Source organism: Prauserella flavalba (assembly GCF_003202235.1).
Lineage (GTDB): Bacteria > Actinomycetota > Actinomycetes > Mycobacteriales > Pseudonocardiaceae > Prauserella_A > Prauserella_A flavalba.
This window is the reverse complement of the sequence record NZ_MASU01000015.1, coordinates 1-57,671: the sequence shown is the minus strand read 5'-3', so window position 1 is coordinate 57,671 and position 57,671 is coordinate 1. Positions and strand designations below refer to the sequence as shown.

48 protein-coding genes (1 of these 48 running past the window's edge) are annotated in these 57,671 nt (G+C 68.6%); 24 read left to right on the top strand and 24 right to left on the bottom strand.

What is annotated here, in order from left to right:
* From BA062_RS32450 to BA062_RS40030, 4 genes are all read left to right on the top strand, one after another.
* Positions 1-390, top strand: partial view of a 4-hydroxyphenylacetate 3-hydroxylase family protein gene (locus BA062_RS32450; RefSeq protein WP_110342953.1) — the 3' portion only. The gene continues 1,182 nt to the left of window position 1, outside the view; 390 of the gene's 1,572 nt are visible here — the last part of the coding sequence; its start codon lies off the left edge, out of view; it ends in the stop codon at positions 388-390.
* Positions 391-422: 32 nt separating this feature from the next.
* Positions 423-1,274, top strand: a complete 852-nt coding sequence (gene catA / locus BA062_RS32445) for a catechol 1,2-dioxygenase (RefSeq protein WP_110342952.1) — start codon at positions 423-425, stop codon at positions 1,272-1,274.
* Between the two features lie 78 nt (positions 1,275-1,352).
* Positions 1,353-2,474 (top strand): muconate/chloromuconate family cycloisomerase, encoded by a 1,122-nt coding sequence (locus tag BA062_RS32440; protein WP_110342951.1) that lies wholly within the window; start codon positions 1,353-1,355, stop codon positions 2,472-2,474.
* A complete protein-coding gene (locus BA062_RS40030; protein WP_168214156.1) occupies positions 2,471-3,121 on the top strand; it encodes an aldolase/citrate lyase family protein in 651 nt (216 codons plus the stop codon). The genes BA062_RS32440 and BA062_RS40030 overlap by 4 nt, the downstream gene beginning before the upstream one ends.
* 146 nt (positions 3,122-3,267) lie before the next feature.
* Here BA062_RS40030 and BA062_RS32425 read toward each other — a convergent pair whose 3' ends face one another.
* On the bottom strand, positions 3,268-4,251 hold the full coding sequence (locus tag BA062_RS32425; RefSeq protein WP_110342950.1) for an SMP-30/gluconolactonase/LRE family protein: 984 nt from the start codon (positions 4,249-4,251) through the stop codon (positions 3,268-3,270).
* 279 nt (positions 4,252-4,530) lie between these two features.
* Between BA062_RS32425 and BA062_RS32420 the strand changes: the two genes are divergently transcribed.
* The 10 genes from BA062_RS32420 to BA062_RS32375 all read left to right on the top strand — a co-directional run bounded on the left by BA062_RS32420 (position 4,531) and on the right by BA062_RS32375 (position 14,214).
* Positions 4,531-5,271 (top strand): FadR/GntR family transcriptional regulator, encoded by a 741-nt coding sequence (locus tag BA062_RS32420; protein ID WP_110342949.1) that lies wholly within the window; start codon positions 4,531-4,533, stop codon positions 5,269-5,271.
* A gap of 110 nt (positions 5,272-5,381) precedes the next feature.
* Entirely contained in the window at positions 5,382-6,083 is a 702-nt protein-coding gene (locus BA062_RS32415; RefSeq protein WP_110342948.1) for a cysteine hydrolase family protein, read from the top strand.
* A 42-nt stretch (positions 6,084-6,125) separates the two neighbouring features.
* Positions 6,126-6,650, top strand: a complete 525-nt coding sequence (locus BA062_RS32410; protein WP_210407059.1) for a type 1 glutamine amidotransferase domain-containing protein — start codon at positions 6,126-6,128, stop codon at positions 6,648-6,650.
* 98 nt (positions 6,651-6,748) lie between these two features.
* Positions 6,749-7,330 carry a gluconate 2-dehydrogenase subunit 3 family protein gene (locus BA062_RS32405; RefSeq protein WP_168214155.1) on the top strand — a complete coding sequence of 194 codons (582 nt, stop codon included), beginning with the start codon at positions 6,749-6,751 and terminating at the stop codon, positions 7,328-7,330.
* Positions 7,330-8,991, top strand: coding sequence for a GMC family oxidoreductase (locus tag BA062_RS32400; protein WP_110342945.1), 1,662 nt, complete (start codon positions 7,330-7,332; stop codon positions 8,989-8,991). The genes BA062_RS32405 and BA062_RS32400 overlap by 1 nt, the downstream gene beginning before the upstream one ends.
* A 20-nt stretch (positions 8,992-9,011) precedes the next feature.
* A complete protein-coding gene (locus BA062_RS32395) occupies positions 9,012-10,679 on the top strand; it encodes a GMC family oxidoreductase (protein WP_110342944.1) in 1,668 nt (555 codons plus the stop codon).
* 31 nt (positions 10,680-10,710) lie between these two features.
* Positions 10,711-11,415 (top strand): gluconate 2-dehydrogenase subunit 3 family protein, encoded by a 705-nt coding sequence (locus BA062_RS32390; protein ID WP_110342943.1) that lies wholly within the window; start codon positions 10,711-10,713, stop codon positions 11,413-11,415.
* 95 nt (positions 11,416-11,510) lie between these two features.
* Entirely contained in the window at positions 11,511-12,638 is a 1,128-nt protein-coding gene (locus tag BA062_RS32385) for a mandelate racemase/muconate lactonizing enzyme family protein (RefSeq protein WP_110342942.1), read from the top strand.
* Positions 12,635-13,267, top strand: coding sequence for a bifunctional 4-hydroxy-2-oxoglutarate aldolase/2-dehydro-3-deoxy-phosphogluconate aldolase (locus BA062_RS32380; RefSeq protein WP_110342941.1), 633 nt, complete (start codon positions 12,635-12,637; stop codon positions 13,265-13,267). Before BA062_RS32385 ends, BA062_RS32380 begins: the two co-directional genes overlap by 4 nt.
* The gene (locus tag BA062_RS32375; RefSeq protein WP_110342940.1) at positions 13,264-14,214 is read left to right on the top strand and encodes a sugar kinase; all 951 of its coding nucleotides are present in this window, start codon (positions 13,264-13,266) and stop codon (positions 14,212-14,214) included. Before BA062_RS32380 ends, BA062_RS32375 begins: the two co-directional genes overlap by 4 nt.
* Before the next feature lie 939 nt (positions 14,215-15,153).
* On the opposite strand, the gene BA062_RS32365 is transcribed toward BA062_RS32375, so the two are convergent.
* The 9 genes from BA062_RS32365 to BA062_RS32325 all read right to left on the bottom strand — a co-directional run bounded on the left by BA062_RS32365 (position 15,154) and on the right by BA062_RS32325 (position 25,365).
* The gene (locus BA062_RS32365) at positions 15,154-16,485 is read right to left on the bottom strand and encodes an MFS transporter (protein WP_110342939.1); all 1,332 of its coding nucleotides are present in this window, start codon (positions 16,483-16,485) and stop codon (positions 15,154-15,156) included.
* A gap of 186 nt (positions 16,486-16,671) precedes the next feature.
* The gene (locus BA062_RS32360; protein WP_110342938.1) at positions 16,672-17,661 is read right to left on the bottom strand and encodes an AMP-binding protein; all 990 of its coding nucleotides are present in this window, start codon (positions 17,659-17,661) and stop codon (positions 16,672-16,674) included.
* Positions 17,662-17,737: 76 nt separating this feature from the next.
* Positions 17,738-18,373: a response regulator gene (locus BA062_RS32355; protein ID WP_110342937.1), complete on the bottom strand. Its 636-nt coding sequence runs from the start codon at positions 18,371-18,373 to the stop codon at positions 17,738-17,740.
* Positions 18,366-19,523 carry a GAF domain-containing sensor histidine kinase gene (locus BA062_RS32350; RefSeq protein ID WP_110342936.1) on the bottom strand — a complete coding sequence of 386 codons (1,158 nt, stop codon included), beginning with the start codon at positions 19,521-19,523 and terminating at the stop codon, positions 18,366-18,368. Before BA062_RS32350 ends, BA062_RS32355 begins: the two co-directional genes overlap by 8 nt.
* A gap of 48 nt (positions 19,524-19,571) precedes the next feature.
* A complete protein-coding gene (locus tag BA062_RS32345) occupies positions 19,572-20,705 on the bottom strand; it encodes a glycoside hydrolase family 88 protein (RefSeq protein WP_245960115.1) in 1,134 nt (377 codons plus the stop codon).
* Entirely contained in the window at positions 20,702-21,817 is a 1,116-nt protein-coding gene (locus BA062_RS32340) for a zinc-binding dehydrogenase (RefSeq protein WP_206078049.1), read from the bottom strand. Before BA062_RS32340 ends, BA062_RS32345 begins: the two co-directional genes overlap by 4 nt.
* A gap of 47 nt (positions 21,818-21,864) precedes the next feature.
* On the bottom strand, positions 21,865-23,055 hold the full coding sequence (locus tag BA062_RS32335; RefSeq protein WP_110342934.1) for a CaiB/BaiF CoA transferase family protein: 1,191 nt from the start codon (positions 23,053-23,055) through the stop codon (positions 21,865-21,867).
* Positions 23,052-24,182, bottom strand: a complete 1,131-nt coding sequence (locus BA062_RS32330; protein ID WP_110342933.1) for an acyl-CoA dehydrogenase family protein — start codon at positions 24,180-24,182, stop codon at positions 23,052-23,054. The genes BA062_RS32335 and BA062_RS32330 overlap by 4 nt, the downstream gene beginning before the upstream one ends.
* Before the next feature lie 43 nt (positions 24,183-24,225).
* The gene (locus tag BA062_RS32325) at positions 24,226-25,365 is read right to left on the bottom strand and encodes a CaiB/BaiF CoA transferase family protein (RefSeq protein WP_110342932.1); all 1,140 of its coding nucleotides are present in this window, start codon (positions 25,363-25,365) and stop codon (positions 24,226-24,228) included.
* Between the two features lie 250 nt (positions 25,366-25,615).
* Here BA062_RS32325 and BA062_RS32320 point away from each other — a divergent pair, with 250 nt between their 5' ends.
* Positions 25,616-27,109, top strand: a complete 1,494-nt coding sequence (locus tag BA062_RS32320; RefSeq protein ID WP_110342931.1) for an aldehyde dehydrogenase (NADP(+)) — start codon at positions 25,616-25,618, stop codon at positions 27,107-27,109.
* A 412-nt stretch (positions 27,110-27,521) separates the two neighbouring features.
* Here BA062_RS32320 and BA062_RS32315 read toward each other — a convergent pair whose 3' ends face one another.
* On the bottom strand, positions 27,522-28,271 hold the full coding sequence (locus BA062_RS32315; RefSeq protein WP_245960114.1) for an IclR family transcriptional regulator: 750 nt from the start codon (positions 28,269-28,271) through the stop codon (positions 27,522-27,524).
* Positions 28,272-28,505: 234 nt separating this feature from the next.
* Between BA062_RS32315 and BA062_RS32310 the strand changes: the two genes are divergently transcribed.
* From BA062_RS32310 to BA062_RS40025, 3 genes are all read left to right on the top strand, one after another.
* The gene (locus tag BA062_RS32310) at positions 28,506-29,267 is read left to right on the top strand and encodes a maleate cis-trans isomerase family protein (protein ID WP_452624893.1); all 762 of its coding nucleotides are present in this window, start codon (positions 28,506-28,508) and stop codon (positions 29,265-29,267) included.
* 32 nt (positions 29,268-29,299) lie between these two features.
* The gene (locus BA062_RS32305) at positions 29,300-30,607 is read left to right on the top strand and encodes an SLC13 family permease (RefSeq protein ID WP_206078050.1); all 1,308 of its coding nucleotides are present in this window, start codon (positions 29,300-29,302) and stop codon (positions 30,605-30,607) included.
* Between the two features lie 140 nt (positions 30,608-30,747).
* Positions 30,748-31,113: a hypothetical protein gene (locus BA062_RS40025; protein ID WP_168214153.1), complete on the top strand. Its 366-nt coding sequence runs from the start codon at positions 30,748-30,750 to the stop codon at positions 31,111-31,113.
* Between the two features lie 27 nt (positions 31,114-31,140).
* Here the strand turns inward: BA062_RS40025 and BA062_RS32295 are convergent, their stop codons facing one another.
* The 8 genes from BA062_RS32295 to BA062_RS32260 all read right to left on the bottom strand — a co-directional run bounded on the left by BA062_RS32295 (position 31,141) and on the right by BA062_RS32260 (position 40,336).
* Positions 31,141-31,617, bottom strand: coding sequence for a MaoC/PaaZ C-terminal domain-containing protein (locus tag BA062_RS32295; protein WP_110342929.1), 477 nt, complete (start codon positions 31,615-31,617; stop codon positions 31,141-31,143).
* Positions 31,614-32,672 (bottom strand): alcohol dehydrogenase catalytic domain-containing protein, encoded by a 1,059-nt coding sequence (locus tag BA062_RS32290; RefSeq protein WP_146240112.1) that lies wholly within the window; start codon positions 32,670-32,672, stop codon positions 31,614-31,616. The genes BA062_RS32295 and BA062_RS32290 overlap by 4 nt, the downstream gene beginning before the upstream one ends.
* A gap of 25 nt (positions 32,673-32,697) precedes the next feature.
* Positions 32,698-34,035, bottom strand: coding sequence for a short-chain fatty acid transporter (locus tag BA062_RS32285; protein ID WP_110342927.1), 1,338 nt, complete (start codon positions 34,033-34,035; stop codon positions 32,698-32,700).
* Positions 34,036-34,051: 16 nt separating this feature from the next.
* Positions 34,052-35,674, bottom strand: a complete 1,623-nt coding sequence (locus tag BA062_RS32280) for an AMP-binding protein (protein WP_110342926.1) — start codon at positions 35,672-35,674, stop codon at positions 34,052-34,054.
* A gap of 55 nt (positions 35,675-35,729) precedes the next feature.
* Positions 35,730-36,995, bottom strand: coding sequence for an SLC13 family permease (locus tag BA062_RS32275; protein WP_110342925.1), 1,266 nt, complete (start codon positions 36,993-36,995; stop codon positions 35,730-35,732).
* 24 nt (positions 36,996-37,019) lie between these two features.
* On the bottom strand, positions 37,020-38,120 hold the full coding sequence (locus tag BA062_RS32270; protein WP_281271676.1) for a mandelate racemase/muconate lactonizing enzyme family protein: 1,101 nt from the start codon (positions 38,118-38,120) through the stop codon (positions 37,020-37,022).
* Positions 38,121-38,196: 76 nt separating this feature from the next.
* Positions 38,197-39,105, bottom strand: a complete 909-nt coding sequence (locus BA062_RS32265; protein ID WP_110342923.1) for a LysR family transcriptional regulator — start codon at positions 39,103-39,105, stop codon at positions 38,197-38,199.
* A gap of 235 nt (positions 39,106-39,340) precedes the next feature.
* Complete coding sequence (locus tag BA062_RS32260) at positions 39,341-40,336, bottom strand: ornithine cyclodeaminase family protein (protein WP_110342922.1); 996 nt, start codon at positions 40,334-40,336, stop codon at positions 39,341-39,343.
* Positions 40,337-40,481: 145 nt separating this feature from the next.
* On the opposite strand from BA062_RS32260, the gene BA062_RS32255 reads away from it, so the two are divergent.
* The 6 genes from BA062_RS32255 to BA062_RS32230 all read left to right on the top strand — a co-directional run bounded on the left by BA062_RS32255 (position 40,482) and on the right by BA062_RS32230 (position 49,334).
* Positions 40,482-41,558, top strand: a complete 1,077-nt coding sequence (locus BA062_RS32255; RefSeq protein WP_110342921.1) for an S-methyl thiohydantoin desulfurase family protein — start codon at positions 40,482-40,484, stop codon at positions 41,556-41,558.
* Positions 41,555-43,108: a hydantoinase/oxoprolinase N-terminal domain-containing protein gene (locus BA062_RS32250; RefSeq protein ID WP_110342920.1), complete on the top strand. Its 1,554-nt coding sequence runs from the start codon at positions 41,555-41,557 to the stop codon at positions 43,106-43,108. Before BA062_RS32255 ends, BA062_RS32250 begins: the two co-directional genes overlap by 4 nt.
* 1 nt (position 43,109) lies before the next feature.
* Positions 43,110-43,496, top strand: a complete 387-nt coding sequence (locus BA062_RS32245) for a nuclear transport factor 2 family protein (protein ID WP_110342919.1) — start codon at positions 43,110-43,112, stop codon at positions 43,494-43,496.
* Positions 43,497-43,501: 5 nt separating this feature from the next.
* The gene (locus BA062_RS32240) at positions 43,502-44,485 is read left to right on the top strand and encodes a dipeptidase (protein WP_245960113.1); all 984 of its coding nucleotides are present in this window, start codon (positions 43,502-43,504) and stop codon (positions 44,483-44,485) included.
* Positions 44,486-45,618: 1,133 nt separating this feature from the next.
* The gene (locus BA062_RS32235) at positions 45,619-47,661 is read left to right on the top strand and encodes a hydantoinase/oxoprolinase family protein (protein ID WP_110342917.1); all 2,043 of its coding nucleotides are present in this window, start codon (positions 45,619-45,621) and stop codon (positions 47,659-47,661) included.
* Complete coding sequence (locus BA062_RS32230) at positions 47,661-49,334, top strand: hydantoinase B/oxoprolinase family protein (protein ID WP_110342916.1); 1,674 nt, start codon at positions 47,661-47,663, stop codon at positions 49,332-49,334. Before BA062_RS32235 ends, BA062_RS32230 begins: the two co-directional genes overlap by 1 nt.
* Positions 49,335-49,346: 12 nt before the next feature.
* On the opposite strand, the gene BA062_RS32225 is transcribed toward BA062_RS32230, so the two are convergent.
* From BA062_RS32225 to BA062_RS32205, 5 genes are all read right to left on the bottom strand, one after another.
* Positions 49,347-50,855: a PucR family transcriptional regulator gene (locus tag BA062_RS32225; RefSeq protein WP_110342915.1), complete on the bottom strand. Its 1,509-nt coding sequence runs from the start codon at positions 50,853-50,855 to the stop codon at positions 49,347-49,349.
* Positions 50,856-51,967: 1,112 nt separating this feature from the next.
* Entirely contained in the window at positions 51,968-53,050 is a 1,083-nt protein-coding gene (locus BA062_RS32220; protein WP_110342914.1) for a DUF917 domain-containing protein, read from the bottom strand.
* Positions 53,047-54,306 carry a hydantoinase/oxoprolinase family protein gene (locus BA062_RS32215; protein WP_110342913.1) on the bottom strand — a complete coding sequence of 420 codons (1,260 nt, stop codon included), beginning with the start codon at positions 54,304-54,306 and terminating at the stop codon, positions 53,047-53,049. The genes BA062_RS32220 and BA062_RS32215 overlap by 4 nt, the downstream gene beginning before the upstream one ends.
* A gap of 44 nt (positions 54,307-54,350) precedes the next feature.
* A complete protein-coding gene (locus BA062_RS32210; protein ID WP_110342912.1) occupies positions 54,351-55,127 on the bottom strand; it encodes an aspartate/glutamate racemase family protein in 777 nt (258 codons plus the stop codon).
* Positions 55,124-56,407 (bottom strand): MFS transporter, encoded by a 1,284-nt coding sequence (locus tag BA062_RS32205; protein ID WP_245960112.1) that lies wholly within the window; start codon positions 56,405-56,407, stop codon positions 55,124-55,126. The genes BA062_RS32210 and BA062_RS32205 overlap by 4 nt, the downstream gene beginning before the upstream one ends.
* Positions 56,408-57,671: the final 1,264 nt, after the last annotated feature.

The following is a 57,671-nucleotide window of genomic DNA, read 5'->3' as shown; positions in this document are numbered from 1 at the left end:
CGCGAGATCATCATGCAGGACCTGGGCAGCGCATTGATCTACCTGCCCTCGCACGTGGAGGACTTCAAGTCGCCCGAGGTGCGCCCGTACCTCGACAAGTACGTCCGCGGCTCGAACGGTTACGACTCGGTCGAGCGGGTCAAGCTGATGAAGCTGATCTGGGACTCCGTCGGCACCGAGTTCGGCGGGCGCCACGAACTCTACGAGCGCAACTACGCGGGCAACCACGAGGGCGTGCGCTTCGAGCAGGTCATCGCGATGGAGAACTCCGGCCAGGCCGACGCCATGCGTGGCTTCGCCGAACAGTGCATGGCGGAGTACGACCTCGACGGCTGGACGGCGCCTGACCTGATCAACAACGACGACGTTTCGCTGCTCCGCCAACGCTGACGGCCCCGGAACGTGGAGATGAGGATTTCGCGATGAGCACGACAGAAGAGTCACCGACGGCCGCGCAGGCGGGTGCATCCGCCACGCGGGCGTTCCGCACGAGCCGACAGCACGGCACCGCGGGCGAGGTGACCCCGGAGCGGGTGTCCACGGTCGTCACGGCGTTGCTCGACGGCGTTCACCGGACGATCCGCACGCACCAGGTGACCTATCCGGAGTACGTGGCGGCCAAGCGGTGGCTGATCGAGGTGGGCGAGAGCGGTGAATGGCCGCTGCTGCTGGACGTCTTCGTCGAGCACGAGGTCGAGGAGGTCTCCGCACAGCACCAGCAGGGCAGCAAGGGCAGCATCCTGGGCCCCTACCACCTGCCCGGCGCGGTACGCCTGCCCTCGGTGTGCACGCTGCCGATGCGCGCCGACGAACCGGGCACTCCGCTGGTGCTCGCAGGACAGGTACGGGACACGACGGGGAAAGCCTTGCCCGGTGCGGAACTCGACATCTGGCACGCCGACGACGCGGGCTACTACTCTGGGTTCGCGCCCCACGTTCCGGACGGCAACCTGCGCGGTGTGGTCGTGGCCGACGACGACGGCCACTTCGAGATCAGCACGATCCAGCCCGCCCCATACCAGATCCCGACAGACGGGCCCACGGGCACGCTGATCGAGCGGGCGGGCTGGCACCCCTGGCGCCCAGCGCACCTGCACCTCATCGTGCGCTCGCCGGGCTACCGGCCGATCACCACGCAGCTGTACTTCACCGGTGGTGACTGGCTCGACTCCGACGTCGCCAAGGCGACGAAACCCGAGCTGGTGCTGGACCCGCGCCCACAACCCGACGGCAGGCGCCGCGCCGAGTACGACTTCGTCCTCGAACCAGCCTGACCGACCCGCTCTGGTGCGGCGTGAGTTCCCACGCCGCACCAGGGCGGCCTGTTGCCTGACACAAGGAGCATTCCTGCCATGAGTGACCTGCGGATCGACCGCGTCGAGACCGTCGTGCTCGACGTGCCGCTGCGGCGCACCCACCGCTTCGCCAAGACCGAGATGGACGCTCAGCCCGTGCTGCTCGTGTTCCTCCGCACCGCGGGTGGGGTCACCGGGGTCGGAGAGGGAGTCGTGCCGGGCGGGCCCTGGTGGGGTGGAGAGTCCGTCGAGACGATGCAGCTCGTCATCGAGCGGTACCTGGCGCCGATCCTGCTCGGGCGCGACGTTGACGACATCGCCCGTATCGGCCGGGACATCGACGCCGTGGTGGCGGCCAACCTCTACGCCAAGACCGCGGTCGAAGTGGCGCTGCACGATGCCTGGGCGCGCAGCCTGAGCGTGCCCGTGCACACCCTGCTCGGTGGCCTCGCCCGCCGCTCGATACCCGTCACCTGGGCACTGGGCGCCGAACCCGCTCAAGTCGTCGTCGACGAAGCCCTGGCCAAACTCGAAGCGGGAACCCATCTCACCTTCAAGCTCAAGATGGGCGCCCTGGACCCGGCCGACGACGTCGAGCGCGTCGCCGCCATCGCGGACAAGCTCGCCGGCGCGGCGGGCGTGCGCGTCGATCTCAACGCCCGCTGGGACCGGCTCACCTCGCTGACCCACCTTCCGAAGCTCGCGGACGCCGGTGTCGAGCTGGTCGAACAGCCCGTGCCCGGAACCGACGTCGAAGCGCTCGCCGAGATCAACCGGGCGCTGCCGATCCCCGTCATGGCCGACGAGAGCCTGCGAACGCCTGCCGACGCGCTGCGGCTGGCCACGTTGCGGGCCGCCGACGTCTACTCGCTGAAAACCACCAAAGCCGGCGGGTTGCGGGCCACCAAGGCGATCGCGGAAGTCGCCGCGGCGGCGGGAATCCCGGCCCACGCGGGAACCTCGATCGAGAGCCCGGTGGGTACCGCGGCCTCACTGCACGTGGCCTGTTCGGCACCGGCGATGACGTGGGGAAGCGAACTGTTCGGGCCGCTGCTGATGAGCGAGGAGCTGCTGGTCAGCCCATTGCGCTACGAGGGCGGCGAACTGCACCTCCCGGACGGCCCTGGACTCGGCGTCGAGCTGAACCCGGAAGCCGTGCGCGCGTTCAGCAGGAAGTGACGCGCCGGTGCACTCCAGCGGCGACCGGCTACCGGGCCTCCGGCGAGGAAATCGCGGTCATCCCCCAGCTGGAGAGTCGCGACGCGATCGACGCCGTCCGAGAGATCGGCGCGGTGGATGGCGTCGCCGCCCTCTTCGTCGGCCCGGCCGACCTCGCCGTCACCACCGGGCTGACCACCGGTTCCGCGGCGTTCGCCGCACTGCTCGACGACGTGGCCAGCGCCGCCAAGGCACTCGAGCTCCCACTCGGCACCGCCGTGGGAACGGCCGCAGCCGCCCGCGAGCTCGCCGACCACCACGACTTCGTCCTGATCGCCAACGACGCGTCGCTGCTCGGCCAGGCCGCACGCGCACTCGTCACCGACGCCCACCGCGACACCACGCAGACGGGCAATGCTCGACGACCTGCTCGCGGAGGTGAACGGCTACGTTCAGGGCCAGGGTCACCACGCTGGCGAAGATCGGCAGCCCCCGGGCCGACCGCAGTCGCGCTCACGCCATCCCCCGACCGGCGCCAAGTGCCGGGTGGCCAGGAGGAACCCGAGGATCGAGAGGTCAACAGCAGGTGCGACGAGTGGAGCGACCTCAAGGTACGCACCGAGTCGGAGCGCGAGGTTGAACGTTACCGACGCCGGACAGGAAGGTGAAGCCGACGGCCATGATCACGGTGACAGCCTGAGTCACAGCAGCCCCGCTGAGGCTGATCGAGTCGACATAGCTGCGCGCCGCATCATCGAGGACCACGCGCTTCGACGCGCGGACGCCCATGGGAGTCTCGCGTGCGGTACCAGGTTCACCCAGCCTGTTCAGCACGGTGGTGTGGTTGACGCCCGGTGTTCGCCGGCTCGCGCCAGGGACCAGCCGAGATTGTAGAGGTGGATGGCGTCGCCGACGCGAGCCCCGGCAACTTCGTCCGGCACCGGTAAAGCGAGGTCGTGGCGCAGATGTAGAGCGAGCGTAGGTCATTCTCCCCCCACGCGAAGTTCGCCGGGTCCTCAGGAACCCGGATGACGCCCAGGCAGGTGGCCTCGGCATCGAAGACATGGATGCCGCCGGGCCCGGTGCAGTACAGGTTTCCCACGGCATCCACCTTCATGCCGTCGGGCACGCCGATGCCCTGGCCGGTCACCTCCGCCCACACCGCACCGCCGGTGAGTTTCTGACCGTCGAAGCCGAACCGGCGGATGTGCCTGCGCTCGGTGTCGTTGACGAACAGGTACCGCTCGTCCGCTGAGAGGCAAAGCCCGTTGGGTCCGTCAAAATCCTTTGCCAGCACGGAGAGTTCACCAGTGTCCGGGTCGACGCGGTAGACACCGCGGAACGGGAGCTCGGGCTCGCGCGGGACGCCGTAGGGAGCACCGCGCCCGTACGCCGGATCAGTGAAGAGGATCGTGCCGTCCCGGGCCACGACGACGTCATTCGGGCTGTTGAGCTCCCGGCCGTTATAGCTGTCAGCGAGCACGGTCAGCGTGCCATCCGCCTCCTCGCGCACCAGCCTGCTGGTCGCGTGTTCGCAGGTAAGCAGTCGGCCAGCACCGTCATAGGCGTTCCCGTTGGCCATCCGACTGGGCCGCCGGTACGTGGTCAGCTCCCCCGACGCGGATCGGCGGTACATCCGGTCGGCCTGGATGTCGCTGAATACCAGGTGCCGCTTGGCCGGATGCCACACTGGACCCTCGACGAACCGGAATCCGGTCTCAAGGCGCGCCAGTGCCTCGTCCACCACGAGCTCGCGCAGGCGCTCGTCCCGGATCTCCAGCAGTCCGCCGTCGGCCATCGGGCGCGATCCCTCCGCAACAGTGGTCAGGTGGTCTGAACTGTAACCCGGCATCCAGCGCTGTCAAGAGGGCGGACCCTCGCCCGACCTGCGACGAACCGGACCACACCGGCAGCTTCGCGGCAATATTCCTTGTGCGGCAGAGCAAATCACGCAGGGCCCGGATCCGATGGGAGTGCTTGACAGTATCCGGCGGACCCGCCTACTGTTCAGACCACCTGACCACTCCCCCGATCACGAAGCGGGAAACGGAGTCCGGACCCGAGATAGGTTGCTAAGATGACTGACCGCGGCAACCGGCGCATCGAGCCGGTCCGGCGCCTGAAAGTGTCCGATTCAGTGGCGGCACAACTGGAACAACTGATCGAGCAGGGCGAGTACCAGCCCGGCGACAAGCTGCCTCCGGAGCGCGCCCTGGCCGAACAGTTCGGCGTCGGTCGCAGTTCGATGCGGGAGGCCCTACGCCTCGTTGAGGCTAACGGGCTACTCCGCACCGAGCACGGAATCGGTGTATTCGTGGTCAGCAACACGAAATCCGCGCCCATGCTGTCCGAACTGTTGCTGTTCGACGACTTCACCGTGCCGGAGCTTTTCGAAGCACGCCTATCCCTCGAGCGGGATGCTGCTGGAATGGCCGCCAGGCGCATTACCGACAACGAAGCGGAGGAGTTGCAGCGAATTCTCGACGAGGCGGGTAATCCCAGCCTGTCCAACGACGCTTTCGTGAAACTGGACGCGGAACTACACAGAGCCATCGTGAAAGCTACGAAGAACCGGATCTGGGAACGCGTCTACGAGAGCATCATGCCTCTGTTCATCACCTACTCACACCGCGTCATCCAGCTCCCCGGGCGGCGCGAATCCGCACACAACAGCCACCGCAGGATCGTGGCCGCCATTCTCGCCCGGAGCGTCCGGGAAGCCAGGAGCGCCGCGGTCAAGCACATTCGTGAGGTGGAGCGAGAAATCGTGAAACACCTCGACCCCGCCGCCGAGCCGGCTAAGAAGTCCGGCCGGTAGAACACTTCCACAAGACGGGTTTCCGAAAAGCACAACAGCCGTTTCATTCCCCTTACCCACTCGGTGAGGCCGCAAGATGTATTTGCAGTCGCAAATGAGAAGGAGCAACGATGTCGTCGCTCGACTACACCTATGAGCACATCGACGAGTGGATCGACCGGTCGAACTGGGTCGCCCCAACGATCGATCCGGAGAAGACGATGCTGCTCGTCCTGGACATGCAGAAGGCCTGCGCCGAGCCCGGTGGCGCGATGTACATCCCGAGCACGGGCGGCGCGCCCGAAGGCAAGGACGTCGTCGAACCCGTGAAGAACGTCCTGGAAGCCTGCCGCGCCAAGGGAATCCCGGTGGCGTGGTCGCTGTGGGGCCTGCGCCCGGACGGCAAGGACGCCGGGTTCGCGGACACCAAGTGGGGCCTGGAAGGCCAGCTGGCCACCTTCCCCGGTGCCTGGGGCAACGGCGGAGACGAGCTGGTCGACGACCTCAAGCCGCTCGACGACGAGCCGGTCTTCCGCAAGCACCGGTTCAGCTCGTTCTACGGCACCGCGCTGAACGAGTACATGCGCCGGGCGGGCGCGGACACCCTGGTGGTGGCCGGACTGTCCACCGGAAACTGCCAGCTCGCCACCGCGATCGACGGCGCCAACCAGGACTACAAGATGATCGTGCTCGCAGACACCACGGCCGCGATTCCCTCCGGCAAGGAGGATCCGCTGGGCTTCGGCCAGCATTGGGAGGCGCTGCGCCAGATCCACGCCAACCACGGCGACGTGCGCACGAGCATCGAGTTCCTGCGGATGATCGGCGCCTGAACAGCGCCACAGACGCCCAATCACGTCACGAGAAAGGAAATCATGTCGCTTTCCGGTAAGCGCGTAGCGCTGCTGATCGAAGACGAGTACCAGATTCTCGAGGGCTGGTACCCGAAGCTGCGACTGCAGGAAGCGGGCGCCGAGGTCAAGGTGATCGGCAGCGGCACCAAAAGCAGCTACGACAGCAAGGAACACTACCCGATGGAGGTCGACGCCGCAGCGGCCGAGGTGTCCGCGAGCGACTTCCACGCCATCGTGATCCCGGGCGGCTTCGCGCCGGACAACATGCGCCTGCACCCGGAGATGGTGGCGCTGGTCCGGGACGCCCACGAGTCGGGCAAGCTGGTCGCCGCGATCTGCCACGCCGGCTGGATGCTCTGCTCCGCCGGCGTCACCAAGGGCCGCAAGATCACCGGGTATCTGCCGATCAAGGACGACGTGCAGAACGCGGGCGGCACCTGGGTCGACGAGCCGGTCGTCATCGATGGGAATGTGATCACCTCCCGCACGCCGGTCGACCTGCCCGACTTCGGCCGCGCGATCGTCGAGTACCTCGAGAAGGACTGAACTTCCGGAACGACTTCCTCCCCACCGCCAACGGGCGCGCCCGAGCCGACCGGCTCGGGCGCGCCGCGGAACCGGACGTCATGCAAAGGAGCAGGCACGTGGTGGACCTCAAACTTTCCGCCGCCGGCGGCAAACCGCCGCTGGGCGGCTGGCTCCCGCCGGTCCGGCTGACGGACCGGCAGGCCGCGGTGCTCAACGCGGTGGCCGACGAACTCATCCCGGGCGGCGCCGGTTTCCCGCCACCGAGTGAGGTCGATGTCCTTTCGTTCATCACCAGGTACGTCACCCCCGCCGGGCAGGACGCGAAATGGTTCCCGTTTCTCGGCGAGGACGACTTCAAGGCACGGCTGGACAAACTGGGTGACGGCTTCCTTCAGGCCACCTCGGCGGAACGCGTGACCGTCCTGACTGGACTAGAGCGGGACGAGCCCGATTTCTTCGGACACATGCGTGACGTTGTGTACTACGCCTACTACTCGCGGCCCGCGGTCGTGCACATGATGAACCGCACGCTGCGCGCGGGACAGGACTACCGCCTGTCCCCGCAGCCCTACGGCTACACCGACGTGATGGACGACTGGGACGACGAGTTGCTCGCCCGGGTGCGCGGTTCGTACCGGCGCACCGCCGAGGTCCGGCGCGTCGAGCTCCCCGCCCACCTGCGGGAGGCGAGTAGCTGATGGCCGCCTACACCGAAACCGACGTGCTGGTGATCGGCGCGGGTGCCGGCGGCGCGGCGATGAGCAAGCGTCTGTCCGATGACGGGATCAAGGTGGTCTGCCTGGAACAGGGCGACTGGCTGCACCCGATGGACCACCCGCATTTCTATGACGGCTGGGAGCTCGAGCGCCAACGCGCCTGGTCCTGGCACCCCAACGTCCGGATGTTCCCTGAGGACTACCCGATCACCGGGAACACGGAACCGATGCTGATGAACGGCGTCGGTGGCTCGACGCTGCACTATGCCGGTGCGTGGCCGCGGTTCAAGCCGGTCGACTTCCGCAAGGGCACCGAGCACGGCGTCGAGGGCACCATCGACTGGCCGATCAGCTACGAGGAGCTCGAGCCGTTCTACTTCATCAACGACGCCGAGATCGGGGTGGCGCGGCGGACCGGCGATCCAGGTAACCCGCCACGTCCCGAGGGCTGGGGCCCTGCCAATCGCGGCGGCAAGGTCGGGCACAAGATGGCCCGGGGCTTCGACAAGCTCGGCTGGCACTGGTGGCCCGCGGACAACGCGATCCTGACCGTGCCGAAGGACGCGCGCCTGCCCTGCAACGACTGTGGCTTCTGCCTCGGCGGCTGTCCCCGGCACGCGATCGCCTCGACCGACGTGACCTACTGGCCCAGGGCGCTGCGCAACGGTGTCGACCTGCGCACCAACGCCCGGGTCGAGCGGATCAACGCGAAGAACGGGCGCGCCACCGGGGCGACCTACGTCGACCGGATCACCGGTTCCCGGCACGAGGTGCGCGCGCGGATCGTGGTGGTGGCCGCCAACTCGATCGGCACGCCGCGGCTGCTGCTGCTGTCCGCGCAGGAGGGTCATCCCGATGGCCTGGCCAACTCCAACGGGCTGGTCGGCACACACCTGATGTTCCACAGTTGGTCCTTCGAGGACTTCTGGTTCGACGAGCCCCTGGAGGGGTTCAAGGGACCGGAACCCGCGGTGCTCTACAGCCAGCAGTTCTATGACACCGACCCCGAACGCGGTTTCGTGAACGGGTTCTCGCTACAGGTCGGCACTGCGCTGGGCGCGGCGAATAGCGCGCTGGGCACCAACACCGGCAACATCGCGCCCTGGGGCGCCGGACACCGGAAGTTCTTCAACGAGCACTTCGGCCGGCACGCGCTGGTCTACGTGCAGGGTGAGGACCTCCCGGTGCGGACCAACCGGGTGACGCTCGACCCGGAGGTCACCGATTCCAGTGGCCTTCCCGCGCCGCACGTGTACTACGAGCTGCACGAGAACGACCGGCGGCTGATCGAGTGGGGCAGGCGGCGGGCCCGCCAAGCCGCGGACGCGGCAGGTGGCGTGATCGACACCGCGAGCACCGGCATCGGCGGCGTCGAGGGACCGCCCCCGGGCTGGCACATCATGGGCACGTGCCGGATGGGCAACACCCCCGAGGATTCCGTGACCAACAAATGGAACCAGACCTGGGACGTGCCCAACCTGTTCATCACCGATGCGAGCTCGCTGACCACCGGGGCCGCGGTCAACCCGACCAGCACACTGCAGGCCGTCGCCGTGCGGTGCGCGGAATACATCAAACGCCGGCACGGCGACATTCTCGCCCAGACCACGACGCCCGCGAACGCGGATGCGCCGGGTTTCTAAGGCCACAAAGGAGAACACCAATGACACACACCAGGAAGCCGGACCCGGTCGACGCGATCGTGGTCGGATTGGGGGCGACCGGCGGTACCGCGGCCAAGGTGCTGTCCGAAGCGGGGATGAAGGTCGTCGGGTTCGACCGAGGCCCGTGGCTGCGGGCGCAGGAGCACTACTCCGGCGACGAGCTCAAGTTCATCAACCGCAACTACCTGTGGCCGGACCCCAAACTGTTCCCACGCACCCTGCGCCACGACGAGGAGTCGGTGGCCGAGCCGTTCCCCTTCTCCCCCACCCCGCAGCTGGTCGGCGGTGGCACCAACCACTGGGCGGGCTGGGTGCCGCGGCCGCGTGAGTCGGACTTCCTCCAGCGTTCCCTGCACGGCGACCTCGATGGCGCGAACCTCGCCGACTGGCCGATCCGCTACGAGCACCTCGAGCCCTACCTAACCAAGGTGGAATGGGAGTTCGGCGTCTCTGGCATCGCCGGTGCCGACAAGTACGAGCCGTACCGGAGCAAGGGCTACCCGAGCACACCGCTGCGCCCGACCCGCTTCGGCAAGCGGTTCTACGAGGCGTGCAACAAGCTCGGCATCAACGGCTTCCCGATCCCGCACGCAATGGTCACGAACCAGCACAAGGGCCGGGATCCCTTCAACACCACCAGTTTCTGGAACCAATACGGCGACCCGAGCACCGCGCGGTCCAACACGCTGACCACCTTCATCCCGGAAGCGGTGGCGACAGGCAACTTCGAACTGCGCGCGGAGTCCTTCGTCCGCGAGATCAAGGTCGGCAAGGACGGCAGGGCGACCGGTGTGATCTACATCGACCCGGACGGCAACGAGGTGGAGCAGGACGCCGACATCGTGGTACTGAGCCTCGGCGCGATCGAGTCCGCGCGGCTGATGCTGATGTCGAAGTCGCCCCGGTTCCCGGACGGGCTGGGCAACTCCAGCGGCCAGGTCGGCAAGAACGCGACCTTCCACGAGTACGTGTTCGCCGTGGGCTTGTTCGACCAGGAGATCGACGACCCACTGTACGGCTGGACCGGTAACTACATCAGCGGCGGCACCTTCGAGTTCTACGAGACCGACGAGGACCGCGGGCACATCGGTGGCTGCCTGATCTCGGCCTCGCAGACCTGCCACCCGATCAACATGGTGTTCCCCGGTCGCCCGACCTGGGGCCAGGCGATGAAGGACGCCGACCGCGACTACTTCAGCTTCGCCATGAAGATCGGTGCGATCCTGCACGACATGCCGGTCGAGTCGAATCGGGTGGACCTGGACCCGACCGTCAAGGACGCCTGGGGCCTGCCGGTCGCGCGGATCACGCACAAGCCGCACGCCAACGACGTCGCGATGAGCAAGTGGCAGGTGGACAAGAACGCCGAGATTCTGCGGGCGGCCGGGGCACGCAAGACGATTCCGGTGTACCTGCAGCGGATGACCGGCAACACCTGTCACCAGCACGGCACCGCGCGGATGGGCACCGACCCGGCGACGACGGTGCTCAACGAATGGTGCCAGAGCCACGACGTGGACAACCTCTTCGTGGTGGACGGCGCCGGCTTCCCCAGTTCGACGGGTGTCAACCCGACGCTCACCATGATGGCCAACGCGTGGCGGGCCTGTGACTACATCACCCAGGTCTACGCCAAGGGCCGCGAAGAGCGCATCAAGGTCGGCTGAATTCCACCCAGGACAAGAAAGGAGTGCGGTCATGACCCTCAAGTCCGATTGGGAGATCGTCGGCGCGCCGATAGACCCCGATTCCGACGAGCGGCTCTTCTTCACCGACCACGGCTGGGAGACCATCGAGGCGGCCGCCGCCCGGATCATTCCCACCGACCACGACCCCGGTGCACGCGAGGCCCGGGTGATCGTGTTCCTCGACCGCTACCTCTCCGGCACCGACTACGTCTTCGCTGCCGCGGACGGCAGCGGATTCCTCAAGCTTACCGGCAAGTTCGCCGACGCGTGGCGGGCCCGGATCGCCGATATGCAGCAGACCTACCGCGACGGCATCCTCGAGCTCGACGCGATCGCGGAGCGGGAGTTCGGCAAGCACTTCAAGGCACTTGCCGAGTCGGAGCAGGACAGTGTCCTGGAGATCCTTTCCGGCGCACCGAAACCGAAGCCGGTCACGCTCGGCACGACCGAATCGGTCGGCACCTTCCTCCAGGGCTGCTTCGATGAGGGCCTGTCCTTCTTCGACGCGCTTTGCCTGCACGTGCGGCAGGGCTTCTACTGCGATCCGGTGTACGGCGGGAACAAGGACCGGATGGGATGGCGCACGATCGGCTTCCCCGGGCCGAAATCGCTCAAGGACACCATGGACGGCACGTATAGCACGACCGGGTACTTCGTACCGGAGTACGACTGGCACGAGCTCGTCCCGCAGCTGAAGATGCGGTCCGGCGGCTAGCGCCGAGAGCGCACTCCCGCCGCCCGTGCGGGGCAAACCCTGCAGGCGGTGCCCCGCACGGCGGTCTCCGCCACGCCAAACAAGGAGCTCGATACATGCGAATTACTGGTGTCTCTGCGACGCCGCTCGGCTCTCCGCTCGAGGAGGAGCTGCGCTGGGGGGCCATGGCCGTCCATGTCAAGGGCGGGATCGTCGTCCGGATCACCACCGACGAGGGGTTTGAGGGGATCGGCGAGGCCGGCTTCTCGGCGGAGTACTTCCCCACCGTGGGGCCGATCATCAACTCCCAGCTCGCGCCGATGCTCATCGGCAAGGACCCCCGCGACATCGGTGCGCTGTGGCAGCAGATGCTCGACGCGACGCACATGTGGGGCCGTCGTGGCATCGAAACCTACGCCATCAGCGGCGTGGACATCGCGCTGTGGGACCTGCTAGGCAAGATCGCCAACCAGCCGGTGTACCGGCTGCTGGGCGCGTCGAAACCCAGCGTCCGCGCGTACTTCGCGCCGTCGCTCAAGCCCACCGCCGAGATCGTCGAGGAATGCCGCAAGGCGGTGGCGGACGGGTTCACCGCGATCAAGCTGCGAGCCACCAAGGAGCTGGCGCAAACGGTCGAGTTGGTGGGCTCGGTGCGCGACGCGGTGGGGCCCAAGGTCGATCTCATGGTTGACGCCAACATGTCCTACGACCGCCGCAGTGCCCTGCGGCTCGCCCGCGAACTGGAAGCCCTCGACGTCGCCTGGCTCGAAGAGCCGATCCTGTCGCGCAGCCTGACCCAGTACGTGGACGACCACTCCTGGCTCGCCGACCGGGTTTCACTGCGGCTAGCCGGAGGCGAGTCGCTGCTCACCCGCTTCGAGTACATCGACCTGCTCACCCGCCGTACCTTCGACGTCGTCCAGCCGGACTGCACCAGCGTCGGCGGTATCTCGGAGGCCAAGCGTGTGGCGGACCTGGCCAGCACCTGGAACCTCACCTGCGTGCCGCACATCGCTTGCTCCTCAGGTACCGGCATCGCGCTCGCGGCCGGGTTGCACCTGATCCTGGCGTGCGAGAATGCGCCGCTCATCGAGGTCGACGCCTACGGCGGCCCGGGTTGGGACGGCCTGCTGAAGAACCCGCTGGAGGTGCGGGACGGCTACGTGACCGCCTCCGATGCGCCCGGTATCGGCGTCAATCTCAGCCCGGACGCCTACCAGCGCTTCGCGGTGACCACGGCATGAGTGCCCCGCTGTTCGGCCGGCCCGAGGTCATCGCGATCCTCCGGGCCGCGTCCGCGGACCGGGTCCCCGAGGTCGCGGAGCTGGTCTACCGGGCGGGTGTCCGCGTCATCGAGCTCACGCTGACCACGCCGGAAGCGGCGGCGGCGCTCGCTGAGCTGCGCGAGCGCTTGCCGGACGACGCCGTCCTCGGCATGGGCAGCGTGCGCACCGAGCTCGACGTCGAGGTGTCGGTGGACGCGGGCGCACAATGCCTGTTCACCCCCACCTGCCGCCCCGACGTCATCGAGCTGGCCGTCGATCGCGGGGTGCCGATCGTCTCCGGTGCCGCCACGCCCACCGAGATCTACGACGCGCACGCGGCCGGGGCGGCCGCGGTCAAGGTGTTCCCCGCCGCCCACTTGGGCGGGCCCGGTTTCCTGCGGGCGGTCCGTGGACCGCTGCCGGACGTGCCGCTGGTGCCGACCGGCGGGGTCGACGTCGATGACGTGGGCGCGTACCTGGCGGCCGGTGCCGCCGCGGTGGGCCTCGGTGGTGAACTGCTCGGCGACGCGCTACGCGGTGGTGACCTGGACGCGCTGGCGGCCCGTGTGCGCACCGCGCTCGCCGCCCGGGACGCGGTGGCCGCATGACCGGCGGGCTGGTGACCTTCGGCGAAACAATGGCGCTGTTCACGCCGCCCACAGTCGGCCGGTTGCGCCACGCGGGCAGCCTGATGCTGGGCATCGGCGGGGCCGAGTCGAACGTTGCCATCGGAGTAGCCCGGCTCGGCCTCCCCGCGGCGTGGTTCGGCCGGGTCGGCGCGGACGAGCTCGGCGAGACGGTGCTGACCCGCATTCGGGGCGAGGGTGTGGACGTCGACGCCGCGGTACGCGACTCCGAGGTGCCGACCAGCCTGATGATCAAGGAACGGCCGCAGCCCGGGATCGCCCGGGTGACCTACTACCGGCAGGACGGGCCCGGCGCCCGGCTCCGTCCGTCAGATGTGGATGAATCCGTGCTGCGCGGGGCCCAGATTCTGCATCTGACCGGGATCACCCCGGCGCTGAGTGACAGCGCGTGCGAGACGGTCCGGGCCAGTGTCGAGCTGGCCCGGACTCTAGGCGTACTGGTCTCGCTCGACGTGAACTACCGGGCGGCATTGTGGCCGGCCGAGCGGGCCACGCCCGTGCTGCGCGAGTTGGTACGGCACTGCGACGTGCTCTTCGCTGGCGACGATGAAGCCGAACTGCTCGGGGTCACCGGCGCGCCGGAGGTTCAGGCGCGGCGGCTCGCCGGGCTCGGTCCGCGCGAGGTCGTGATCAAGCTCGGCGCGCGCGGTGCGGTGGGCTGGGTGGACGGCGCGCCGGTGGCGGTCGACGCGCTCCCCGTGGAGGCGATCGACGCGGTCGGTGCCGGGGACGCGTTCGTCGCCGGGTACCTCGCGGAGCTGATGAGCGGGGAGCCGGTCACCGAGCGGCTGGCCACAGCCGCCGCGTGCGGCGCGTGCGCCGTCTCGGTGCCCGGTGATTGGGAGGGCTTCCCGCATCGCGACGAACTGAGCCTGCTCACCTCCCGGCACGGCACCGTCATCCGCTGAGTGCGCTGCACCGTTACCTTCTTCGTAGTTCCTGATCAAGGAGCTGTGGTCGCCAGGTCCCGCATCACTGATGTCCCAGTCGAGTCCATGATCCGGGGGTGTCACCGGACCTGGTGGCATCGAGGGACCGCTGAATAGACGATCCCGGTCGGCGGGTCGAGCGGGGTGTCGAAGGCCTTGGTGGCGTCGTAGGTTTGGCCGGTTCGCAGGCAGTGGTGGAACTGGGCGAGGAACCGGTTGAACAGGTGCCGGAGGGCTCCAGCGTGCCGGTCAGCATGTTCTCGGCGGCGTTGGTAGTGGCCGGTTACAGAACCACCACTACCAACGCGTCAATCGCCGAACGTCGCACGACTACCAGACCACGGAACTACGCCTGCGTCGCCCGACGGTAGGAGCCGAGGCGGAGACGGTCTTTGCCGAGCTTCAGCACCATGCCGACCGAACAAGAAACCGCGGCTGGAGTCTCCTCAAGGGCCCCCGAGAACGCGAATCTCGACATCAGCATCGCGCCCGAGCACACGCAAGGCTGAGAGAAAACGGCCGAAACTGCGAACCAGAACTTTGCCGAGCTGATTTTGTTCATGTTGGACAGAGCGGTGGATGCCACAGAGAACGATACGGCCTCGGCCGAATGACCGAGGCCGGACATTGCACCGCCAGGTCACCGGGTGCATGTTGACCACGTAACCGACGTCGGCTCTCGGCGGCAAGGATCTCCGTCGTTCTGGCGCGTCGTACGCGAGCGCGCCGATCGCAGCGAGTTCAAGATCGGAAACACGCCTCCAGGACTAGCATCCGTCCGCGATCTGTAGACGTTCGTTGGTCGTCCTTGAGCGGTGACCCCGTCCTCGGGCGCGCTTTGGCGCCGAAGTGCGACGGCTCGGAGCCCGACTTCGTGGGTGACGATGCCGGGCCCCGCCGCCGCGCCGGGTCGGTTGATCAGTCGGCGGCCAGCGCAGTTTCGGTCTTCCCCGTCTTCGACTCCTTCGCCGGGACCTGGTCCGGCAGGCCCGAGGCATAGGTCTCCCGTAGCGCGAACGTGCACACCAGCGAGAGCACGGCGGTGCCGATCATGTACCAGGCCACCGCCGAGTAGCCGCCGGTGCGGTCAAGCAACCACGTGGCGATGATCGGCGCGAGCGCGCTGCTGGCCAGTGTGCCAATCGTGTACCCGAAGGAGATGCCCGAGTACCGGATCTTCGTCTCGAACGCCTCCGCGAAGAACGCGGCGAGCGGGCCGAACGCGGCGGAGAAACCGGTGCAGATCGCCAGGTATCCGATCCCGGCCGCGAGGAACGAACCGGTGTCGAGCAACCAGAACCACGGGAAGGCCAGCGCACCCATGGCCACCGTGCCTCCGGCGAAGACCGGCCGCCGGCCGATCCGGTCGGACAATGCGCCGAACAGCGGCAGCGTGATGAAGGTCAGCAGCATCGCCAGGAAAACCAGCATCAACATCGAGTTACGGCTGAACCCGAGCTGCTGGGCGCCGTAGCTGAGCCCGAAGACGGTGGTGAGGTAAAATGTCACGCCGATCGACAGGTACGCACCACCGGTCAACAGCACCTGCTTCGGATACTTGCGTAGCACCACCGCAATCGGCAGCTTGACCACGCTCTCGTCTTCTTTCAGCCGCTCGAAGTTGGGGCTCTCACCCAGCTTCAACCGCACGACGAGTCCGAAGAGGACGAACACGCCACCGATCAGGAACGGGACCCGCCAGCCCCAGGACAGGAAGGCTTCCGGCGACATGGCCCCGAAGGCGAGGAACACCGCGTTGCCGAGCATCAGACCCGCCGGCACACCCATCTGCACCCAGCTGCCGTAGTAGCCACGGCGGCGGGCCGGCGCGTGCTCGACGGCCATCAGCACCGCGCCACCGTACTCGCCGCCGAGCGAGAGACCCTGGATGAATCGCAGGGTGACCAGGATGATCGGCGCGGCGATCCCGATCGTCTGGTAGCTGGGCAGCACGCCGACCGCGAACGTGGTCGCCCCCATGATGCTCAGGGTCAGCACGAGCATCGACTTGCGGCCGATCTTGTCCCCGAAGTGCCCGAACAGCACCCCGCCGATCGGCCGAGCGACGAACGCCGCGGAGAACGTCACGAAGGACAGCAACGTACCGATCAACGAGTCGAACTGAGGGAAGAACAGCTTGTTGAAGACGAGTCCGGCGGCGGTGCCGTAGATGAAGAAGTCATACCATTCCACGGTGGTGCCGACGGCGCTGGCGAATCCTACTTTTCCGCTGCGCGAGATCCTGGACATCAGTGTTCCTTGGTTTCGGAGGGGCGGTTTATTCCGTTGCGGTATTACAGAAAAGCGTCTTCGTGATCCGTGGCACGCGGTACCTCCACCTGGAGATGTCGGTTTTCGTAGTCGTTCGAACACAATTCGCGCAACCCAAAGCCAGCGATGGCACGGTCATTACCACCGCTGGTTTTCCGGTGTGTCCTAATAAGCTTCCGGGAAGGTCGTGCGCCCCACTGGCGGCTCGGCGTGCACCGGACGGGGGTGAATCCAGAGGCCGGTTTCGCGGTACCAGACCCGGGCCACGTCCGCGTCCGGCTGACTGCCGGTGGCGAGCACCCGGCGCAAGGCAGAGTGCCGCAGGCTCCGCAGCTCCGGCCCGGCGAGTTCCGTGTACCACGGGCCCGGCGCGGACACCGTGGTCACCGGGAACCGGTCCAGCAGCGTGCGGTCCTGATCAACCCCATTTTCGCCGACCAGGATCGCCGCGCCCGCCGACCACGGTTCGACCAGGCCGAACACGAAGCCGGCGACGGTCTCCCGCGGGATGCCGTTCCAGTGCAGATCGTCCGGCCGCCGGTCCAGCCAGCCCAGGCCGGGTTCGGCCCATTCCCGCAACAGCTCGGCGTGGCCGTGCGCGGAAACCGGCGCGGTGCCGGTGAGCAGCACCGGATCCCGCGGCACCACCGGTTCGTGCTCCGGGTCCTCCAGGTGCATCGCCGCCTGGTAGTTCACCGTCTCAGCGCGAGGCAGGCCGCCGACGCAGAGCACGTGCCGCACGGAGGGGCAGGCCCGCCGCACGGCCAGGGCCGCCTCGAGATGCGCCTCGTCGACCACGAGAATTCCGGCGGTGGCCGCGGTCGCGTGGGCCGTCAAGCCCGCTGCTCCCGCGCCGTGGGGCACCGGTGCGAACGGCACACCGGCGCGCAACGCCCCGGCTGCCACCTCCCACCACTCGGGCACGAACGGCAGCAGCACCACAACCGACTCGCCCGCCGCGACCTCGAGACTTGCCAGCAAATTCGCGAATCGTTTCGCCCGGTCGGCGAAATGGCCGAAGGTCAGCAGGCGGTGGCGACCGTCGCGGCGCGCCCAGATCATCGCCGGTCGCCCCACACAGTCCGCCCAGGTGTCCAAGAATTCATTTGTCCAGTTCGATCTCGCGCATTCTTCACCGAATGGACGGGTACTCATCACGGCACACACCTCCTGCCTTTTCAGGCAGCACGGCCACCGCGGGAAATTCCCGCAGTCTTCGGATCAACTTTATTCAGAGCAACCGGAGCTCATGCGCCTTGGCGATGGCCTCCACTCTGTTTCGCGCATTCAGTTTCTGCATCGCCGTCTGCAGGTAGGTCTTCACGGTGTTTCGCGCGAGGGTGAGCTGATCGGCGATCTCCGGGTTGCTATGCCCCATCGCGGCGAACCGCAACACCTCGTATTCCCTCTTGGTGAGGCCGACCCGGAACAGCAGTTCGGGCGTCGCCGAGGCATGTCGGCCGGTCAATCGAGGATCGACCACCCGGACCCCGCGTGCCACCCGCCGGACCGCGGTGGAGAAGTCACCACCGGTGATGTCCTTGACCAGGCAGCCGTCCGCGCCCGCCTCGATCAGCACGTCGATCGCGCCGTGGTCGGCGAAGGCGGTGAACAGCAGGATCTTCGCACCCGGCGCCACCCGGCGTAGCCGGGTGACCAGCTCTGGCGCCGGCATGTCCGGCAGCCGGAGGTCGAGCAGGATCACCTCGGCCGGCACCAGCTGCGCGGCCTCGATCGCCTCGTGCCCGGTGCTCGCGCTACCGACCACGCTGATCAACGGATCCTCGGCCGCGAGCAGTTCGACGCCCCCGCGGATCACCGGGTGGTCGTCGACCACGAGCACCCGGACTTCGGTTTGGTCATTCATCGTCGGCACCTTCGACCAGGCAGGGCACCCAGGCCCGCACCGTGGTGCCGCCGTCCTCGTTGCCGATGATCGACACGCCGCCACCCACCCGTTCCATCCGGCGCACCGACAGCGGCAGGCCGAGGTGGCCGGCCTTGACCGCGTCGCCGTTCGTCCAGCCGTGCCCGTCGTCGGCGACCGCCACGGTGAGCTGGCCGTCCGCGACGACCACACTCACCACCACGGTCGACGCGTGCGCGTGCTTCTCCACGTTGACCAGCGCCTCCCGCACGACGCTGGTGAGCGCCTCGACGCGGCCGGGCGCGAGTTCTGGGATCTCGGCGAGCGCGACGAACCTGGCCGGGATCCCGGTCCGCTCCTCGAACGCCTCGCAGTCCTCCTGGATCGCCACCGCGAGCTGACGCTCCGGGGGCTGCTCGTTGAGCTGGGCCAGCGAGCTGCGCAGCATCGCGGTCACCGACTCGACCTGGCGCTCGACCTCGTCGATGCGGCCGCGGATCCGGTCGAGGTCCTGCATCGAACGCAGGCTGCGCAGTTCCGCGCCGATCCGGAACAGCACCGGGCTGACCGAGTCGTGCAGTTCGGCCGCCATCCGGCGACGATCGGCGTCCAGCGCGACCCCCGTCTGCATCTTCGCCCGGTGCGAGCTAATGAGGGAGACCGAGGCGGCCGCCGCAGCCTCCTCGAGTTGCGCGATCACCTGGTCCCCGAACGACGCCTGGCTGCGGATGCCCACGTAAACGGCGCCGAGCACTTCCCGGTCGTAGATCATCGGGACGGCGAGCATCGCCCGCAGACCCTCCTGAGCGACCAGCTCGTCGAACTCGTGCGTGATGGCGTCCGACGACCGGTAGTCTCGCACCCACACCGGCCTGCGCTGGGCGATGCTCTTGCCGCCCAACCCGAGGCCTTCGGGCACGACGAGCCGGTGCAGTGCCGTGCTCGTCGTGCCCTGCCAGCTCCGGTGCACCATCCGGTTCCCCGCTTCCACGCGGCCGACCAGTGACATGTCGAACGCGCCGAGCTCCCGGATGCGGCGGGCCACCGAATTCATCGCGACCGATTCGTCCAGCAGCACCAGCAGCTCGGAGTGCCGCAGCGCGAGCTGGTCGAGCACGGTGTCCGCATCGGTTTCCGAAGCACCCGCCATAGCAGTCTCTCCTCGTTGAGATTTGCCCGATTTTAGCCCGAGTGGGGCCTACAGCGCCGTAGCTTCGATCACTCCCCGTAGCACCAGCAGGCTCTCCATGAGGAAATAGTCGCCCCACACCAGCTCGTTGTCGGTGGCCAGGTCGCGCCGGTAGTCGAAGCAGCCACCGGTGAGGATCCCGGCAGGCCGGGTGTCGCCCTCCCCCACCGGGGTGAGGAAACGTGTGACGAGGGCGTCCACCATCGCCAGCGCCCGCTCGCGGTAGTGCGTGCGGTCCGGCGCCAGCACGGACAGCTTCAGCAACGAGGCGGCGGCGATCGCGGTCGCCGAGGTGTCCTGCGGGGCCTTGGCGTCGAAGTCCCACGGCGCGATGTGGTCTTCCGGCAGGTGTTCCAGCCACCAGTCCGCCACTGTGAGCGCGGTGTCCAGGAAGTCCGGCGACACCCACCGGGCGGCCTGGCCGAAGCCCAGCATGGCCCAGGCCTGGGCACGGGCCCAGGTGCTGTCGTCGTCGAGCCCCTTGTGCGTGTACCGGCGGACGAGTGCGCCGCTGCCCTCGTCGAATGCCGCCGACTGGCAGACCGACCCGTCCGTGCGCACGCAGTACTCGATGTGCCGCTCGGCGTGCCGCCGGGCGATCTCGGTCAGCTCCGGCTGATGCAGTTCGGCCGCGGCCCAGGCGAGCAACGGCACCGTGCCGGGCACCGCGTCGATGTTCGCCGCGCCCTGGCCCACCGCGTCGGCCTCCTCGGCTTCAACGCCCAGCGGGATCACCCCGGCGTCGTGGTTGAAGCTCGCCGCGAGTCCCCGCGCCCCGGCCAGAGCGGATTCGCGGGCCGGTGCGCTCTTCCCGGTCAGGTACGCCACCCCGGCGCCGTAGAAGAACAGGAACCCGCGGAACGCGGTTTCCGAGCTCGCCCGCACGGTGAGCCGGCGGGCGATGTCGCCGGCCAGCTCGGCGTAGCGCGACTCACCCGTGGTGGCCGCGCCGAGCGCGAGCAGACCGCCCCAGAACCCGCCCGTCCAGTTGCCGTCCGGAGAGAGGGTCCACTCCCCCGTGTTCTGGTCGGCGAAGTGCGGGAAGCCCTGGGTCGCCGCCCGTTCGGTGATCTCGGCCCGGGACAGCATCCGGGCCACGGCGTCGTCGAAGCGCCGCATGGTCTCTGGGCTCATCTCGGTCATGACACCGCCCCGCTCACCAGGACCGGCTTGAGGGTGGCGCCCGAGCGCATGTCGACCAGAGCCTCGTTCACCTCGCCCAGCTTGTACCGGGTGACCAGTTTGGACAGATCGAAGCGCTGCACCAGCTCCGGCACGGATAGCACGTAGTCGAGGTGGTTCTTCGGCGAGAACGCCCAGCTCCCCAGGACCTGAAGCTGCTTCCGAGTGATCAGGTGCGGGTTGAGCGGGGTCGGACCGTGATCGGTGTACTGCCCGACGACCAGGTACTTCCCGCCCTTGCGGGTCAGGTCGATGCCCTCGGCCACCGCGGCCGGGACACCGGTCGCCTCGATCACGATGTCCGCGCCGCGGCCGTCCGGGGTCTCGGCGAGCACCTCCGCCAGCCGGCTCTCCGCCTTGGTCGAGGTGAAGATGTCGACGTGCACGTCGCCGATGCCGACCTGGCGTGCCACCTCGAGCCGGTTGGCCGGTCCGCCGACGACGATCACCTTCGCCGCGCCCGCCATCGTCGCGTACATCGCGGCGGCCAGGCCGACCGGGCCACTGCCCTGGACGATCACGACGTCGCCCTCCCGGGGCTTGCCGATGCCCAGCACCGCGTGCACCACCGTCGGACCGGCGCAGCCGAGCGCGATGACCTGTTCCGGGGTGACGCCTTCGGGCAGCCGCACGATGGTCGAGCCGGGCTGGAGGTAAATCTGCTCGGACCAACCGCCGGACAGGTGTGGCCACTGGGCGCAACTCTGGTTGATGCCGTAGACCTTGCGGGTCTCGCAGAGCGAGGGCTCTTCCTCCTGTGCGCAGTAGAAGCAGGTGCCGCACGGGATGTTCGACGCCCAGGAGACCAGGTCACCCTCACGCAGCGGCGCCCCGGTGGCGTCGGTGTCCACCCCCTCCCCGAGCCGCCGGACCCGGCCGACGGCCTCGTGCCCGAGGACCACCGGCAGCGGGATCGGCAGCTTGCCGTGCTGCAGGTGCATGTCCGTGCCGCAGATCCCGGCGTGGCTGACGTCGACGACGACCGCGCCCGCTTCCGGTTTCACCTCCGGGAAGGATGTGATTTCCAGGTCCGCGCCGAACTCCTTGAGCACGACCGCGTTTCGCTCGCTCACTCGCTTGTCTCCCTGTTCCGGCCGCCCGGCGGCCATGTCGGTGGACGTCACCGGAGGGCCCCGCTCTGCCGCAGGCCGTCGATCTCGGCTTCGGTGAAGCCGAACTCGCGCAGCACCGGCTCGGTGTGCTGACCCACGTCGGCGACGCCTCTGGTGATCGTGGCCGGGGTGCGGGAGAGCCGCACCGGGTTGCCCAGGATCCGCGTGGAGATCCGGCCTCCGACCTCGACCCGGGTGATCGTCCCGTTCTCCAGCACCTGCGGGTGACGCAGCGCCTCTTCGAGGGTGAGCAGCGGAGCGGAAAGCAGGTCCGCTGAGTCGAATCGCTCGATCGCCTGCTCGGTGGTGAGCCCGCGGACGACGTCCCGCAGCACCTCGTTGGCCTGTTCCTTGTTGCGGGCCTGCAGGTCGGCGGTGGCGAACTCGGGCCGGCGGCTCAGGTCTTCCACCTCGAGCGCCTTGCACAGCAGGTGCAGCGCGTTCTCCCGGAACAGGCCCAGCACAGTGACCATGCCGTCCTTGGTCTCGAAGACCCCGCTGTACCAGTCGGTCACCCAGTTCGTGTCCCGCCCGTACATGAGCATGGAGGCGCTCTCCAAGGTCTGCAGGGCGAGCGCGGTGTCGAGTAGGTTCACACTCACCTTCTGCCCGCGCCCGGAGCGTTCCCGTTCCAGCAGCGCGGCAAGGATTCCCTGCGCCAGCGCCATGCCCGAAGCGTAGTCGACCACCGGCACCGGCATGATGTGCGCGGCCAGGTGCGGGTCTCCGACCGTGCGGGCCATCCCGCTCAGCGACTGCGCCAGCATGTCCTGACCGGCCTTGTGCGCGTACGGACCCGTCTCGCCGAAGCCCGAGGCGGAGGCGTAGACCAGCTTCGGGTACCGCTCGGAAAGCTCCTCGTAGGTCAGCCCGAGCCGCCGGACGGCCGCAGGCCGGTAGCTGTGCACGAGCACGTCGGCCTGCTCGAGCAACCGGTGCAGCGCCGCCATGCCCTCGCGAGTCTTCAGGTTCAGCCCCACGCTGCGCTTGTTCCGGTTGACCGCCACGAAGTAGGAGCACGGCTCGCCCGCCTCGACCGCTTCCCGGTCCAGCGAACGCATCATGTCGCCGTTGACACCGCGCTCCACCTTGATCACTTCGGCGCCGAAGTCGCCGAGCACCTGGGCCGCGAGCGGGCCCTGCATGATCTCGCCCAGGTCCAGGACACGGATCCCGGTGAGCGCCTGTGCCTGGGTCATGAGCGCACCTGCTTCGCGTAGACGTCCTTGGCTATGACCAGGCGCTGGATCTGGTTGGTGCCCTCGTAGATCTGGGTGATCTTGACATCGCGCATCATCCGCTCCACCGGGTATTCACGGGTAAAGCCGTAGCCGCCGTGCAGCTGCAGCGCGTCGGTGGCCACCGACATCGCGTTGTCGCTGCACAGCAGCTTCGCCATGGAGACACGGGACCGGGCGCGCGGGTCACCCGCGCTGATCAGCGCGACCGCGTCGTAGAGCAGCGCGCGGGCGGACTCGATCTTCACCGCCATGTCGGCGACCATCCCGCGCAGCATCTGGAAGCGGGACAGCGACTGGCCGAACTGCTCACGCTCGGCGGTGTAGGACACCGCCTGGTCGAAGGCCCCCTGCGCGATGCCCAGCGCCTGCGCAGCGATCAGCGCGCGGCTGACGTTGAGCTCACCGTTGATGTAGCTGTAGCCCCGCTTCGGGTCGTTGACCACGCGACGAGCCGGAATCCGGGCATCCTCGAGGATGACGTCGGCGGTCGGGCTGCCGCGCATGCCCATCTTCTTCTCGTGCGGGCCGAAGGACACTCCGGGGTCGTCGCGGTGCACCATGAACACCCCGAAGTCCCGCTCGCCGCTGCGTGCGAGCACTGCGTACCAGTCCGCCCACGGCGCGTTGCTGATAAACCGCTTCTGTCCATTGAGGATCCAGTCGCCCCCGTCCTGCTTGGCGGCGGTCTTGATTCCGGAGAGGTCGGAACCGACCGTCGGCTCAGTCATGCACCAGGCCGCGCCCGCCTCGCCCGACGCCACCCGGGGCACTACCTCCTCGAGCAGCTCGTCGGAGCCGTGACTGACCACAGTGGACGTTCCCGCCCAGTTGACCAGCAGCACCAGTGCGGAGCTGCCGCAGACCGCAGCGACCTCTTCCACCGCGATCACCTGGGACAGCAGGTCACCACCGGAGCCGCCGAGCTTCTCGCCGTAGGGTAAGCCGGGCAGGTCGGCCTCCCGCAGCGCCTGCCATGCCTCCTCGGGGAAGCGTTCCTTGTCGTCCACGTCCGCGGCGTGCGGCGCAATCCGGTCGGCGGCCAGTTTCCGCACGCTGTCACGGAAATCTTGGTATTCGGTGTCCATACTCTCTTACTCCTCGAAAGTGTTGCCGGCAAGTGCGCCCTCGTCAGACCGGCGGCCAGCGCAGCCCCTTCACGGCACCGTCGCCGGCCGAGCCGACCGCCTTCCGGGCGTGCTCGGGAGGGATTCCGAAGCGCCCCAGTACCCGCTCAGTGGCGTCCTCGGTGTCCGTCTCACCCGGCCTCGCCGCGGTGCGGGAGTACACCGGCACCGCGGGCACAGAGTCGGTGCGAAAGCCTTGGTAACGTTGCGAAATCTGGTCGAACCCGGCGAGTTCGTGCGGCTCCAGCACCGGGGTCACGCAGGCATCGATCTCAGCGAAGAACTCAGTCCACTCGGCCATCGTGCGGGTCCGGAACGACGCGTCGAGCCGTTCGGAGATCATGTGCCAGTTCGCCGGGTCGAGGTGGTTAGGCACCTCGCCCAGGTCCAGTGCCTGCCAAAGGTTGGTGAAGAACGCGTTCTCCAGCGCGCCGACCGCCACGTACCTGCCGTCGGAGCAGGCGTAGCAGCGGTAGGCCGGCATCGACCCGGCGAGCACGCCTTCCCCGCGCCGGGGCAGCGATCCCCCGCCCCAGTCCACGAAGTTCATACCCATCATGGACAGCACGCCGTCGACCATCGCCGCGTCGAGGTACTGGCCACGCCCGGAGCGTTCCCGCTCGTAGAGGGCACCCACGATGCCGAAGGCCGCGAGCAGCCCGCCTCCGGCGAAGTCGGCGACCAGGTTCAGCGGCGGCGCCGGCGGGCCGTCCGCCGGGCCGAACGTGCCTAGCGCCCCTCCGATCGCCAAGTAGTTGATGTCGTGGCCGGCTCGGCTGGCCAGCGGCCCGGTCTGCCCGTAGCCGGTGACGCTGCAGTAGATCAGCCGCGGATTGATCTCGCCGAGTTCGGCGTAACCCGCGCCGATCCGGTCAGCGACCCCGGGCCGGAAGCCTTCCATGAACACGTCCGACTCGGCGACCAGTCGGTGCAGCGCCGCGCGCCCCTCGTCCGTCTTGAGGTCGAGGGCGACGAATTCCTTCCCACGGGAGAGCGCTGGGACCGGCAGGCCGGAGCGGCCGCCGCCGATCGCGATCACCTCGGCGCCGAGATCGGCCAGCAGCATGCTGCCGTAGGGTCCGGGGGCGAGCCGGGTCATATCCAGCACCCGGATCCCGGCGAGCGGTCCCGTCCGGCCGGTCATTGAGCACCGCCCACCGAGACGCGCGGCCGCTGCACGGAAAAAGCTTGGGAGCAAAGCAAAACTGTCCTCCTCATCGAGGTCGCGGTGATCCGCGTCCATCTATGCTCGCCCGGCCCCGAGAAATGCCGGTACCTCCAACTGGAGGTACCCGTTTTCGGCAGGTCATTGCGATCGTTGCTTTCCTGCCCGGCGGGGATCTCCTGCTGGAGAAACGGATTTCGCGAGCACATCGAGGGAAGAGGGAACGAGCATGCCCGGCACCGCGGAAGCGGACACCACCCCGGATGAGTACGAGGCGGTTCTCACCGCCGCAGCGGCGGCAGCGCCTGAGCTCGCCGCCATGGCGCCCACCGACCGGGCGGCGATGCTGCGCGCGGTCGCCACCGCGTTGCGCACGCACAGTGACGACCTGGTTCCGCTCGCCGACGAGGACAGCTCTCTGGGCACCGCCCGGCTCGCCGGCGAGGTTAACCGGACCGCCGTACAGCTGGAGATGTTCGCCGACGCCGTCGAAGAGGGTTCCTGGCTGGAGGCGATCATCGATCCGGCCGACCAGGACGCCCAGCCCGCGCCTCGTCCCGACCTGCGGCGGATGCTGGTCCCGCTCGGCCCGGTCGCGGTGTTCGGCGCGAGCAACTTCCCGTTCGCGTTCGGCCTCTGCGGCGGGGACACCGCGTCCGCACTGGCCGCCGGCTGCCCGGTGGTGGCCAAGGCGCACCCGGCGCAGCCGCGGTTGTCCGGCCCCTACGCGCACGTCGTGTCGGACGCGCTGCATTCCACGGGTGCCCCGGAGGGCACCTTCGCCGTGGTGCACGGCATGGACGTCGGTCGTGACCTGGTCACCGACCCACGGATCACCGCGGTCGGTTTCACCGGGTCGACCACGGGCGGCCGGGCACTGGCCGACCTGGCCGCAGCGCGGCCGACGCCGATCCCGTTCTACGGCGAGCTGGGCAGCCTCAACCCGGTATTCGTCACACCGGCGGCGGCGCGGACCCGGGGCAAGGAGATCGCCCGGGAGTTCCTCGGCTCCGTATTCCTGGGTTCGGGCCAGTTCTGTACCAAGCCCGGCGTGCTGTTGATTCCCGAGGAAAGCGACCTGGAGGATGTGCTCGCCGCCGAGGCGGCCACCGCACCGATGCGGCTGCTGCACGCCGGGCTCGGCGTCGCCTTCCGCAGGCTATCCGCGGACCTGGCCGGATTCCCGGGCGTGAGGACGATCACCGCACCCACGCCTGAGGACGGCCCCGCCGATCCGCTCGCGGTGCGGCCGGTGCTGGTCGGGACCACAATGGCCACGCTCGCCGAGCACGCCGACAGTCTGCTCACCGAGTGCTTCGGGCCCTTCGGGCTGGTCGTCACCTACGCCGACCCCGCCGAGCTGGTGCCGACGGCGCAGCTCTTCGAGGGCACGCTGACCGCCACCGTTCAGGGCGAGGATGCCAGTGACCCGCACGCGGCAGCCCTGCTGGCCGAGCTGGGCGGGGCCACCGGACGGCTGATCTGGAACGGCTGGCCGACCGGCGTCGCGGTCAGCTGGGCGCAGCACCACGGCGGCCCCTACCCCGCCACCACCACGATGCACACCTCGGTCGGCGTCACCGCGCTCCGCCGCTTTCTCCGCCCGATCGCCTACCAGTCGGTGCCGGATCCTCTGTTGCCCCCGGCCTTGCGCGACCGGAACGAGCTCGGCATCCCGCGCCGCGTCGACGGTGCGCTGACGACGGCGGACGTGACCCGCTGACGGCCACGGAGGCGCCGGCCCGTCAGTCGCTGTAGCGGCAGGATGCGCAGCTTGCCGCGCGGGTCGGCATTCTCCCGTTCGGATTTCACACAGGACTCCAGCCGCTCGCGCAATGCCTCGGCGGGGATGCGGGTCTGCTGCAGGATCAGGTGCTCATGATGATCTTCGTGCTCGGTGGGATCAGCCTTCCCGAGTGAGCTCAGCCCTGGAGTGCTCCCGTTTTGTGGACGCGGGTTCAAGCCGCGATCCGGCGATCTTCACGGTCGGCGACTGCGCTCGCTACCCGTTTCGCGCGACTCAGCCGCATCGCGGGCCGGGGCGGGGACGTCCGTTCTCGACATGTCATCGTCCACATCGGCCATTGCGGGCGGCGCGGCTGGCGCATCGTGTTCCCTTCTCGGACGCCGGCCGGTCAGGCGGGCTGGATCTTGCTCGGCCGGTACCCGAGTGCGGTGCTGGCGTCTTGCCCGGCCGCGACGACCAGGGGCGCGAGCCTGTCGACATCGTCCTCGGTCACCCGCTGTGTCGGCGCTCCGATTCCGAGGACCGCCGCCAAATCGCCGGCGTGGTCGAACACCGGCGCACTGATCGAGCCGACGCCTTCGTGTCGCTCCTCGAAGGACGCCGCGTAGCCCTTGGCCCTGGCGAGCTCGACCTGCGCGTCCAACACGTCGATGTCGATCGGCGTGTGTGCCGTGTACCTCGGCAGCCCTTCCCTGACCACGTCCGCACGCGCGGCGGGGTCGTAGGCCAGGAAAACCTTGCCCGGGGCGCCGGCGTGCAGCGGCATCACCATGCCGACTTTGAACAAGCGCATCACAATGTGACGTGTTTCTGCCACGGCGATCACCGTTCTGAACGCGCCGTCGCGCACGTAAAGGCACGCGGTCTCGCCAGTCTCGTCGCGCAACCGCTGCAGGGTCGGCCTTGTTCGCTGCACGACGTCGAGTCCAAATGTTCCGGGCGCCGCGAGCTGCACCAGTGTCAGCCCGATCCGGTAGCGATCCCCGGAGCGGTCCAGGAAGCCCTCCCGCACGAGATTGTGCACCAAGCGCTGGCACGTGCTCTGATTCAACCCGCTGAGCTGCATGATCTCGCGCAGGGTCGGTTCAGGGGCCGATACGGAGAAGCAGTCGAGGATCCGCTTGATCTTCTCGAGCACCAGCAGCGGCGGAGTACCTGGGCCTCGCTCGGTCACCACTGCGCGCCCCTCTCAGGAAGTCTGGAACCCGGCGCGCTCGCGCCGTTGCCTTGACATGGACTATAGCAACTTACATTATGAGTTCATAACTCACGATGTAATGAGCGTGAGAGGCTGGAGCCACCTGGCCCGCAACAGACGAGGAGAACCGTGACCGCTCACCACTGCGCCTGCGACAGCGACTCCCTGGCGAAGCTGCCCGGGGTCTCCCGGATCGGGCTGATCGTGCCGAGCTCGAACACCACGATGGAGACCGAACTCCCCGAGCTATTCCGCCGCCAGGGAGCCGCGACGGGACACGTCTACACCTTCCACTCCGCGCGCGCCGGCATGCGGACGGTCAACAAGGAAGAGCTGGCGGCCATGGTCGGAAAGGCCGCCGACTGCGCGACCGCGGTCTCCGACGCCCAACCGGACGTCATCGCCTACGCCTGCCTGGTGGCAGTCATGGCCCAGGGACCGGGGGCACACCGGGAGTCGGAGCAGATCATCGCCGACGCGGCCAGGAACAACGGCAATCCCGCGCCGGTCGTCAGCAGCGCCGGCGCGCTGGTCCGCTCGCTGACCGAGATCGGCGCGAAGAAGGCCGTCATGGTCACCCCGTACATGCGTCCGCTCACTGCGACGGTGCGCCAGTACATCGAGAGCGAGGGCATCGAGATCCTCGACGACATCAGCCTCGAAGTCGAGGACAACGTGGCGGTCGGCCGACTAGACCCCGGGAAACTGCCCGACATCGCCGGCGACCTGCGGCGTGAAGGCGCGGACGCGGTGATCTTGTCGGCCTGCGTGCAGATGCCGTCACTCGCCGCCGTCCAGCGTGCCGAGGACGAGCTCGAACTGCCGGTGATCACCGCAGCGACGGCCACGACCTACGAAATCCTGAATACGCTGGGTCACCAACCGGCCATCCCAGGTGCCGGGAGCCTGCTCGCCCGCCCGAACTCCGCTCTCTGAACTCGTCCGTTGAAAGGACAACGATGTCCCTTGTGACTGTTTCCTTCCTGATCTTGGTGGCTGCGTTCCTCGTGGGTGCCGTCACCAACATCAACGCCGGTCTCATCGCCATCGTCGCGACCTTCGGGGTCGGGCTGCTGCTGACCGACCTCGACACCGACACCGTCATGGGCTTTTTCCCCGCCGATCTGTTCTTCATCCTGGTCGGCGCCACCCTGCTGTTCTCGATAGTCCGTGTCACGGGGACGATCGACATGCTCGCCGCGTGGGCTGAACGGCTCACGGCCGGGCGGCGCTTTCTCGTGCCGGTCATCATGTTCGCGCTGACCGCGCTGCTGGCAACCGCCGGAGCGTTCACGCCCGCGGCGGTCGCGATCGTCGCGCCGGTCGCTCTCGCCCTCGGGCAGCGCTTCGGGATCAGCACCCTCGCGATGGGCCTGGTCATCGTCCAAGGTGCCAACGCGGGGGCCTTCTCACCGGTCAACCCCTTCGGCGTGGTGGCGAACGAGATGCTCGACGCAGCCGGTGCCGCGGACGGCACCCTACGGCTCTACCTCTACTGCTTCGTCTTCAACGCGCTCCTCGCCGTGGGCGGCTACGCCGCCGTCCAGGCGTGGACCGTCCGGCGACGTGCGAAGCACGAAGTTCCGGACGCTGACCAACCGGTCGTCGACGACCCCGAACTCGCTGGCGGCGGTGGCACCGCAGTCGCGACCCGGGCCGAGCGCGTGACGGACGCCAAGGTCACCCCCTTGAGGTTGACGGTCCTTGGTGGCGTCGCAGCGCTGCTGCTGCTGACGTTGGTGCTCAACCTCGACGTCGGGGTCTCCGCACTGGTGATCTCGCTGGCCCTCATCGCGTTGCGGCCCAGCATCCAGAAGCCGGCCATCGAGGGACTTCCGTGGTCGGCAGTGCTGCTCGTCACGGGCATTGTCATGTACGTCGGCCTGCTGAAGGAGATCGGCGCGATCGACGCGCTGGGCAACGCCATCGAGGGGGCGGGTGCCAGCTCGCTGGCGACCCTGGCCACCAGCTACGTCGTCGGTGTCCTGTCCGCTTTCGCTTCGACGACGGGCACTCTCGGAGCGATCAGCCCGGTCGTGGCGCCGCTGGCGGCGGACCCGGTGCTGGGACCAGTCAGCGTCATCACCACGATCGCGATCGCCTCGTCCGTGGTGGACGTCAGTCCTATGTCGACAAGCGGCGCCCTGCTGCTCGCAAGTGCGGAGCCCAAGAACGAGAAGCCGTTCTTCCGCATGCTTCTGATCTGGGCCGTCGCGATGATCGCCATCATCCCCGGTATCGCATGGCTGGTCTTCGTCCAACTCGGCATCGGCTGATCGCCTGCTGTCGATGCCAGCGCGGTCGCCTCGACCGGCACAGTGGGAAACCGCCACGACATTGGAGTCCTGATCAGGTATCGGCTCAGACTTTCATGTCCTCGCCGGTGAGATCCTCCGCCTTCAGCGAGGGGTTCCCCATGGTCTCGCTCGTCGAGAAGGCGGCGATCAGCCCGATCACGGCGGCGACCATGGGGTACGTGGCCGGGGTCCAGGGTGGTGCCGGTGGCGGAGATCAGAACCGTCATCGGGCGGGCACGGTGCCGGCGAACAGGGCGGCACGGCGCTGCCTGGATCGGGTCGGCGACGAACTCCTCGTGCAGGCGGCCGTTTCTGATCTCGGTGCGGGCTTTCGCGATGGCGTCCGCTCTGTTGCGGTCGAGTGCGCCGACCTCCGCGTTGGCGGCGACGAGGACCCGTGCGGGGTGGGCGCCTTGTTGATCGCGGCGGATGCCGGCAAGCGCCGCGTTCCGGGAACCATGTCCTGTGCCTGCGGTTGCCGGTGAGGCTGTGCCTGGCGCAACACGTGGCTGTCACTGGTCGCTTCCGCGTATGCGCACAAGCATCGGTATCTCTCCTTCCTGAACGGTCTCCCCGCGCTGGTTGATCAGCCGGAAGAGCCGGCCCACCACGCCCTTGGCACCAGAGCTGGTGAGCCGCAGGGACGAGATCTCGAGCTCGCAGTGAAGCGTGTCGCCGACGAAGATGGGCTTGGCGAACCGCCATCGCGTGATGTCGAGCATCGCGATGGCCGAGGTGGCGAACCAGCCCGCGCGGTCCATCAGCCCGGTGAGCAGCGACAGGCCGAACACGCCGTGCACCACTCTCTTTCCATAGGCGGTACCGCGAGCGAACTCCTCGTCGGAGTGGATGGGGTTCCAGTCGCCGGAGATCATGCTGAAGTTCACGAGGTCCGGCTCGGTGACGGTGCGGCCGAGCGACGTGAGGACCATACCGACCTCGAGGTCCTCGTAGTACAGACTCTGGTCCCAGCCCTCGGCGGAGGTCATGACGGTCGCACCTCCAGCACGACGCGGCCGACGTTCTCGCCTGACTCCATCCGGCGGTGCACCGAGGCGGCCTCGGCCAGCGGCACGATCTCGGTGACGTCGGCGGTGAGCCGCCCGCACGCCAGGTCGTCGAGCAGCCTCGCCATCTCATGTGTGGAGCACGACTTGGTGCCTACCAGGCTGATCTCCTTGAGTATCAGATACGCCGGCGGAATGGACACCTCCTTGCCTTCCACGTTGCCGAGCACGACGACCCGCCCTCCGGGTCGCACCGCGTGCATCGACTCCCGCAGCGTCGGAGCGCCGACGATGTCGAGCGCCAGGTCGGCTTGCCTGCCGGTCCTGGACCGAAGCTCCTTGGCGAAGCGCCGCTGTTCGTCCACTACGATCTCGTGCGCACCCATCTCCCTGGCACGCTCGGCGCCGCGCTCGCTCGAGACGACTCCCACCACGGTCGCGCCCGCGGCGGCCGCAATCGAGATGGCGTGCAGGCCGACGCCGCCGCTGGCTCCGGTGATCGCGACGAGCTGCCCTTCTCGCAGCTCGCCCCGGCCGATGAGGGCGTGGTAGGCGGTGCCGAGTGTGCACGTGGCAATGGCCGCCTCGGCGAGACCGACCTGGCTGGGAAGGCCGATCGCCGTGCGCGCCTGGACCACGACGTACTCGGCGTAACCGCCGTCGTGATCCTCGCCGAGGAACTTCGCGGTGCGTACGGAGCACAGCGCTTCGGCGCCGGCGGAACACTGTGGGCATTCCCCGCAGCCGGTGTAGATCATGGTCATCACCCGGTCGCCGACCGCGTGCTGCCCCACACCGGCGCCGACGGCGGCCACGTGCCCGCTGACCTGGTGGCCCAGCGTGAGCGGCAACCGCGCGCGCGGAAACGCGCCCGAGCGAGTGAGCAGGTCGTGCCTGCACACGCCGCAGTAGGCGACTTCGATGAGCACCTGCCCCGGCCCGGGCTCGGGGACCGGCACGCGCTCCTCGTGCAACACGCCCGGAGGTCCGAACTCCGTCAACCGGATCGCGAACATGTCACCGTCTACTGTGGTCACTGTCTCTCCTTTCAGACCGGTCGGGTTAGTGCGAGAGATAGCCCCACAGCAGCAGCGCGCCGCTGTAGATCACACCGACCATGAGCATGCCGAGCACGAGGTATCCCATGATGTCCTTGAGTTTCAGCTTGGACAGCGCCAGCGCGGGGAGCAGCCACAGGGGCTGGACCATGTCGTTCCAGGCGTTGCCGAGCATCACGGCCATCGCGTTCTGCGACAGCGAGCTGTCGAGGCCGTTGGCCGCTTCGATCATGAACGGCCCCTGGATGACCCAGTGGCCTCCGGCGGAGGGCGCGAAGAAGTTGATCACGAAGGAGGTGATCAGGCCGATGAGGGGCAGCGTCGCGTCGCTGGCGATCTGCACCAGGCCGGAGGCCAGCGTGGCGACCAGCCCCGACGCGGCCATGATCGCCATGATCCCGGCGTAGAACGGGTACTGCAGCACGATGCCGGCGATCGTCTTCACGCCCTCGCCCACCTTGGCGACGTACGCCGCCGGGGTGCCCATCAGGAGAATCCCGAGGAACAGCAGGATGAAGTTGACGCTGTTGATGTCGAGCGACCCGCCGTCGACGAAGGAGACGACCACATATCCCAGGCCGAGGAGTCCGATGAGGATGCTGATGATCCTGCTGTGGTTCAGCCGTTCGGCGATCGTGGCGTTCTCCGCGCCACCGGCCGCTGGCGTGGTGGCGTCGTCGGCGAACCGTGACCGGTCGATCTCCGTGATCTTCGCGGGGTCCTTTGGATGCAGCAGCACGTTGAGCACGACGAGCGCGGCGAGCGTCACCAGCGCGAGCAGTACCATCGGCCACGCGAAGATGGTCCGGGCGAGCGGGATGACACCCATCTCCTCGGCGAGCGGATGGCCCTCGGTCGAGATGATCACCGGGATCGACGAGGAGAACCCGAGGCCGTAGAGCGTGAACGCACTGTAGGCCGCGGCGATGATCGACGGGTAGTGCACGCCGCGCACCGCGATGGCCAGCTTCCTGGCCACGATGCCACCGATGACCAGGCCGAAGCCCCAGTTGAGGTAGCTGCCGACACCGCCGACGACCGTCGCGATCGCGATGGCGGCACGGGGGGTGTGCACCCGCGCGGTGATCCGGTCGAGCAGCCTGCCGACCACCGGTGTGCTGGCGAGCACGAACCCGAGGCACAGCACGAGCGCCATCTGCATCGTGAAGTCGAGCAGGTTCCAAAACCCATCGCCCCACGCGCGGACGACACCGACCGGGCTCATGTGCTCGACACCGATGGCGAGACCGCCGGTGAGCAGCGTCAGGATCACCACGAGCACGAACGGCTCCGGCAGGTACTTCCTGACGATGTTGACGAAGAATTCCTGGACTCTCTGCATGATGGGGCCGGCTCCTTTACCGACGGGTCTCGCTGGGAGCGAGTGCGCGAGTGGCGAGCTCGCGCAGTTTGTTGCGCTGGATCTTGTCGCCGTTGGTGCCCCGGGCGATCGGGAACTCCTCGAGCACCAGCACACGGCGGGGCACCTTGAAACGTGCGAGATGCGCCGCGCACTCCGCGATCACGGCCGCCTCGTCGAGACTCGGGTCGGCGAGCACGAACGCGACCGGCACCGTGCCGGACGGGCCGTGGACGCCGACGAGCTGAGCGCCGGTGATCCCGGGCAGTGCCTCGAGAAAGGCCTCGACCTCCCTGGGGTTGACGAGGAACCCGCCGAGTCGCAGCGCGTCACCTCGACGGGACAGGTAGACGAGGTCGGCCTCGTCGCGGGCATAGCCGAGATCACCGGTCCGGAAGTAGCCGTCCGCGCCGAGGTCGTCCACCCTGGGCCGGTTGAGGTAGCCGATGGTGACATTCGGCCCGGCGATCTCGATCTCTCCGGTGGCGCCGCCCTGAACGAGCTCACCCGTCTCGGGGTCGCGGATGCGGAAGGAGATCGTGGGAGACACCGGTACCCCGCCACCGAGCGCACGCCTGCCGGCATCCGCGCCCGGCCTCGGGTAACACATCAGGGCGAGCACCTCGCTCGAGCCATAGGTCTGGAAGAACGTCTTGCCCGCCGCGTCTCCCGCTCGGACTAGTCCCGCCGGGTCGGTCGCGGTGAAGTTGCCGAAGCCCGCCTCGCGCCAGGCCGGGAGTGCCTCCAGCGCCCCCGGGAGGTGGATGATCCGGCGCAGCATCTCGTCGGCGAGGTTGGTGTGGGTCACGGCGTGCCGCCGCATCAACTCCACGGCGCTCTCGGCGGTGAACACGGCCTGGATCACCACGGGCCTGCCCGCGGCGAACGCGGCGAGCAGTGTGTTGAAGCCGAACACCCCGCAGAACGGCAGCGCTCCGAGTACGACGGTGTCGTCGGCAAGGTAGCCGAAGCTCCGCGCGACCGCGTAGGAGTGCAGGACCATGCCGCGCTGGCTGTGCAGCACCAGCTTGGGGGCGGACGTGCTGCCCGAGGAGCTGAACGCGTGCCCTGCGGCGGCGGGATCGGCGAGTGACCCGCCGTCACCACCGTGGTCGTGCAGGGATTCCCAGCTCCTCACCAGCGGACGCAGTCGCTGTGGGATCCGCCCTGGCTCCACCTCGCCCAGCGTCACGACGTGCTCGAGCGTCGGCGGCAGGTCGTCGGCGATCTCACCGAGCATCCCGAGGAAATCGATGCCGTGGAAGGCGGGCCAGACGATCAGTACCCTGGCCTTCGATTCGGCGAGGGTCTGCCGGACCTCGAAGGACCGGTACTTCGTGTTGACGCCCAGCACGATCGCGCCACGCCGGCAGCCCGCGAAGGCGGCCTCGACCCACTTCGTGGAGTTGGGCAGCCAGATCGCCACGACGTCGCCGGGACCGACCCGCAGCGCGGCCAGGCCCGTGGCCACCCGGGAGACCCGGTAGGCCAGCTCGGCGAAGGTGAGCGTCTCGGCCCCGTCGTGGATCGCGGGGTGGTCGCCGCGAGTGCGCGCGAGGTGGTCGAGCAATGCGGAAAGGGTCAGGGCATGCCCTACCTGGTCTGTGCTCTCGATGCACATCCGAACCTCCGGTCAAGCGACAGTGCGTGTGTTGTGCGGTATGGCGGCACAGCGGTCAGCTGGGCACCACGATGGTGAGCCAGAGCAGGAAGGGGGCGGCCGCGACCACGATGCCGCCGTAGCGCAGCAGCCCACGCAGCACACGCTCGCGTTGGTCATCCGTCGCGTTGGCCACCACAACGGCGCCGTTGGTGGAGAACGGGCTGACGTCGACGATGGTGCTCGCCACCGCCAGCAGGATCACGACCGCGAGGGGCGACAGGTCGGACGACTGCAGCAGCGGTATCGCCAGCGGCACCAGGGCCGCGATCACTCCGCTCGAGGTCGCGAACGCCGACACGACGGCGCCGATGTACCCCAGCACCAGCGCGGCAGTGAGCGGGGCGCCGATCGCGGTCACCGCGGTGCCGAGGAAATCGACGGTGCCGATGTGCTGCAGGACCCCGACATAGGTCAGTACTCCGCACACCAGCAGCACCACCGGCCACGGGATCGAGGCGACGGCGTACTTGTGGTGCTTCGGATTCGTCAGCCCGAGCACCACCGCGAGGGTGATCGCGAGCAACCCGACGTCCGCCTGTGCGACCACGCCCAGGACGACCAGCAGGGTGATCGCCGCTAGCGTGAGGCGCTGCTCCCAGTTCGTGGGCCCCGGCTCCTTCGATTCCTCCCCGGTCGCCACTCCCCCGCCGCCGACCCGCACCGGCGTGCCAACTGTGGACTCGATGCGGATGCTCTTGCGGAGCACAACGGTCACGGCCAAGGCCGCGACGGCGTTCGCCACGAATCCGGAGACGAAGAGCCCGAGCGGTTCGGGCCTGAACCCCTCCCCGGCCAGGACTCCGTTGACGATCACACCGTAGAGACTGATCGGCGACAGCGAGCCCGCCATGCACCCGTGGATAACCATGATTCCCATGTACAGCTGCGAAATGCGCTGCCGGGCAGCGAAGGCCAATGCGATAGGCGCCACGATCGGCACCGCGAACGCGGCACCGATACCCGAGCAGACCGCCGCGGCCCCGAACATGATCCACGGGATCAGCGTGGTCCTGCCCCGGACCATGCGCACCGCTGCGGACACCAACTTGTCGACGGTTCCGTTGGCACTGGCCACATTGAACAGGTAGGTCACTCCGACGAGCATGACGACCAAGCTGGCCGGAAACCCCGCGTAGAGGTCGTCAGGCGACAGTCCGACGACCACTCCTCCGATGGCGAAAGTTCCCACCAGGGTCAGCGCACCCAGGTTGAGCGGTGTCACCGTCGCGACGACGAACGCGACGACGAGTACGGCTATGGAGACCAGGTGTAGCGTCATTGCGGCACCCTTCGTTGGTGAAGATCAGTCCACGCGGTAGTGGGCGAGCTTGTCCTCGTCGAGGACGGCGCCCGAGCCGGGCGCGTCCGGTGCGCGGAGATGTCCGTCGGCGATCTCCAGGGGTTCTGCGACGAGATCATCGGCCAGGCGGAGGAAGTAGGAGTATTCCCCGGGCAGTTCGGCGGCGAACGGGTCTCCACTGGCGAACGCGAGGGACGCGAGGGTGCCCAGCCCGCTGTCGCCCTGGCTGCCGAGCAGAACTCGACCGCCGTGCGCGCGCACCACCGCGGCGATGTCGGTGGACTGCGTGATCCCGGTTCGCGCCACCTTGATGCTGATCCAGCACGCCGTCCCGTCCTCCAAAGAGCGGGTCACGTCCGCCAGCGTGGGAACCGTTTCGTCCGCCAGCACGGGGACCGGCGCACGAGAAGCGACCCGGCTGCGACCGCGCCGGTCATCCGCGCGTGTGGGCTCCTCCGCCCAGGCAATGCCGTACTCGGCCACCATCGGCAGCACGGCTGCGAGCGCCTCCTCCGCCCGGTACGCGCAGTTGGCATCCACGTACAGCAACGCCTCGTCGCCGAGTGCGGCGCGGACGGCCCCAACCAGCCGCACATCGGCCGCCGGTTCATAACCCACCTTGATCTTGAACGCGGTGATCCCGTACTTCTCCCGCATCCGCACCGCCTCGTCCGCCACGGCCTCGGGCGCGCCGTGGCCCAGCATGTGGGTCACCCGGAGCGGACACCGGGTGCCGCCGAGCAGGCGGAACAGGGGCTGCTCCAACAGCCGCGCTCGAAGATCGTGCAGCGCGAGGTCAAGTGACGCCTTCGCCGTGTTGTTGGCCGGAATCCGGTCGATCGAGGGCGCGAGGGCGCGCACAGCGAACGGATCCGTGCCCACGAGCACGGGCGCGAACCACTCGCGCACCGCGTGCACGATCGAGGCGAGCGACTCGCCATAGAACATCGGCCGGGCGGGCGCCTCGGCCACACCACACACGCCACTGTCATCACGGACCCGGATCAGCACGTGCTCGGCGGCGTGAATGTCGCCCGCCGCCATCCGTAGCGGTTGGTGGTAGGGCAGTCGAAACGGGATCGCGTCGACAGCGACAACGGTCATGGGTGCGGTCCTAACTGGATGAGGGCAGGGCAGCATGGCCCGCGCGCGGGCGCGTGCCGGAAGGAGAACTTCGGGTCTACTCGGGAGCGGCGCGAGAATGATCCGTGAACCGTTCTCGCAGGAACTGGAGGAAGCCGTCGAGCACCGGCGAGCGATGATCCGGATGCCATGCGGCGGCGAGATCGATCGTGGGAGCGGGATCGGCGAGCGGCCGGTACACGACGCCGCTCATGCTGAGCCCGGTCGTGGGCTCGGGCACGAGCGCGACACCGACCTCCGCGGCGACGAGACACATCAGCGTGTACGTCTCCGTGGCCTCCTGCACGACCTTCGGGGTGAACCCGGCATCACTGCAGGCAGACAGGAACCGCTCGATGACCCCGGAGGTGAACCGGCCCGGGTACATGACGAAGTCCTCGTCGGCAAGTTCAGCGATGTCGATGGTGTCCCGGCCCGCCAGCGGATGCGCGGCCGGCAACGCCGCGACGAAAGGGTCCGACCGCAGCGTCATCGTGGCCAGTTCCGACTCGCGAATCGGAGGCCGCAGGAAACCAATGTCCAACGAGTCATTGAGCAGGCCGGCGACCTGGTACTGACTGATCATCTCGCCGGCGAGCTCGAGGGCCACCAGCGGATGGCGGCGCCGGTAGTCGCGGGCGACGAGCGGCAGCAGTTTGTACGTCGCCGAGCCCGTGAACCCGATGGCCAGGCGACCGGTCAGGCCCTCGTGGGCATGCCGCGCCATCCGCCTGCCCCGTTCGACGTCCTCGATGATGCGCCGCGCCTCGGGCAGGAACGCAAGCCCGGCCGGAGTCAGCTCGACATGCCGCGTGGACCGGTCGAACAACCGCACGCCGAGATCCCGCTCCAACTGCTGGATCTGCTGACTCAACGGCGAGCTCGCCATGCTCAACCGCGCCGCGGCACGCGTGAAGCTGAGTTCCTCCGCTACAGCGATGAACGCCGTGACAAACCTCAGCTCCACGTCCTCACCTCCACTGCCCAGCTCTATCAGTGGGGACCACCGTAAGCAGGTCGATTGCGCATGTGAAGAACGTATCGGGTCTCGATTATCCTGAAATGCGTCCTAATAAGCCCGACGGCGGCGCCCATAGCCTTCCGGCGCAGTTGGCAGACTCGGGTACCTCCTTCACCAGGAAGTACGCGGACGACAGTCCGATGGCCTCGGCACCGATGACGACAACGTCCATACCGGCCACTCAGCCCAGATCGATCCGGGTCCCGGCGGCGACAACCTCGGCCCGCTCCAGTAGGAGCCAAGCGACCGCCGCGTCCTGCACCCCGACCCCCACGCTGTTGTAGAAGACGACATCAGTGTCGGCGGAGCGCGCGGATGCCTTGCCGAGCACGACGTCGCCGAGATTGATGAGCTCGTCCTCACGCAGCACACCGGTCCCCAGTGCGTGAACGATCGGCCCAGCCTGCCGCACCGCGGTCTCCGCGTGGTCGACTACGACGCTCGTCGCGCGCCGCAGCAGGTCATCGCCCACCTCGCGACGGTCGGGAGCGAACGATCCGACGCCCAGGACGGTCGCACCCGGCGCCAGCCATTCGGCGCGCAGCACGGGCTCGCGGCTCGTGGTGCAAGTGACCACGATGTCCGCACCGGAGACCGCGGCCTCCGCCGTCGCCACAGGGGTGACCGTGCTGCTCAGCTCGCCGGACAGCGCCCCCGCGGCGCACTCCCGATTCTCCTGGTTCGGGGACCACAGCAGCACGTCGGACAGACCGAGGTGGCCGGTCAGCGCGCGGATGTGCGCGCGGCCCTGGGTACCGGAACCCAGCACTGCGGCCCGGGTCGCTCCCGGGCGGGCGAGCTCCTGCGCGGCCAGTGTGGTGGCCGCCGCGGTCCGCGCCGTCGTGACGCCCTCTCCGTCAACAAGGGCTCGCGGTCGGCCGGTGACGGGGTCGAGGACCAGCACGGTTGCGGAGACACTCGGCAGCCCGCGGGCCCGGTTGCCGGGGTTGACGCTGCCGAACTTGGCCACCGCCCCGGCCTCCGGCGACAGCCGCGAGGCGTAACAGAAGGCCACCGATTTCTCCGCGCCAGGCAGCAGCAGACGTGGCGCCAGGTCGGCTGTCCCCCCGGCCAGTGCCGCGAAGGCGGTGCGCTGGCTACGCACCACGGCGTCGAGGTCGAGCAGTCTCTCGACGTCCGCACGGGTGAGGACCAGAAGTCGGTTGTCGGCCGTCATGAACTCGTAGGGTGCACCACTCCGGGCCACTCCGCACTGGGCTGGATGCCCAACGTGCTGTCGTCGATTGGTCCTCCAGCACACGTCGCGCGCGGGGGCGGGACATAGCGTCCCGGGATCCAGCGCTTCCCGTGAGGAGGATCGGATGCGGCTGCTGACTGTCGACGACATCGACGAGCTGACCCTGGGGGCCACGCTGCTGGGCACCGGCGGTGGCGGAGATCCCTACATAGCGCGGCTCATGGCCCGCCAGGCGATCGAGGACCACGGCCCGGTGACCGTGGTCGACGCGGCCGAGCTCCCACCCGACGGCCGCGTGCTGACCGTCGCGGTGATCGGCGCGCCGACCGTGATCCTGGAGAAGGTGCCGGCCGGAGCCGAGTTCGTCGGCGCCGTCACGGCGCTGTCCAGTTTCATCGGCGAGAAGCCGGTGGCGATCATGCCGATCGAGGTCGGTGGCATGAACACGCTCATCCCGCTCGCGGTTGCCGTCGAGCTGGGCCTGCCGATCGTCGACGCCGATTCGATGCGCCGCGCCTTCCCACAGCTGGAGATGACCGTCTTCACCCTGGCAGGTGTGCCCGCCGGGCCGATGAGCATGGCGGATGAGAAGGGCAACGTCGTCGTCTTCTCCACGACGACCAACCAGGTCTCGGAGAAACTTGCCCGCGGTACGGCGATCATGCTCGGGCTGGCCAACGCGATCTCCTGCTACCCGCTGACCGCGGGCCAGATCATCGAGCACGGCATTCGCGGATCGATGACCTACTGCACCGAACTGGGCAAACGCCTGGCGGCCGTGCAGCGCGGTGAGGCCGGTGCCTACGACGAGTTCCTGTCCTTCGCCCAGGCGAGAAAATACTTCTCCGGCAAGATCGTCGATCTCGACCGGCACACCACCGACGGGTTCGCCAAGGGCACCGTGATGATCGAGCATTTCGATGACCCCGGCCGGACGATGCGGGTGGAGATCCAGAACGAGTTCCTGATCGCGTTCGACGGCGACCGCCCGGTGATCACCTCACCCGACCTGGTTTGCCTGCTGGACCACGAGAACGCCCAGCCGATCACCACCGAGATGCTCGCCTACGGCCAGCGCGTCGACGTGCTCGGCCTGCCCTGCGCGCCCGAGTGGCACCGCGAAGGGTTCCTGGACATCGTGGGACCCCAGGCCTTCGGTTACGACGTCGACTACGTGCCCTTGGGAGGTGGCCGGCCGTGAGCACTCTGCGCATCGGAATCGACGTCGGCGGGACCAACACCGACGCCGTCGTGGTCGACGGGCCCGGTACGGTGGTCGCGTCGACGAAGGCCGCGACGACACCGGATCCCTTCGACGGGATCACCTCGGCCCTGGAGCAGGTGATCGCCGGCGTCGACGTCCGCAGGATCACCAGGGCCATGCTGGGCACGACCCATCCCGCCAACGCCATCATCCAGCGCCGTGAACTCGGCCGGGTCGGTGTGATCCGGCTGGCCGCGCCGTCGTCGCTGGCGGTGCGGCCGGGTGCCGCCTGGCCGAAGGAACTGCACGAGACCGTGATCGGCCCGTCCGCGATCGTCGGTGGCGGATTCGAGTACGACGGCACGGTGATCGCGCCGCTGGACGTCGAGGCCGTCGCGAAGTTCGCGGCCCAGTGTGCGGGGCAAGTTTCGGCTATCGCCGTATCCAGCCCGTTCGCCCCCGCCAGCAACGAGCACGAACTGCGGGCGGCTGAGCTTCTCGCGGCCGAGCTCGGCCCGGACTTCCCGGTCTCGCTGAGCCACCAGGTCGGCTCCCTCGGGCTGCTGGAGCGGGAGAACGCCACGATCCTCAACGCCGCCCTCCTCGGGGTTGCCCGCCGGGTCGTCAACGGGTTCCACTCCGCCCTGACCGGACACGGCATCGAGGTGGAGTCCTATCTGACCCAGAACGACGGAACGCTGATGACGGCGAACGAGGCCGTGCGCTTCCCGATTCTGACCGTGGGCTCCGGGCCGACGAACTCGATGCGCGGCGCGTGTGCGCTGGCCGGGCTGTCCGACGCACTGGTGATCGACGTGGGCGGAACGTCGGCGGACGTGGGCATCCTGGTGGACGGATTCCCTCGGGAATCCTCCGCGGCCGTCGAGGTGGGCGGCGTGCGCACGAACTTCCGGATGCCAGACCTGATTTCGATCGGTCTGGGCGGCGGAACCACGGTGCAGGGCAGCGGTCCCGACGTCCAAGTCGGCCCAGCCTCGGTCGGCTACCGCGTGGTCTCCGATGCGCTCGTCCGTGGCGGTTCCACGCTGACCCTGTCCGACATCTCGGTGCGGACGGGACGGCTGCACGGGTTCGGTGATCCCACCCTGGTATCCGGTGTGGACGAGGCCACTGTGGACGCCGCGCTGGCGTGGACCGACCAGCAGATCCAGATCATGTCGGAGCGGATGAAAGCCAGCCGTGCCGCGATGCCGCTGATCGCGGTCGGTGGAGGGTCACATCTGGTGCCGGATACCGTTCCAGGGGTGTCGGAGGTGATCCGGCCCGCCAACCATGCCGTGGCCAACGCTTTCGGGGCTGCCATCGCCGAGGCTTCGGGTGCGGTCGACCGGGTGTACCGGTACGAGCCACGCGGCCGTGAGTCCTGTGTGGAGGACGCCGTGCGGTTGGCGACCGAGGCCGCGGTCCGCGCCGGCGCCGACGCCAAGCGGGTGCGGATCACCTCGGTAGTGGAGGTCCCGCTGTCCTACCTGCCGGGCAAGGCCTGCCGCGTGCAGGTCAAGGCCGCCGGTCCGTTGGGGGCGTGAGATGACCGATCCGGAGCGGGTCTACCTCGCATACAACGACGCCGAGAACAACCACGACGCCGAGACCGCCGCGGCGCTGCTCGCCCCGCACCTCACCGTCGAGGTCAATGGCCGGCCGGCGCTGTCCTCACCCGACGACGACCGCGCGGCCAACGCCGAACTGCTGCGCCGGTACCCCGACTATCGCCGCGAGGTCGTCGACGTCATGGTCAGCGGTGACCGCGGGACGATCCGGTGGCAAATGTGCGGCACGCCGGTGGATCCGGATGTGGAGCCCCTTGACGTCCAGGGTTGTTCGGTCGTAACGGTGCGGGAAGGACGCATCGCGCAGGCGTTCCTCTACTACAACGGTGCTGCACTGAACTCGGTGCTGGGAGCGGTTTCATGATCCCGATGGCGGATTGCCACGACGATCTGCTCATGGCGGTGCGGCACCTGCGGGAACGTGGGCACAGGGACCCGTTCGGTGACTTCTGGTTGCCGCAGTTGCGCGAGGGTGGCGTCGTCCTGCAGGTCCTGCCGGTGTACACCGAGGAGCAGTTCGTGGGCGAGGGCGCGCTGCGCCGCGCGCTGCTGCTGCTCGAGGAAGCCCGGCAGCTGGCCGAGGTGCACAGCGCGGAAGTGTCCATTGTGGAGACGTCCGAAGAGTTGTCCCGCACGCTCGAACAAGGGCGTATCGCGCTGCTGCTGGCGATCGAAGGTGCCGAGCCGGTCGGCAACGACCTGGCGATGCTCGATGTCTTCTGGCGGGCCGGGGTGCGGATGGCGTCGCTGACGTGGAACCGCCGGACCATGCTGGCCGACGGGGTCGGCGAACAGGACACGGGAGGCAGGCTGACCGCACTCGGGGTGGATGCGGTGGCCGAGATGGAGCGGCTCGGTGTGGTGCTGGACGTGAGCCACCTGTCGATGGCGGGATTCTGGCACGTCGCCGAGGTCGCGCGGCGACCCTTCGTCGCGTCGCACTCCTCGTGCCGCGCGCTGCAGGCCCACCCGCGCAACCTTACCGATGACCAGATTCGCGCGATCGCCGCGTCGGGCGGGTTCGTCGGGATCAACGCGTTCGGGCCGTTCCTGTACGACCAGCCGGAGCTCCGGCACTACGTCGACCATGCCGCACACGCTGTCGAGCTCGTCGGAGCCGGACACGTCGCGCTGGGCCCGGATTTCATGGACGACGTCGCCAGGACCGTCGACCCGATCCTGCAAGGCGCGCTGGTGGATCTCGCCGCGCTGCCGGTGGTCAAGGACCTGCGGCGGCCGGCGGATCTCGCTAAGCTCGGGCCGTTGCTGATGGACCGGTTGGGGAAGCGCGACGCCCTTGCGGTGGCCGCCGGCACGCTGATCGACTTTCTCGGCCGGGCGCTGCCCCGGTAGGTGGACGCGGAGGGCGCCATCGGCCGATGACTCCGCCGTCCTGGCTGTGCGGAGGCATCAGCCGTCAGCCTGGCCTTTCTCCGGGATCAGCCTCAGCAGGGGCCATACCCGCCATCAGCAACATCAGCGCGGCGCGCACCATCCAGCCCGCGCTGCCACCGCTCGAGGCCAGCGTCCCGGCCGAGCTCGTGCGGCCGCCGCTGTGGCTCCTTTTCCATACATGATCTTTACCTGCCGTCGTCGATCGGGCGATTGACGTGATGTCATTGGGCGTCGCGGCGGAACAACTCTCCCGCCAGTCCGGCGAGATAGACGCCGAGACGGGAGAAGTCGTAGAAGTCTCGGGTAGGAACAGCAACGTGAGCAGGATTCCCCCCACCCGGCAGGGCGGACCGTCACGATCCTGTCGATGTCACACAGGATTGTTCCCACGCCGATCCAGAACCGGGCGGAACTCCAGCTGTCGTCCCACACCAGCAGTGACAGGACCAGCAGGAGGGAATACCCCACCTCGATCAGGAAACCGAAGACCGCCCACAGCTGCTGCAACAGGTACGGAACGGTGATCCTGCTCAGTCCGTAGGACCCCAGGTGGTCCAGCCCCCGTTGCCGGCGCACGCGTTGCCGCCACAGGTCACGCCACGTCGGCATCAGTTCGGTGGTGCTCGCGCACGCCGACGGTGAGACACATCGGTATCCCAGCGTCAGTCAGCGAGCGTGCCCTCCATGTCCTCGGTCAACGCGCTGCGGTGCTAGATGTCGCCACCTCGGCCCGGGAGCACACCGCCTCGCGTCCCGGGAACCTCGCGCAGCACGGAACCCGGAACATCGTCGAGGCCGGTCAGCACCCACACGCCACTTTTGCGACGACCGATTTCCCGCGCGTGGCGGACGTACTCGGTGCGCTGGAGCTGATAGATCGGCCCTGGGCCCCTTCGCCGTGGAAGCTGCCGCCCACCGCGCCGACCTTGGCGTTCTCCCCCCATGTGGTCGAGCGAGCGTCTCCGTATCCGGTGGCTCGGCGGTGCGCGGAGCACATGCCGCTCCGCATCTGGTGTTCGCGCTGCACATCGATGCGGCACACCGGGGTCCTACCGTGCCGCCCACGTTCTTTTGCTGAGAGGAGCTCGCTGATGGGCCCGTACCGCGTCTCCATGGACATCGGAGGGACGTTCACCGATGTCGTCGCCTACGACGAGAATGGCGGCGTCTTCCAAGCCGGCAAGTCCTCCACCACGCCGGAAGACCTGACCGAAGGCGTGCTGAATGCGCTCGGATCGATCGTGCGGTCGCCAAGTGACATCTCGTTCATGGTGCACGGCACCACCCAGGGACTGAACGCCCTGCTGGAACGTCGCGGGGTCAAGGTCCTGCTGCTGGCCACGGCCGGTGCCAGCGACACCTACCACATCGCACGCGGCCCCCGGACCCGGCTCTACGACCTGCACTTCCGCAAGCCCGAACCGCTGCTCCCGCTGCGGGACATCGTGCCGGTGGGCGGCCGCTTCAGCGCGGAGGGGGTCGAGCTGGAACCGCTGGAGGAGGCCGCTGTCCGGGCGGCAGCCAAGCGCTTCGCGAACGAGGGATTCGGCGCGATCGCGGTCGGGTACCTGTTCAGCTACAAGAATCCGGCACACGAGCTGCGCACCAGGGAGATCCTCGTCGAGGAACTCGGTGCGGACATCACCATCTCGCTGTCGCACGAGGCCGCCAAGGAATGGCGGGAGTACGAACGCACCTCCTCGGCCGTGATCGAGGCCTACACCGGCCCCGTGGTGCGTCGCTATCTCAGTCGGCTCGAGCAGAGCCTGGACGAACAGGGACTCACCGTCCCGCTGCACGTCATGCAGTCCTCCGGCGGAATCCTGACGGCCGAGTCGGCGCAGAAACGCCCACTTCAGACACTGCTGTCCGGGCCGGTGGGCGGGACGATGGGAGGTGCGGCACTGGCCAAGGCGCTCGGCACGCCCAACCTGATCTGTGTCGACATGGGCGGCACCTCGTTCGATGTGTCCCTTGTGGTGGACGGTGAGCCGGTGGTCTCGCCCGAGGCCTCTTTGGAAGGCCTGCCGATGCTGATGAGCGTCGTCGACATCCACACGATCGGCGCGGGTGGCGGGTCGATCGCCTGGATCGAGGCGGGAGGCCTGCGGGTCGGGCCGCAGTCAGCGGGTGCCGATCCCGGCCCCGCCTGCTACGGCAGGGGTGGTGAGCAACCCACCGTGACTGATGCCAACCTCGTGCTCGGCCGGGTCGACGCGGACTGGTTCGCGGGTGGGCACCTGAGCCTGGATCTCGAACGTGCCAAGACCGCGCTCGCCGCCCTCGGCGACAAGCTGGGCCTGGACGTCATCCAGACCGCGGAGGGCATCTGCGACGTCGCCAACGCCAAGATGGCGCAGGCGATCCGCACCATCACCGTGTCGCGGGGCATCGAGCCGCGCGAGTTCACCCTGGTCGCCTTCGGTGGCGCGGGGCCGATGCACGCGGTGTTCCTCGCCGAGGAGCTGGGGATCTCCGAGGTCGTGGTGCCGCGCTTCCCCGGTGCCTTCTCCGCGTGGGGCATGCTGCAGACCGAGATCCGCAAGGACTTCTCCGAACCGTACTTCTTCGTCGACGAGGACCTCGACCGTGCCGACATGGCCGCCCAGTTCACGGCCATGGACCGGACCGCGATGGAGTCGCTGGCCGGGGAGGGCGTGTCCGAGCACAGCCGGCGCACCGCCCACGCTGTCGACATCCGCTACGTCGAACAGGAGTACACGCTGACGGTGCCGGTGCTGGAGGTGGACGAACCGCTGCGCGAGGGCTTCCTCGAGGTGATCTCCAAGCGTTTCGCCGAGCAGCACGAGTCCCGTTACGGGCACGCGAACCTCGGCGCTCCCATCGAGTTCGTCACGCTGCGCACCACGGCCCTCGGCGATCTGGGTCAGGCGGAGACCGAGCGCATCGCGGCGACGGCAGGCGAGGACTTCCCGCGCGAGATCAGGACGGTGGTCTTCGACCGCACCGAGCGGGACACCCTGCTCGCGCGGCGGGACGACCTCCTGCCCGGCCACACCTTCGACGGCCCGGCGATCGTGCTCGAAGGCACCGCCACCACCGTCGTGCCACCCGGCCACCAGGTCACCGCTGACGAGATCGGTTCCCTCGTCATCCGGAGCAAGGAGCAGTGATGAGCAACCAGAAACCCATCGACCCGGTTGTCGTCGAGATCATCCGCAACGCCCTGAAGTCCTCCGCCGACGACATGAACGCGATCCTCATCAGGTCCGCGTACACGCCGCTCATCTACGAATGCGGTGACTGCGTCGTCGCGCTGCTGGACGACCAGCACCAGGTGCTCGGTCAGTCCGCGGGTTTGCCGATCTTCCTGGGCAATCTGGAGACCTGCACCAAGGCGACCGAGGAGCGGTTCGGGCGTGAGGTGTGGCAGCCCGGCGACGTGTGGATCCTCAATGACAGCTACCTCGGCGGCACCCACCTCAACGACGTCACGATCTTCGGGCCGGTGTTCGTCGACGGCGAGCTGGTCGGGTTCACCGCCTCGCGCGCGCACTGGATCGACGTCGGTTCCAAGGACCCCGGTGGTTCGATGGACTCGACCTCGATCTTCCAGGAGGGGCTGCGCCTCGGCCCGCAGAAGCTCGTCGAGGGCGGCCGCGAGGTGCATCAGGTGATCGACACGATCTCCACCAACGTGCGCTTCCCGTACCCGACGATGGGCGACATGCGTGGCATGATCGCGTGCATCACGATGGGGCAGCAGCGGCTGGAGGAGATCGTCCGCCGGTGGGGCCTGGAGACGCTGCGTGCGGCCCGGGACGAGATCTTCGCTCAGACCGAGCGGCTGGAGCGTGAGGTCATCCGTGGCATCCCGGACGGCGTCTACACTGCGGAGGGCTTCCTGGACAACGACGGCGTCGACCTGGACACCCCGATCCCGGTCAAGCTGAAGATCACGGTGTCCGGTGAGGACATCGAGTTCGATGTCACCGAGTCCGCGGACCAGACGGTCGGCCCAGTCAACTGCGGCACCTCGCAGACGGTGTCCGCATGCCGGGTCGGTTACAAGCTCCTGGTCAGCCCGGACGTGCCCGGCAACGGTGGCTCGTTCCGTCCGATGACGGTGCAGGTCCGCGAGGGTTCGGTGTTCGGCGCGCAGGCACCCGCCGCCTGCCAGTGGTACTTCTCCCACCTCGGCCTGCTCATCGACCTGGTGGCCAAGGCTCTCGCGCCTGCGCTGCCGGACAAGGTCGCGGGCGCGAGCCACGGCGACTCGATGATCGTGCTGGTCGCCGGGCGGGACCCGCGGACCGAACGCGACTACGTCAGTCTCGAGGCCACCCTGGGTGGCTGGGGCGCGTGGGATGGCTCCGACGGCGAGAGCGCGCTCATCAACAACGTGAACGGGTCACTGAAGGACATCCCGACCGAGGTGTTCGAGACCCGGTTCCCGTTTCGGATCACCGAGTACGGGTTCCGGCCCGACTCCGGTGGGGCGGGGAAGTGGCGCGGCGGCAACGGTGTGATCCGCGAATACGAAGCGCTGGAGGACTGCACGGTCTCGCTCTGGTTCGAGCGCTCGATCACGCCGGCATGGGGGCTGTTCGGCGGGGCGGACGCCACTCCGCCCGAGGTGATCGTCAACCCCGCGCGGCCGGACGAGCGCCGGCTGCTCAAGTGCAACGGCCTTCGGCTGCGCAAGGGTGATGTGTTCCGCTGCCACACCGGTGGTGGCGGGGGATTCGGCGACCCGGGCGAGCGCGACCGCGAGGCGGTGCGCATCGATGTGCTCGACGGGCACGTCTCCGCCGCGGCGGCGCGGGAGGTCTATTCCGTCGGCTGACGGCCGTGCGCGTCACGCAGTGCCGTCCGGCGATCCGCCGGGCGGCACCGTGGCGCGGTCGCCCAGCAACGCGAAACACGCCACGTGGATGGCGAGCCGGCGATCCGGATCGTCGAACGCGATGCCTCTGGCCCGGATGCGGTCGAGGCGGCCGGAGACAGTGTTGCGGTGCACCCCGAGGCGGGCCGCCGCCTGGGTGGTCGAACCACCACAGTCCAGTACCGCGCACAGCGTGCGGACCAGCACATCGCCGTCGGCGGAGGTCAGCAGGGCTGCCAGTGCGGTTTCCGCGGCAGTAGTTAGCTCCTCGTGGTGGAGACTGGCCAGCACCACGCGCGGCCCCAGCGCGCCGAAGGATTCGACGGCACCGGCACCCGACCGGATCGCCACCGAGGACGCGAGCGCGGCCTCGTGCAGGGAACGTCGCAGCCCGTCTATCCCGCGTCCGGGTTCGCCGAGGCCCGCGCTCAACGGCAGCGCGCATCGGATCCTGGGCAGCCGCCTGCGCAACCGGCTCAGTACCCGGTCGGTGGGCTGGTCGGGGCCGCTCCACCAGCTCACCCATCCCTCGCCGTGGGGGACCAGTGGATGGTCCGCGAACGCCTCGTGCCACCCGGCCAGTACCCCGGCCGCCGCGATATCCGGGTCGACCGAGGGCGCGCCCGCCGCGGGGCGCAGGAGGACGGCGACGTTCATCTCGTCGAACCGCCAGCCGAGTTCCCGGGCCGCCTGTTCGGTGTCGGCGTCCGGCCGGTCGCTCAGCAGCGCTTCCAGCAGCAGCCGTTCCTGTGCCCCGCGGCGCGCCAGCGCGAGCTTCGGCTTCGCCGCGCTCGCCGCCAGGGGAGCACGGGCGAGCCGCAGGATCGTCGTGACCGTCTCCGCCCCGGACGGAGAGGGCGCCGACAATCGTGCGACGAGATGCGCCCACGGCTTGCCGTCGACGGCAGGCACCGGGATACGCACCTGGCCGCCGACGGCGGCGGCCTTGCCCGCCAGCACCTGCCCGTCCTCGGCGACGAGCGCCACCGACGTGCCCGGAAGCTCGGTGTTGATCACGCCGACGATGCCACGCAGGCTCGACTGCTCGCTGATGGACGAGGCACACCGCGCGGCTAGCTGTGCGCGGGCGGCGCCGGGGCTGGCCACCGCGGCGGCCAGCTCGAGGGCATGCTGCGCGGGATCCCCTTCGACGACGAACAGGGGCACGTGCAGCCGTTCGGCGAGGGCGATCGTGGACCGGTTGACGGTGCTGTCGGCCGGCGCGATCACGCAGGCCGCGCCGCGCTCCCACGCCGCGCGCAGCGCGGATTCCAGGGCCCAGCCACCTTGCGCCGCGGGACTGTGCAGGACGAGCGCTGTGTTCGGCCGGCAGCTACGGGTCTGGTCCAGATCGGACACCAGGACCACGTACCGCACCTGGGCGTCCAGGTTGGCGTCGGCGAGCATTCTGGCCTTCGCCAGCGGGCCATGGTGCACGAGCTCGGCGACCGTAAGGACCTCCGGCAGTCGGGAGCCGCTCATCGGCGCGGTTCCTCGGAAGGGAGCCAGACCGGGAAACCCCGGGATGAGTCAGGACGTATTCTCCCCGTCAGTATTGAGACCCGGACAAATACCATCAAATGCGTCATTCGCCTACGCCTTTCCCGCCTGGCGAAGACAGTAACGAGCCATCAGACGGGTCCTGCCGACCGGGACCCACACCGATCCGGTCACCAGGGATAGTCACCGCGGGCAGGAACCGCGAAACGGAACCCTGACCGTCGGTATGTCGACGACTCGCACGGTTCCGGTCGCTAAGAACTCGCAGCCGCGAGGGGCGATCTCCGGGAATGATCCCCACCGGGGTCACTGCCGGGCGGGGCGGAATACACGCTGACTCTGTGCCTGGCGGAGAGCCTGGTCGTGTGCGGTGAGCTGGCAATGGTGTCTTTGTAAGGCGCGAGAATTTGCTGAGGTGACTACTGACGGCGACCGGTAGCCGTGCGGACTCGCGAGCGCCGCGTGACGCCGTCCTGGCGTCCCCCGGGTTCAAGGGTTCTCCTGGATGTTCGGTGTGAGTTTCGCGGTCGCGACGGAGCTCGTCGGCCCTCGCGGTGCGCCGGCACGACGAACGCGATCGCCGTTCAGCACGGGACTTCCATGCCCGCAAGTGGCTGACGCCGTGGCTGGGCCCAAGGAGATCCAGCACGCGTTTCAGGACGCACCGCGTCACGGCACTCGTGTCGACGGCACGCAGGTTCATGACGAGCCTGATGTCCGGGCTTCCGTCCATCGTCATCGCGACCCGGAAACGGGTGGTCGCCTCCGCCGGGACGTCGTGTCCAGGAGTTATCGTCCCGGCGCGCGTGGTCGTGCCGTCCTTCGCGGCCAGGCAAGCCTTGCGGAGGCGAGTGACCTGCCGGGCCCGCGCATGCGGGTCGGTGGTGGGTTCCAGTTCGGTCGCCAGGTTCTCGATCAGTCGCTGCGCCAGTGGGAGTCTGTTCGCGTTGTCGCTCACGTGGCGGGGTCTCTCCTGTCTTCGTCCGTGCGTCCTCTCCGGGACAGCCCGGGAGGGGTGCAGCTCCCTACTGTCGACGACGAAGGTCCCGTCAGTTCGGACACACGCGGGCGCTTTTCTTGGAAGCACATGGGTTCTACATACCCTGATGCCCCATTCCGGAGAGGGGGAAACCGAAGGAGCGCGGGCCGACCAGGGCAAGACCCTGCGGGGTGTGCCACACGTCGGCCGCGGGCACGACAACGACCTGCACTTCGCTGCCCACCGTCACCGACTCCACGTCGATGACATGACCGTCGTGCGGGTCCAGCAGGCAGATGATGTCCGGAACGGCCGCCGCCACCGCACCGTCGACCAGGGCGAGCAGCAGCTCGTTCTGCGCCTCCAACCTGATCAACCGCACCGGTTCCGCGTGTGAGCGCACGACGATGCTCGACGGGTACGCCGGATGACCGGTGTCCGCTGGCCGGGTGCGGTGTTCGAGCTCGACGACTCGACCTGTGCCGAGTACGCGGCTGCCGGCCTGGGCCTTGAGCCGTATGGCCAAATCGTCGGTGTCCGTAGCATCGAGCAGAGCCCGGCCGACCGCGATCGCCCGGCTGATCGAACCGACGATCCCGGCCGAGGGCAGCCGTGCCGTGGTGGTCGGGTACATCGCGGTCAGCATCCATCCGCCGGAGACGTTGACCGCCGCCCGCAGCAACCTCTCCGCACGCTCCGGTGTGGCGTCGAGGACCAGGGTGTCGCCGGTCGCGCCGACCGCGGCGAGTGGGGTGAGCGACACCCCGGCGAGCGCGAAGGAGGTCTGGTGGATCAGCGGGAACACGCGGCCCATCCCGTCACAGTTCACCAGAGGCAGGCCGAGCGACGCGGCCGCGGCGACGGGGGTGAGCGCGTTGGCGGTGGCCGCGTCGAGGGCGGCGACGGCGCCGAGTGTCGTGCCCAGCCTGGCCTCCAGCGCCCGGACCACCTGTAGCGGCTCGTCGCCCACCATGGGCAGCTCGGCCAGCGCGGTGACGGATCCGACCAGACCGATGGCGGCGCAGGCGGTATCCGGGGCGAGCTCGTCCGGCTGTACGAGCGGGACCGGGCCGTGCTCGGTGAGCAGCGCGGAAAGCCAGTGCAGCACTCCGTCGACATCCGTCCGCCCGGCGCCGGACGCGAGCAGGTGCGCACCCGCGGCCAGTGCGGGCAGGTCCTCGGCTGTCACCGCGTTCACGGACGTGCTCCCGCCGCAGCACGAACGCGGAGACGGTAGGTCCCCGCGCGCACGTACGCAAGGGCGGTCGCGCTGGACTCGACGATCCGCTCGGAGCCCGGCGGGGCGTCGCTCGTCGCGACCATCCCGCAGGCGCGATCCTCGGTGGCACGTTGCTGCTGGCGCAGCTCGTCGGTCGAGCCGGCGTGCACGACGAGGTCGACCCACGACGTCGGTTCGCAGGAGGCCGCACCGACGGTGGCCAGGTCGAGGTCGCCGTTGCCGATGACCACCGGGGAGACGTCGGGTGAGCCGCGCAGCGACCGCTCGGGGCCGGCCCGGAACGACTCGGTGCCGGTGGTGGTGAGAACCGGTTGCGGTGCGGCCAGCCGCACACCGAGTGCGCCCTGGAGATCGGCCGCGACGTGCGGGAGCCCGTCGCGGACCTCGCCGATCGTGCAAGTCGTCCCGTCCTCGACGACGATCGTCGCGTTGTCGCGACCGTTCAGCACGGCGGCGCCGAGCAGGGTCATCGCCCACTTCGCTTGGAGCCCGAGCACGGGCAGTGCCCGCAGGCGTTCCGCCGAGACGCGTCCGCCGTCGCCGGTGGCGAACCAGCACGGCACGTCGCCGAGCGGCCGCGTGGCGCGCTGACAACGATCGACCAGCCGTCCGGCGGCCGAGAGCAGTGCCGCGTTCAGCACCGCTGCCGTCTCCCGCACCAGCAGGCCCATGCCACCGACCTCATGCGAGAGGCTCACCCGCAGGTCCGGGACGGCGTCGAGGACGGCTTTCGCCACCGCGCTCTCGTGACCGGGCGCTCCCACGGCGCCGGTCGCGACCACCGCGATCGCTTCCAGGCCGAGCCGGCGTGCCTCGCGCGCGGCCTCGACCGCACTCGGCACATCCAGCGGTGCTAGCGGGGTGCCGAATAGGTCGTGCCCCCCAGACACGGTCGTCCTGTGGGGTACGAACGAGCGCAGCGTGGACGACGGGTGGTCGGCCAGCGCGGCGTGCCGGGGGACCCGCGGCAGCACGCGCAGAACGGACACCGGGGTAACGCCCAGGTCGGTGCGTGGCCGGCGTACCGCCTCGACGAGCAGATCGCTGATTTCCAGAGTCACCGAGCGCACCCCGTGTGGCGCCAGGTTGCCGAGTTCGTGCAGAACCGTGCCCAGCGCGCGGGCACCCACGGCCGTCGACTGCCCAAGGACATGTCCGGCGTCGGCGAGGACTCCCCGGACCGCGCGGCCGCTCAGGCGTGCACCTATACGCATGCCACCTCCTGTCCAAGCATGCCACGTGGTCCGGCCCGTGCCGGTCAGCGCGGCATGGCGACCACCCGGGAGGGCGCCACGACCCGGAGGAGCCGCTGGAGTTCCACGGCCGTGGGACCTTCGTAACCGATCAGTTTGCTGTGGCTCCAGCCGAAGCGCGCGCTCAGGTCGGCGAGGAACTCCGCGTACTTCAGCGGCGCGACCGTCGCGTCGATCACCGGGACGCCCACTTTCTCTTGGACCTGACGGTAGAAACCGAACTCGATGGTGCACCCCAGCACCACGATGTCCGCGCCGTCCTCGGCGACCGCCGCGGTCGCCTCCTCGAGGATGCGCCGCTCGGTGAGCTCGTGGTCGACCTGGAAATCGTTGACCCCCATGCCGAGCACCCGGAAGGAGGCGAGCCGGTCGGCCATGCCGTACTTGTGCACGTTCTCCGTCATCTCCGGGACCCACTTGCGCCGGCCGACGAGCACGGAGAACTTCTCCCCAAGGGTCGAGGCGATCGCCAGGCACGCCTCGGCCGGAGCGGTGACGACCATGCGGGTGGCGACCTCTCGGGCGGCCCGCAGGAACGGATCGTAGAAGCAGCCGATGACCAGGGCGTCGTAGCCGGACTCCTCGGCCCAGCGCACGGTGCCCAGCAGGTCGGGCGCGACCAGCGCCTCGTAGCAGCTGTACTCCAGGTGGCTCGGCCCCTCGCCGCCGAACGACACCACGTCCACCGACGTGCCCGGCTGGACGGCATCCCGAAACGACTGGGCGAGTGCCTCGTCGTGCGCGTCGGTGCACAGCGGGTTCACCCACAGAATCCTGGTCATTGCAATTCCTTTCCTTCGGTTTCCGGCAGGACCAGTCCAAGCACGGCCGTGGCGACGAGGAACAGGTCTATGAAGATCACCGTGGTGTAGAAGCCACTGGCGTGGGCGAGCAGGAGGCCGACCAGGCTCGGAGCGACCGTGTTCGCAACGCGCTGGCCGAAGATGCCGAGGCTGTAGCCCACACCGCGCACCGGGGACGGATACAGCTCGCCGATCCAGGTGTCCCAGACGCCCCAGGCGCCGAGGCTGAAGAAGGACAGCCCGAAAATTCCGGCGTAGAGCTCGGTCAGCGTGCTCGCGTTCGCGAAGTAGACCCCGCCCGCCGCCGCGGCCAGGACGTAACCGATGAACACCTTCTTGCGCCCGAACCGGCCGGTGAGCCACGAGGCGCTGAGGTAGCCGGGGATCATGAATACCGCGCTGATCGCCACGAAGCCCAGGCTCGACGACGCGGACAGCCCGCGTTCCTGCAGCAGTGTGGGCAGCCATGTCTGCAGGCCCCAGTACCCCCACGAGAACAGGAAGTTCACTGCGATCTGGATGATCGTGATGCGGCCGAGCGACCCCTTGAGCAACCCGAGGATGGAGCCCGCTTTCAGCCCGGGCACGGTGAGTGGCCGGTCGCGGTCCAGGTCCGTGGCACCGAGGCGGGCCAGCACGTCGTATGCCTCGTCCGAGCGGCCTTGCTGGGCGAGCCAGTACGGAGATTCCGGAACCCAGCGGCGGATCACCAGCGCCCACAGGCTCGCCGCAGCGCTTACGGCGACCACGGCGCGCCAGCCGTGATCACCGAACAGCGCGGCGACCGCGACGGCCGCCAGCACGCCGATCGGCCAGCCCGCCGCGAGGAAGACCGCCGCACGGCCGCGGTTACGAACCGGAAGGAGCTCTTCGAAGTAGGGGAAGGTGATCGCGAAGACGCCCGCGAAGGCGAAGCCGGACAGCAACCGCGTGGCCATCAGGGCCTGGTAGTTGGGTGCGACGGTGCTGAGCAGGGTGAGCACGCCGTAGCCGGCAAAGCTCCACATGCACGTTCGCTGCCGCCCGATCCGATCGGCGACGGGACCCCACACGAGCGCGCCGGGGATCATGCCGAGGAACAGGGCCGAGATCACCAGACCCAGCTGGGCGGTGGTGATGCCCAGACTGTGCTGCAGGTCCGCGGCGATGTAGGTGAGACTGAGCATCTCCCAGGACTCGATGGCGAACGCCACGAAGAGCGCGGCGCCTGCTTTGACGTGCGCCGCGGTGAGCGGCATCCGGGCGAAAACCGTGCCCACCGGTATCGTAGCGGCGGCGGGGCCGGAATGGACCTGATCATCGGTGCTCATCGAACACCTCCGGTGAGGGCGACTGGGGCGGATGAGTGCGGGACTGTAGGTGCCGCGCGAGTGGCCTCGATGTGCTCGGTGAACACCTCGGACCTTCGCGAGTGTGCTGTGCGCCACCTCGCACCGTCCGCCGGTGAACCGCGGTCCGCGGATCGCCGAACCGATTGCGCGTGCCGCTCCGCGTTACCTATCGGGTAGGGGCTGTCCGAGGGCAACGGCCTCGAGGGCGATCCACTGTGCCTCGGTAATGGCCGTATAGCCAGTGATCGGGCCACCCGTGCGGTGGAAACCCACGGCCGTGCGGATTGTTCCGGTCGCACGGACTGCCGCGCCCCCGGCTCTCCGGACGGTGTGCGTGGCCAGGTCGCGCGCGACGTCGAGGGCAACCCTGTCGTGACGGTGAACCTGGCCAGGCAGGTCGCGCAGGCACTGCGCAACACGGCGCGGGGGTCTCTGGCGGCGCCCGGCGAGCTCCGCCGACGTCGTCCGGCTCCGAGTCGTTGCCGGACGGGCGGCCTCACCCGGTCTCGCCGAAGCCAGCGGAGACGCCGGTCGGCGTCTCGGAGATCCCCTCCGCCGCGGACCAGAGCACCACGCACAGGAATGCGACCGCGGCGAACACAGTGATTGTGTGACAAGCTCTCGCGCTCCGGCGGCGAGCCCACCGACCACCGACAGTTCGAAGGCGACAGCCGACAGCGCACGAGTGCACCACGGGATGCCCCGGCCGCGGTTGGCAGCAACCGGACCGCGAAGCTGTAGAGGGCGCAAGCCAGCAACGTGGCTGCCAAGACGTCACTGGGTCGGTGGTGGTAAGGGGCATGGACCGCGGCGGCCAAGACAGCGAGCCACAGCATGCCCGCGGCGGCGACGTACGGGCGGATGCGTGGAGAGGCGACGAGGATGGCGCCGAGGGCGAGTCCGGCACGGGCGGACATACCCGCTCGGAAAGCTCGCCTCCGTGAGCGCGACCGGCGCGTTCCCCAGGCCAAGGCGAGGGAGGATCTTGCGGAGTAGCTCGGTGCCAACCAACGCCCATGACGACACCGACAGCCGCGCAGCCTCGCCACCAGCACCTGCGCGCCAGGACGCATCCACGATCGCGACCACACCCACGATCAGGATCGGCTCAGCCGCATCCCCCAGTGGGGGCAGGGTAGGACCGTGCGCACCGCAGTTCCCGACCAGTCGTAGATCCACTCGTCTTCAGCAC

Bases quoted from the DNA above. Each gene is read 5' to 3' on its own strand.
- BA062_RS32260 (WP_110342922.1), bottom strand. From the start codon at position 40,336: ATGACGGCCGACAACCGACTTCTGGTCCTCACCCGTGCGGACGTCGAG.
- BA062_RS32345 (WP_245960115.1), bottom strand. From the start codon at position 20,705: ATGACCGAGATGAGCCCAGAGACCATGCGGCGCTTCGACGACGCCGTG.
- BA062_RS32295 (WP_110342929.1), bottom strand. From the start codon at position 31,617: ATGACCTCCGCCGAGGGCTGGGACCAGAGTCTGTACTACGAGGACCTC.
- BA062_RS32385 (WP_110342942.1), top strand. From the start codon at position 11,511: ATGCGAATTACTGGTGTCTCTGCGACGCCGCTCGGCTCTCCGCTCGAG.
- BA062_RS32255 (WP_110342921.1), top strand. From the start codon at position 40,482: ATGCGGCTGCTGACTGTCGACGACATCGACGAGCTGACCCTGGGGGCC.
- BA062_RS32355 (WP_110342937.1), bottom strand. From the start codon at position 18,373: ATGAATGACCAAACCGAAGTCCGGGTGCTCGTGGTCGACGACCACCCG.
- BA062_RS32375 (WP_110342940.1), top strand. From the start codon at position 13,264: ATGACCGGCGGGCTGGTGACCTTCGGCGAAACAATGGCGCTGTTCACG.
- BA062_RS40025 (WP_168214153.1), top strand. From the start codon at position 30,748: ATGGTCTCGCTCGTCGAGAAGGCGGCGATCAGCCCGATCACGGCGGCG.
- BA062_RS32225 (WP_110342915.1), bottom strand. From the start codon at position 50,855: ATGAGCGGCTCCCGACTGCCGGAGGTCCTTACGGTCGCCGAGCTCGTG.
- BA062_RS32380 (WP_110342941.1), top strand. From the start codon at position 12,635: ATGAGTGCCCCGCTGTTCGGCCGGCCCGAGGTCATCGCGATCCTCCGG.
- BA062_RS32400 (WP_110342945.1), top strand. From the start codon at position 7,330: ATGGCCGCCTACACCGAAACCGACGTGCTGGTGATCGGCGCGGGTGCC.
- BA062_RS32325 (WP_110342932.1), bottom strand. From the start codon at position 25,365: ATGACCGGCCGGACGGGACCGCTCGCCGGGATCCGGGTGCTGGATATG.
- BA062_RS32395 (WP_110342944.1), top strand. From the start codon at position 9,012: ATGACACACACCAGGAAGCCGGACCCGGTCGACGCGATCGTGGTCGGA.
- BA062_RS32245 (WP_110342919.1), top strand. From the start codon at position 43,110: ATGACCGATCCGGAGCGGGTCTACCTCGCATACAACGACGCCGAGAAC.
- BA062_RS32330 (WP_110342933.1), bottom strand. From the start codon at position 24,182: ATGGACACCGAATACCAAGATTTCCGTGACAGCGTGCGGAAACTGGCC.
- BA062_RS32285 (WP_110342927.1), bottom strand. From the start codon at position 34,035: ATGCAGAGAGTCCAGGAATTCTTCGTCAACATCGTCAGGAAGTACCTG.
- BA062_RS32235 (WP_110342917.1), top strand. From the start codon at position 45,619: ATGGGCCCGTACCGCGTCTCCATGGACATCGGAGGGACGTTCACCGAT.
- BA062_RS32390 (WP_110342943.1), top strand. From the start codon at position 10,711: ATGACCCTCAAGTCCGATTGGGAGATCGTCGGCGCGCCGATAGACCCC.
- BA062_RS32410 (WP_210407059.1), top strand. From the start codon at position 6,126: ATGTCGCTTTCCGGTAAGCGCGTAGCGCTGCTGATCGAAGACGAGTAC.
- BA062_RS32425 (WP_110342950.1), bottom strand. From the start codon at position 4,251: ATGGCCGACGGCGGACTGCTGGAGATCCGGGACGAGCGCCTGCGCGAG.
- BA062_RS32280 (WP_110342926.1), bottom strand. From the start codon at position 35,674: ATGTGCATCGAGAGCACAGACCAGGTAGGGCATGCCCTGACCCTTTCC.
- catA (WP_110342952.1), top strand. From the start codon at position 423: ATGAGCACGACAGAAGAGTCACCGACGGCCGCGCAGGCGGGTGCATCC.
- BA062_RS32440 (WP_110342951.1), top strand. From the start codon at position 1,353: ATGAGTGACCTGCGGATCGACCGCGTCGAGACCGTCGTGCTCGACGTG.
- BA062_RS32230 (WP_110342916.1), top strand. From the start codon at position 47,661: ATGAGCAACCAGAAACCCATCGACCCGGTTGTCGTCGAGATCATCCGC.
- BA062_RS32350 (WP_110342936.1), bottom strand. From the start codon at position 19,523: ATGGCGGGTGCTTCGGAAACCGATGCGGACACCGTGCTCGACCAGCTC.
- BA062_RS32270 (WP_281271676.1), bottom strand. From the start codon at position 38,120: ATGACCGTTGTCGCTGTCGACGCGATCCCGTTTCGACTGCCCTACCAC.
- BA062_RS32365 (WP_110342939.1), bottom strand. From the start codon at position 16,485: ATGTCCAGGATCTCGCGCAGCGGAAAAGTAGGATTCGCCAGCGCCGTC.
- BA062_RS32240 (WP_245960113.1), top strand. From the start codon at position 43,502: ATGGCGGATTGCCACGACGATCTGCTCATGGCGGTGCGGCACCTGCGG.
- BA062_RS32275 (WP_110342925.1), bottom strand. From the start codon at position 36,995: ATGACGCTACACCTGGTCTCCATAGCCGTACTCGTCGTCGCGTTCGTC.
- BA062_RS32415 (WP_110342948.1), top strand. From the start codon at position 5,382: ATGTCGTCGCTCGACTACACCTATGAGCACATCGACGAGTGGATCGAC.
- BA062_RS32420 (WP_110342949.1), top strand. From the start codon at position 4,531: ATGACTGACCGCGGCAACCGGCGCATCGAGCCGGTCCGGCGCCTGAAA.
- BA062_RS32360 (WP_110342938.1), bottom strand. From the start codon at position 17,661: ATGAGTACCCGTCCATTCGGTGAAGAATGCGCGAGATCGAACTGGACA.
- BA062_RS32215 (WP_110342913.1), bottom strand. From the start codon at position 54,306: ATGCGTATAGGTGCACGCCTGAGCGGCCGCGCGGTCCGGGGAGTCCTC.
- BA062_RS32335 (WP_110342934.1), bottom strand. From the start codon at position 23,055: ATGACCCAGGCACAGGCGCTCACCGGGATCCGTGTCCTGGACCTGGGC.
- BA062_RS32210 (WP_110342912.1), bottom strand. From the start codon at position 55,127: ATGACCAGGATTCTGTGGGTGAACCCGCTGTGCACCGACGCGCACGAC.
- BA062_RS32320 (WP_110342931.1), top strand. From the start codon at position 25,616: ATGCCCGGCACCGCGGAAGCGGACACCACCCCGGATGAGTACGAGGCG.